Annotated in this window: 63 protein-coding genes, 1 pseudogene and 2 other annotated features (1 of these 66 running past the window's edge); of the genes and pseudogenes, 1 reads left to right on the top strand and 63 read right to left on the bottom strand. The window is 38.5% G+C overall.

Annotated elements, in window-relative coordinates; translation table 11 throughout:
* From rplX to WAX74_RS15725, 54 genes and pseudogenes are all read right to left on the bottom strand, one after another.
* On the bottom strand, positions 1–38 hold the 5' portion of the coding sequence (gene rplX, locus WAX74_RS15985) for a 50S ribosomal protein L24 (protein WP_336498666.1). It extends 271 nt beyond the left edge of the window; 38 of the gene's 309 nt are visible here — the first part of the coding sequence; the start codon lies at positions 36–38; its stop codon lies off the left edge, out of view.
* A gap of 36 nt (positions 39–74) precedes the next feature.
* Positions 75–443: a 50S ribosomal protein L14 gene (gene rplN / locus WAX74_RS15980; RefSeq protein ID WP_053591327.1), complete on the bottom strand. Its 369-nt coding sequence runs from the start codon at positions 441–443 to the stop codon at positions 75–77.
* Between the two features lie 44 nt (positions 444–487).
* Positions 488–751, bottom strand: coding sequence for a 30S ribosomal protein S17 (gene rpsQ, locus WAX74_RS15975; protein WP_336498665.1), 264 nt, complete (start codon positions 749–751; stop codon positions 488–490).
* Positions 752–769: 18 nt separating this feature from the next.
* The gene (rpmC, locus tag WAX74_RS15970) at positions 770–970 is read right to left on the bottom strand and encodes a 50S ribosomal protein L29 (protein WP_053591325.1); all 201 of its coding nucleotides are present in this window, start codon (positions 968–970) and stop codon (positions 770–772) included.
* Positions 960–1394, bottom strand: a complete 435-nt coding sequence (gene rplP, locus WAX74_RS15965; RefSeq protein WP_336498664.1) for a 50S ribosomal protein L16 — start codon at positions 1392–1394, stop codon at positions 960–962. The genes rpmC and rplP overlap by 11 nt, the downstream gene beginning before the upstream one ends.
* 1 nt (position 1395) lies before the next feature.
* The gene (gene rpsC, locus WAX74_RS15960) at positions 1396–2052 is read right to left on the bottom strand and encodes a 30S ribosomal protein S3 (protein ID WP_053591323.1); all 657 of its coding nucleotides are present in this window, start codon (positions 2050–2052) and stop codon (positions 1396–1398) included.
* A 3-nt stretch (positions 2053–2055) separates the two neighbouring features.
* Positions 2056–2400, bottom strand: coding sequence for a 50S ribosomal protein L22 (rplV, locus tag WAX74_RS15955; RefSeq protein WP_053591322.1), 345 nt, complete (start codon positions 2398–2400; stop codon positions 2056–2058).
* A gap of 20 nt (positions 2401–2420) precedes the next feature.
* Positions 2421–2699 (bottom strand): 30S ribosomal protein S19, encoded by a 279-nt coding sequence (gene rpsS / locus WAX74_RS15950; RefSeq protein ID WP_090567829.1) that lies wholly within the window; start codon positions 2697–2699, stop codon positions 2421–2423.
* Between the two features lie 60 nt (positions 2700–2759).
* Positions 2760–3590: a 50S ribosomal protein L2 gene (rplB, locus tag WAX74_RS15945; RefSeq protein ID WP_336498663.1), complete on the bottom strand. Its 831-nt coding sequence runs from the start codon at positions 3588–3590 to the stop codon at positions 2760–2762.
* 42 nt (positions 3591–3632) lie between these two features.
* Positions 3633–3917 (bottom strand): 50S ribosomal protein L23, encoded by a 285-nt coding sequence (rplW, locus tag WAX74_RS15940; protein WP_336498662.1) that lies wholly within the window; start codon positions 3915–3917, stop codon positions 3633–3635.
* A complete protein-coding gene (gene rplD, locus WAX74_RS15935; RefSeq protein ID WP_053591318.1) occupies positions 3917–4540 on the bottom strand; it encodes a 50S ribosomal protein L4 in 624 nt (207 codons plus the stop codon). The genes rplW and rplD overlap by 1 nt, the downstream gene beginning before the upstream one ends.
* Positions 4541–4565: 25 nt before the next feature.
* Positions 4566–5195 (bottom strand): 50S ribosomal protein L3, encoded by a 630-nt coding sequence (gene rplC / locus WAX74_RS15930; RefSeq protein ID WP_053591317.1) that lies wholly within the window; start codon positions 5193–5195, stop codon positions 4566–4568.
* 45 nt (positions 5196–5240) lie between these two features.
* Positions 5241–5549 carry a 30S ribosomal protein S10 gene (rpsJ, locus tag WAX74_RS15925; protein WP_004233624.1) on the bottom strand — a complete coding sequence of 103 codons (309 nt, stop codon included), beginning with the start codon at positions 5547–5549 and terminating at the stop codon, positions 5241–5243.
* Between the two features lie 351 nt (positions 5550–5900).
* The gene (locus tag WAX74_RS15920) at positions 5901–7217 is read right to left on the bottom strand and encodes a Na+/H+ antiporter family protein (protein ID WP_336498661.1); all 1317 of its coding nucleotides are present in this window, start codon (positions 7215–7217) and stop codon (positions 5901–5903) included.
* A 135-nt stretch (positions 7218–7352) separates the two neighbouring features.
* Positions 7353–7541 (bottom strand): annotated as a pseudogene (locus WAX74_RS21055) (hypothetical protein); the annotation flags it as partial.
* Positions 7540–7827, bottom strand: coding sequence for a hypothetical protein (locus tag WAX74_RS15915; protein WP_336498660.1), 288 nt, complete (start codon positions 7825–7827; stop codon positions 7540–7542). The gene WAX74_RS15915 and the pseudogene WAX74_RS21055, both read right to left, overlap by 2 nt.
* A 191-nt stretch (positions 7828–8018) precedes the next feature.
* Complete coding sequence (locus tag WAX74_RS15910; protein WP_336498659.1) at positions 8019–8249, bottom strand: response regulator; 231 nt, start codon at positions 8247–8249, stop codon at positions 8019–8021.
* 112 nt (positions 8250–8361) lie between these two features.
* Positions 8362–9549, bottom strand: coding sequence for an elongation factor Tu (tuf, locus tag WAX74_RS15905; protein WP_336498658.1), 1188 nt, complete (start codon positions 9547–9549; stop codon positions 8362–8364).
* Positions 9550–9665: 116 nt separating this feature from the next.
* Positions 9666–11744, bottom strand: coding sequence for an elongation factor G (gene fusA, locus WAX74_RS15900; protein WP_336498657.1), 2079 nt, complete (start codon positions 11742–11744; stop codon positions 9666–9668).
* A gap of 51 nt (positions 11745–11795) precedes the next feature.
* A complete protein-coding gene (gene rpsG / locus WAX74_RS15895) occupies positions 11796–12266 on the bottom strand; it encodes a 30S ribosomal protein S7 (protein ID WP_336498656.1) in 471 nt (156 codons plus the stop codon).
* Between the two features lie 48 nt (positions 12267–12314).
* Positions 12315–12737, bottom strand: a complete 423-nt coding sequence (rpsL, locus tag WAX74_RS15890; RefSeq protein WP_336498655.1) for a 30S ribosomal protein S12 — start codon at positions 12735–12737, stop codon at positions 12315–12317.
* Between the two features lie 99 nt (positions 12738–12836).
* Positions 12837–13085, bottom strand: a complete 249-nt coding sequence (locus tag WAX74_RS15885; protein WP_336498654.1) for a ribosomal L7Ae/L30e/S12e/Gadd45 family protein — start codon at positions 13083–13085, stop codon at positions 12837–12839.
* Positions 13086–13210: 125 nt separating this feature from the next.
* Positions 13211–16813 carry a DNA-directed RNA polymerase subunit beta' gene (gene rpoC / locus WAX74_RS15880; RefSeq protein ID WP_336498653.1) on the bottom strand — a complete coding sequence of 1201 codons (3603 nt, stop codon included), beginning with the start codon at positions 16811–16813 and terminating at the stop codon, positions 13211–13213.
* A gap of 113 nt (positions 16814–16926) precedes the next feature.
* Positions 16927–20481, bottom strand: a complete 3555-nt coding sequence (gene rpoB, locus WAX74_RS15875; RefSeq protein WP_336498652.1) for a DNA-directed RNA polymerase subunit beta — start codon at positions 20479–20481, stop codon at positions 16927–16929.
* 235 nt (positions 20482–20716) lie between these two features.
* Positions 20717–21319: a class I SAM-dependent methyltransferase gene (locus WAX74_RS15870; protein ID WP_336498651.1), complete on the bottom strand. Its 603-nt coding sequence runs from the start codon at positions 21317–21319 to the stop codon at positions 20717–20719.
* Positions 21320–21395: 76 nt separating this feature from the next.
* Entirely contained in the window at positions 21396–21758 is a 363-nt protein-coding gene (rplL, locus tag WAX74_RS15865) for a 50S ribosomal protein L7/L12 (protein ID WP_053591304.1), read from the bottom strand.
* Between the two features lie 67 nt (positions 21759–21825).
* A complete protein-coding gene (gene rplJ / locus WAX74_RS15860; RefSeq protein ID WP_336498650.1) occupies positions 21826–22326 on the bottom strand; it encodes a 50S ribosomal protein L10 in 501 nt (166 codons plus the stop codon).
* Positions 22327–22361: 35 nt separating this feature from the next.
* Positions 22362–22504, bottom strand: a sequence feature (ribosomal protein L10 leader region).
* Positions 22505–22546: 42 nt separating this feature from the next.
* Positions 22547–23239, bottom strand: coding sequence for a 50S ribosomal protein L1 (rplA, locus tag WAX74_RS15855; RefSeq protein ID WP_336498649.1), 693 nt, complete (start codon positions 23237–23239; stop codon positions 22547–22549).
* Positions 23240–23367: 128 nt separating this feature from the next.
* Positions 23368–23793, bottom strand: a complete 426-nt coding sequence (gene rplK, locus WAX74_RS15850) for a 50S ribosomal protein L11 (protein ID WP_151701748.1) — start codon at positions 23791–23793, stop codon at positions 23368–23370.
* A 256-nt stretch (positions 23794–24049) separates the two neighbouring features.
* Complete coding sequence (gene nusG, locus WAX74_RS15845) at positions 24050–24583, bottom strand: transcription termination/antitermination protein NusG (RefSeq protein WP_336498648.1); 534 nt, start codon at positions 24581–24583, stop codon at positions 24050–24052.
* Positions 24584–24685: 102 nt separating this feature from the next.
* Entirely contained in the window at positions 24686–24871 is a 186-nt protein-coding gene (gene secE, locus WAX74_RS15840; RefSeq protein WP_336498647.1) for a preprotein translocase subunit SecE, read from the bottom strand.
* A gap of 43 nt (positions 24872–24914) precedes the next feature.
* Positions 24915–25061, bottom strand: a complete 147-nt coding sequence (gene rpmG / locus WAX74_RS15835; RefSeq protein ID WP_336498646.1) for a 50S ribosomal protein L33 — start codon at positions 25059–25061, stop codon at positions 24915–24917.
* Positions 25062–25136: 75 nt separating this feature from the next.
* Positions 25137–25781 carry an RNA polymerase sporulation sigma factor SigH gene (sigH, locus tag WAX74_RS15830; RefSeq protein ID WP_336498645.1) on the bottom strand — a complete coding sequence of 215 codons (645 nt, stop codon included), beginning with the start codon at positions 25779–25781 and terminating at the stop codon, positions 25137–25139.
* Between the two features lie 70 nt (positions 25782–25851).
* On the bottom strand, positions 25852–26361 hold the full coding sequence (locus WAX74_RS15825; protein ID WP_336498644.1) for an NYN domain-containing protein: 510 nt from the start codon (positions 26359–26361) through the stop codon (positions 25852–25854).
* 4 nt (positions 26362–26365) lie between these two features.
* Positions 26366–27127, bottom strand: a complete 762-nt coding sequence (gene rlmB, locus WAX74_RS15820; protein ID WP_336498643.1) for a 23S rRNA (guanosine(2251)-2'-O)-methyltransferase RlmB — start codon at positions 27125–27127, stop codon at positions 26366–26368.
* Positions 27128–27547, bottom strand: coding sequence for a Mini-ribonuclease 3 (locus WAX74_RS15815; RefSeq protein ID WP_336498642.1), 420 nt, complete (start codon positions 27545–27547; stop codon positions 27128–27130). It lies immediately after the preceding gene.
* 4 nt (positions 27548–27551) lie between these two features.
* On the bottom strand, positions 27552–28952 hold the full coding sequence (gene cysS / locus WAX74_RS15810; protein ID WP_336498641.1) for a cysteine--tRNA ligase: 1401 nt from the start codon (positions 28950–28952) through the stop codon (positions 27552–27554).
* A complete protein-coding gene (cysE, locus tag WAX74_RS15805) occupies positions 28933–29649 on the bottom strand; it encodes a serine O-acetyltransferase (protein ID WP_336498690.1) in 717 nt (238 codons plus the stop codon). Before cysE ends, cysS begins: the two co-directional genes overlap by 20 nt.
* A 45-nt stretch (positions 29650–29694) precedes the next feature.
* Positions 29695–29918, bottom strand: a binding site (T-box leader).
* A gap of 58 nt (positions 29919–29976) precedes the next feature.
* Positions 29977–31440 carry a glutamate--tRNA ligase gene (gltX, locus tag WAX74_RS15800; RefSeq protein ID WP_336498640.1) on the bottom strand — a complete coding sequence of 488 codons (1464 nt, stop codon included), beginning with the start codon at positions 31438–31440 and terminating at the stop codon, positions 29977–29979.
* 116 nt (positions 31441–31556) lie between these two features.
* Positions 31557–32036, bottom strand: coding sequence for a 2-C-methyl-D-erythritol 2,4-cyclodiphosphate synthase (gene ispF, locus WAX74_RS15795; RefSeq protein ID WP_336498639.1), 480 nt, complete (start codon positions 32034–32036; stop codon positions 31557–31559).
* A 1-nt stretch (position 32037) separates the two neighbouring features.
* A complete protein-coding gene (gene ispD / locus WAX74_RS15790) occupies positions 32038–32727 on the bottom strand; it encodes a 2-C-methyl-D-erythritol 4-phosphate cytidylyltransferase (protein ID WP_336498638.1) in 690 nt (229 codons plus the stop codon).
* A gap of 73 nt (positions 32728–32800) precedes the next feature.
* On the bottom strand, positions 32801–33889 hold the full coding sequence (locus WAX74_RS15785) for a PIN/TRAM domain-containing protein (RefSeq protein ID WP_336498637.1): 1089 nt from the start codon (positions 33887–33889) through the stop codon (positions 32801–32803).
* 482 nt (positions 33890–34371) lie between these two features.
* Complete coding sequence (gene radA, locus WAX74_RS15780) at positions 34372–35742, bottom strand: DNA repair protein RadA (RefSeq protein ID WP_336498636.1); 1371 nt, start codon at positions 35740–35742, stop codon at positions 34372–34374.
* 236 nt (positions 35743–35978) lie between these two features.
* Positions 35979–38432 (bottom strand): ATP-dependent Clp protease ATP-binding subunit, encoded by a 2454-nt coding sequence (locus WAX74_RS15775; RefSeq protein ID WP_336498635.1) that lies wholly within the window; start codon positions 38430–38432, stop codon positions 35979–35981.
* Positions 38429–39523: a protein arginine kinase gene (locus WAX74_RS15770; RefSeq protein ID WP_336498634.1), complete on the bottom strand. Its 1095-nt coding sequence runs from the start codon at positions 39521–39523 to the stop codon at positions 38429–38431. The genes WAX74_RS15775 and WAX74_RS15770 overlap by 4 nt, the downstream gene beginning before the upstream one ends.
* Complete coding sequence (locus WAX74_RS15765) at positions 39513–39659, bottom strand: UvrB/UvrC motif-containing protein (RefSeq protein WP_336498633.1); 147 nt, start codon at positions 39657–39659, stop codon at positions 39513–39515. The genes WAX74_RS15770 and WAX74_RS15765 overlap by 11 nt, the downstream gene beginning before the upstream one ends.
* A 419-nt stretch (positions 39660–40078) precedes the next feature.
* Positions 40079–40546, bottom strand: coding sequence for a CtsR family transcriptional regulator (locus tag WAX74_RS15760; RefSeq protein WP_336498632.1), 468 nt, complete (start codon positions 40544–40546; stop codon positions 40079–40081).
* 173 nt (positions 40547–40719) lie between these two features.
* Positions 40720–41169 (bottom strand): GNAT family N-acetyltransferase, encoded by a 450-nt coding sequence (locus WAX74_RS15755; RefSeq protein ID WP_336498631.1) that lies wholly within the window; start codon positions 41167–41169, stop codon positions 40720–40722.
* 24 nt (positions 41170–41193) lie between these two features.
* The gene (gene rsgA / locus WAX74_RS15750) at positions 41194–42249 is read right to left on the bottom strand and encodes a ribosome small subunit-dependent GTPase A (protein WP_336498630.1); all 1056 of its coding nucleotides are present in this window, start codon (positions 42247–42249) and stop codon (positions 41194–41196) included.
* A gap of 326 nt (positions 42250–42575) precedes the next feature.
* Positions 42576–43520 (bottom strand): ABC transporter permease, encoded by a 945-nt coding sequence (locus tag WAX74_RS15745; protein ID WP_336498629.1) that lies wholly within the window; start codon positions 43518–43520, stop codon positions 42576–42578.
* Complete coding sequence (locus WAX74_RS15740) at positions 43498–44421, bottom strand: ABC transporter ATP-binding protein (protein WP_336498628.1); 924 nt, start codon at positions 44419–44421, stop codon at positions 43498–43500. The genes WAX74_RS15745 and WAX74_RS15740 overlap by 23 nt, the downstream gene beginning before the upstream one ends.
* A complete protein-coding gene (locus tag WAX74_RS15735) occupies positions 44399–45121 on the bottom strand; it encodes an ABC transporter ATP-binding protein (RefSeq protein WP_336498627.1) in 723 nt (240 codons plus the stop codon). The genes WAX74_RS15740 and WAX74_RS15735 overlap by 23 nt, the downstream gene beginning before the upstream one ends.
* On the bottom strand, positions 45118–45483 hold the full coding sequence (locus WAX74_RS15730) for a GntR family transcriptional regulator (protein WP_336498626.1): 366 nt from the start codon (positions 45481–45483) through the stop codon (positions 45118–45120). Before WAX74_RS15730 ends, WAX74_RS15735 begins: the two co-directional genes overlap by 4 nt.
* Before the next feature lie 5 nt (positions 45484–45488).
* Positions 45489–46277 (bottom strand): hypothetical protein, encoded by a 789-nt coding sequence (locus tag WAX74_RS15725; RefSeq protein ID WP_336498625.1) that lies wholly within the window; start codon positions 46275–46277, stop codon positions 45489–45491.
* Positions 46278–46396: 119 nt separating this feature from the next.
* Here WAX74_RS15725 and WAX74_RS15720 point away from each other — a divergent pair, with 119 nt between their 5' ends.
* Positions 46397–47077 carry a class I SAM-dependent methyltransferase gene (locus WAX74_RS15720; RefSeq protein ID WP_336498624.1) on the top strand — a complete coding sequence of 227 codons (681 nt, stop codon included), beginning with the start codon at positions 46397–46399 and terminating at the stop codon, positions 47075–47077.
* Between the two features lie 645 nt (positions 47078–47722).
* On the opposite strand, the gene WAX74_RS15715 is transcribed toward WAX74_RS15720, so the two are convergent.
* From WAX74_RS15715 to WAX74_RS15675, 9 genes are all read right to left on the bottom strand, one after another.
* Positions 47723–48685 (bottom strand): ABC transporter ATP-binding protein, encoded by a 963-nt coding sequence (locus WAX74_RS15715; protein ID WP_336498623.1) that lies wholly within the window; start codon positions 48683–48685, stop codon positions 47723–47725.
* Between the two features lie 11 nt (positions 48686–48696).
* Positions 48697–49620: a C40 family peptidase gene (locus WAX74_RS15710; protein ID WP_336498622.1), complete on the bottom strand. Its 924-nt coding sequence runs from the start codon at positions 49618–49620 to the stop codon at positions 48697–48699.
* Between the two features lie 12 nt (positions 49621–49632).
* Positions 49633–50715 carry a mandelate racemase/muconate lactonizing enzyme family protein gene (locus WAX74_RS15705; protein WP_336498621.1) on the bottom strand — a complete coding sequence of 361 codons (1083 nt, stop codon included), beginning with the start codon at positions 50713–50715 and terminating at the stop codon, positions 49633–49635.
* A gap of 13 nt (positions 50716–50728) precedes the next feature.
* Positions 50729–51652: a S66 peptidase family protein gene (locus WAX74_RS15700; RefSeq protein ID WP_336498620.1), complete on the bottom strand. Its 924-nt coding sequence runs from the start codon at positions 51650–51652 to the stop codon at positions 50729–50731.
* Between the two features lie 85 nt (positions 51653–51737).
* Complete coding sequence (locus WAX74_RS15695; protein ID WP_336498619.1) at positions 51738–53387, bottom strand: peptide ABC transporter substrate-binding protein; 1650 nt, start codon at positions 53385–53387, stop codon at positions 51738–51740.
* Between the two features lie 58 nt (positions 53388–53445).
* Entirely contained in the window at positions 53446–54453 is a 1008-nt protein-coding gene (locus tag WAX74_RS15690; protein ID WP_336498618.1) for an ABC transporter ATP-binding protein, read from the bottom strand.
* 6 nt (positions 54454–54459) lie between these two features.
* Positions 54460–55407, bottom strand: a complete 948-nt coding sequence (locus WAX74_RS15685; protein ID WP_336498617.1) for an ABC transporter permease — start codon at positions 55405–55407, stop codon at positions 54460–54462.
* Entirely contained in the window at positions 55407–56342 is a 936-nt protein-coding gene (locus tag WAX74_RS15680; RefSeq protein WP_336498616.1) for an ABC transporter permease, read from the bottom strand. The genes WAX74_RS15685 and WAX74_RS15680 overlap by 1 nt, the downstream gene beginning before the upstream one ends.
* 15 nt (positions 56343–56357) lie before the next feature.
* Entirely contained in the window at positions 56358–57182 is an 825-nt protein-coding gene (locus tag WAX74_RS15675; RefSeq protein WP_336498615.1) for a M55 family metallopeptidase, read from the bottom strand.
* Positions 57183–57671 lie beyond the last annotated feature (489 nt).

The following is a 57671-nucleotide window of genomic DNA, read 5'->3' as shown; positions in this document are numbered from 1 at the left end:
GAGATAACCTTTACTTTGTCGCCTTTTTTAACATGCATTCTGTCGCACCTCCTTGATTGGCACTTTCATGTAAATTAAAGAACTTCTGGAGCTAAAGATACGATCTTCATGAAGTTGCTATCGCGTAATTCACGAGCAACAGGTCCAAAAATACGAGTTCCACGTGGCCCTTTATCGTCTTTGATAATTACGCAAGCATTTTCATCAAATTTGATATAAGTACCATCTTTACGGCGTACGCCGCTTTTTGTGCGAACGATAACAGCTTTAACGACGTCACCTTTCTTGACAACGCCACCTGGTGTTGCTTTCTTAACTGTACATACGACGATATCGCCGATGTTAGCAGTTTTACGTCCAGTACCACCAAGTACTTTAATAGTTAAAACTTCACGTGCACCTGAGTTGTCAGCAACTTTCATACGAGTTTCTTGTTGGATCACTTAGGTAACCTCCCTTCGGAATTAATTAGTTCCGAAATTCATTATTAGATAATAACCGCTTTTTCTAAAACTTCTACTAGACGGAAACGTTTTGTAGCAGATAGCGGACGAGTTTCCATGATGCGAACGATATCGCCGATTTGGGCTTCGTTTTGCTCATCATGTGCTTTAAATTTCTTAGAATACTTAACACGTTTACCGTACAATTTATGCTTTTTATGAGTTTCAACTAAAACAGTAATTGTTTTATCCATTTTATCAGAAACTACACGGCCAGTGTATACTTTGCGTTGATTGCGCTCAGTCATGCCTGAAAACCTCCTTTATCAGTTGTTTGCACTGATTTCTCTTTCGCGAATCACAGTTTTCATACGCGCAATCGCTTTACGTACTTCACGAATGCGAGCTGTGTTTTCTAATTGACCAGTCGCCAATTGGAAGCGAAGGTTGAAAAGCTCTTCTTTCAGTGATTTCACTTTTTGTTCGATTTCTGCAGTGGTAAGTTCACGGATGTCATTAGCTTTCATTAGATTCACCACCAATTTCTTGACGTTTAACTACTTTACATTTAACAGGAAGCTTATGTGCTGCTAGTCGAAGTGCTTCACGAGCGATCTCTTCAGATACACCAGCAATTTCAAACATAACTTTTCCTGGTTTTACAACTGCAACCCAACCTTCCGGAGCACCTTTACCGGAACCCATACGAACCTCTAGAGGCTTTTTCGTGTAAGGTTTATGTGGGAAAATTTTAATCCAAACTTTACCGCCACGTTTCATGTAACGTGTCATTGCAATACGAGCTGATTCAATTTGACGGCTTGTGATCCAGCTAGCTTCTGTAGCTTGTAGACCGAATTCACCGAATGAAACTTCTTTACCGCCTTTTGCTTCACCACGCATTTTTCCGCGGTGTTCACGACGATATTTAACGCGTTTAGGCATTAACATATTATTTGCCTCCTTCCTCAGAGTTCTTCTTCACTGGAAGGACTTCACCACGATAGATCCATACTTTTACGCCTAGCTTACCATAAGTTGTGTCAGCTTCAGCATGTGCATAATCAATGTCAGCACGTAATGTATGAAGTGGTACAGTACCTTCACTATAGTGTTCAGCACGCGCGATGTCAGCGCCGCCAAGACGTCCAGATACTTGAGTTTTAATACCTTTAGCGCCTGCACGCATTGTGCGTTGAATTGCTTGTTTTTGAGCGCGACGGAAAGATACGCGGCTTTCTAATTGACGCGCGATGCTTTCTGCTACTAATTTAGCATCTAAGTCTGCTCTTTTAATTTCTACGATGTTGATGTGTACACGCTTGCCAGTAGTATCGTTTAAGTGTTTACGAAGTGCTTCAACTTCAGTACCACCTTTACCGATTACCATTCCTGGTTTCGCAGTGTGAATTGTAATGTTAACACGTTTTGCAGCGCGTTCAATTTCTACTGTAGAAACTGATGCATCTTTCAAACGAGTTTCAATGTACTTACGAATTTTTAAATCTTCGTGTAGTAGAGTTGCATAGTCTTTACCAGCGTACCATTTTGACTCCCAGTCACGAATAATACCTACTCGTAATCCTATTGGATGTACTTTTTGACCCACGAATTATCCCTCCTTCTTCTCAGATACCACTACTGTGATGTGGCTTGTACGTTTGTTAATAGCACTTGCACGACCCATAGCACGTGGACGGAAACGTTTTAGTGTTGGACCTTCGTCAACGAAGACTTCAGAAACAACTAAGTTGTTAACATCTAAATCATAATTGTGCTCAGCGTTAGCGATAGCAGATTTTAATACTTTCTCAACAACAGGTGATGCTGCTTTAGGAGTAAGTTGTAAAATTGCAACTGCTTCACCGACTTGCTTACCTCTGATTAAATCTACGACTAATCTTACTTTACGAGGAGCAATGCGCACTGTTTTAGCAATAGCTTTTGCTTGTGACATTTGAATGACCTCCTCTCAAATTAGCGTCTTGTTTTCTTATCATCTGCACCATGACTTTTATAAGCGCGTGTTGGTGCAAACTCGCCTAGTTTATGACCTACCATATCTTCAGTAACGTATACAGGGACATGTTTACGTCCGTCATATACTGCGATCGTTAATCCGATGAAAGTAGGGAAAATTGTAGAACGGCGAGACCAAGTCTTAATCACTTGTTTTTTCTCAGAGTCCTTTTGTGCATCGACCTTTTTTAATAGATGATCATCTGCAAAAGGTCCTTTTTTCAAGCTACGACCCATGCTGGAACCTCCCTCCGTGATTGCACCACGGTTCTATCTTTGAACCGTAGTAAAACCACTTTATTTTTTACGACGACGAATGATAAGTTTGTCGGATTTGTTTTTCTTGCTACGAGTTTTGTATCCAAGAGTTGGTTTACCCCATGGAGACATAGGTGACTTACGACCGATTGGCGTACGTCCTTCACCACCACCGTGTGGGTGATCGTTAGGGTTCATTACTGATCCACGTACAGTTGGGCGGTTACCTAACCAACGATTACGACCAGCTTTACCAATGTTCACAAGTTCGTGTTGTTCATTTCCTACTTCACCAATAGTTGCACGGCAAACACCTAGGATTAAACGAACCTCACCAGATTGTAAACGTACGATTACGTATTTACCTTCTTTACCAAGTAATTGAGCAGATGTACCAGCAGAACGAACTAACTGACCACCTTTACCAGGTTTCATTTCAATGTTATGGATAGTAGAACCCATTGGAATGTTTTGTAATGGAAGAGCGTTTCCTACTTTAATATCAGCTTCTGGACCTGACACGATTGTCATTCCAACTTCTAAGCCTTTAGGAGCTAGGATGTAACGTTTTTCCCCATCAGCATAATTAATCAATGCGATATTCGCAGAGCGGTTTGGATCATATTCAATAGTGGCAACGCGTCCTGGAATGCCATCTTTGTTTCGTTTGAAATCGATGACACGGTATTGGCGTTTGTGTCCACCACCATGATGACGAACAGTAATTTTACCTTGGTTGTTACGGCCGCCTTTACGCTTCACAGGAGCAAGAAGTGATTTCTCAGGTTTGTCAGTTGTGATTTCAGCGTAATCTAACGTTGTCATGTTACGACGTCCGTTTGTCGTTGGTTTATACTTTTTAATCGCCATTTTTTTCCCTCCTTCTTGAGTATTAAATTCCTTTAATAAGGATTAAATTTCGAATAACTCGATTTCTTTGCTATCAGCAGTTAAGGTAACAATCGCTTTACGGCGTTTGTTTGTATAACCACCGAATTTACCTACACGTTTGAATTTACCTTTGTAGTTCATGATGTTTACTTTTTCAACATCTACTCCAAAGATTTCTTCAACAGCATATTTAACTTGTGTTTTGTTAGCGCGAGTGTCCACTTCAAAAGTGTACTTCTTATCTGCCATTATTTCAGAAGAACGCTCGGTAATGACCGGACGTTTAATAATATCACGTGCTTCCATTAACCAAGCACCTCCTCTACTTTTTCTACTGCAGCTTTAGTCATCACTAATTTTTCGTGACCAACTAAATCTAAAACGTTAATGCCTGTTGCAGACACAACTGTGATACCAGGGATGTTACGTGCTGCTAACGCTACGTTTTCATCTAAATCAGCAGTTACGAATAACGCTTTTTTATCGATGGAAAGGTTAGATAACACTTTCACAAATTCTTTTGTTTTTGGTGCATCAAACGCTAAACCTTCAAGTACTACGATGCTTTCTTCGTTCACTTTAGATGAAAGAGCTGAAAGAAGAGCTAGACGACGTACTTTCTTAGGTAATTTATAGCTGTAACTACGTGGAGTCGGACCAAATACAATACCACCGCCACGCCATTGTGGAGAGCGAATTGAACCTTGACGAGCACGACCAGTTCCTTTTTGTTTCCAAGGTTTACGGCCACCACCAGCTACTTCAGAACGGTTTTTCACTTTGTGATTACCTTGACGAAGTGAAGCGCGTTGAGCAATGATAGCTTCAAATAAAACAGACTCGTTTGGCTCAATACCGAAAACTTTATCGTTTAACTCGATTTCGCCAACAGAAGATCCTGCTTGATTGAATAAAGATACTTTTGCCATTCCTGTTTCCTCCTTTCTTCAGAGATTATTTCGATTTAATAGCAGCTTTTACAACTACTAATGATTTACGAGAACCAGGAACATTACCTTTAACAAGTAGTAAGTTACGTTCTGCATCAACTCTTACGATTTGTAAGTTTTGAATTGTAACTACATGCCCACCCATTTGACCAGGTAATTTCTTTTGTTTAAATACGCGGTTCGGAGCAACTGGCCCCATTGAACCCGGACGACGGTGGTAACGAGATCCGTGAGCCATTGGTCCACGTGATTGTCCATGACGTTTAATAACACCTTGGAAACCTTTACCTTTAGTAACACCTGTTACATCAATTACATCGCCTTCTGCGAAACTTTCAACGTTGACTTCTTGACCAACTTCGTAATTAGCTGTATCCAAGCCGCGGAATTCGCGGATGAAGCGCTTAGGAGCAGTGCTCGCTTTAGCTACGTGCCCTTTCGCAGGTTTATTAGAAAGCTTTTCTCTCTTATCTTCAAAACCTAACTGAATTGCTTCGTAACCGTCTGTTTCAACTGTTTTCTTCTGAAGTACTACGTTTGGAGTAGCTTCAATAACAGTTACAGGGATTAAGTCACCGTTCTCAGCAAATACTTGCGTCATACCGATTTTTCTACCTAAGATTCCTTTGGTCATCCGTCACACCTCCTATAATAATTAATTGTTTTTATTTTTTTACCATTAAAGTTTGATTTCAATATCAACGCCAGATGGTAAGTCAAGCTTCATTAACGCATCAACAGTTTGTGGTGTTGGGTTAACGATATCGATCAGACGTTTATGCGTACGCATTTCGAATTGTTCACGAGAATCTTTATACTTATGAACAGCACGAAGAATTGTGTACACAGACTTCTCAGTCGGAAGTGGAATCGGACCTGATACACTTGCACCTGAACGTTTAGCAGTTTCCACAATTTTCTCAGCAGATTGATCAAGGATTCTGTGATCATACGCTTTCAAACGGATACGAATTTTTTGTTTTGCCATTATTTTCCCTCCTTCTCGCCTATTTTCTAGACATTCTCCACGAAAATTTTCCGTACACTCGCCATGGCAAAGCGGCCGGGTGTGTCGGTAACCTCTCGCTTCATCGCAGTCAAAGACCAACATTCAACATTATATACAAAATAAAATAATTCCGCAAGTGTTTTTACGAAATTCTTTTTAAATGTTGATATATTATTTCTCTTAACTTTTAAAACAGCTTTATTGAGCCGTATTCCAGTATACAAAACTATCGCTATTATTTCAAATGAAACGTCAAATTAATTATTTATCCATACTTTTCTACTATATATAAAGGACGCTCTTCTAAATGAGCGTCCTTGCCATACTTAATTATAGAACAAACACAACCGCAATCCATCCAAAGAGAACTAACGGTATGTTGTAACAAATAAATGTAGGTACACATGTATCCCAAATATGATTATGCTGTCCATCTACACTTAAACCTGCAGTTGGTCCGAGCGTTGAATCGGAAGCTGGTGATCCTGCGTCACCCAATGCTCCTGCTGTTCCAATCAAAGCAATGGTCGCTAATGGACTTAATCCTAGTTCTAATGATAGTGGCACAAAAATAGCAGCTATGATTGGAATGGTAGCAAATGAGGAGCCGATTCCAATCGTTACGATTAATCCTATAATCAACATGATTAATACCGCCAAACTTACATTACCTGCGAGTAAATCTGCGGATGCCTCAACTAATGATTCTACGTGACCAGTGGCAGTTATCACTGCTGCAAATCCGTTTGCAGTAATCATTACAAACCCTACAAACGCCATCATACGCATTCCTTCAGTTAACAATTGATCGGCTTCTTTCCATTTAAGAGCTCCACTTATATATAGAACAGTTATACCTGCTAGAGCACCTGCAATCATGGAATCTGTTTCGATTTGAACGTAAAGCGCCGCGATTAATGAGATAATTGTAAAGACTATACTACTTTTCTTCACATTAACCTCAAGCTCTTCAACTTCAACATCCTCTTGCTTATAAGTTCTCGGCTTACGAAATAAGACAAAAGCTGCTATTAATCCAAAAACCATTCCTAATGCTGGTACTGCCATAGCTGTTGGAATATCATCAAGTGCTATCTCTAGACCAGACAATCCCATTTGTGTTGCTACAATTTGCTGGTAGATTGCGCCAAATCCATACGGAAGGAACATATAAGGTGTGATTAAACCAAATGCTAAAATACATGCAATTAATCGACGATCTACTTGTAACATATTTAAAATTTTTAAAATTGGTGGTACCAACAAAGGTATAAAAGCGATATGGATGGGGATTAAGTTTTGTGAAAAAATAGCCATCATAAGTAACAATAAAAACACTAATACTTTGGCTAATCCTACTTTTTGAGAATCTCCTTTTCTTTTCACTAGCTTTAATATAACCCCTACGAGTAATTCCGGTATACCTGTTCTCGAAATAGCAATTGCAAAGCCCCCTAATAATGCGTAGCTTAGCGCAATAGTCGCTCCTGCGCCTAAACCACCCGTAAATGCCTCAATTGTTTCTGCGACTGATAGGCCGGCTGTAAGACCCCCTATAAGTGCCCCTATAATTAACGAGAATACAACATTTATTCGAAGTAAACTCAATATTAACATTACTCCTACTGCAACTAATACAGCATTCATATTTAACACTCACTTTCACACACTAGATTACTAACTTGATAAAGTTTAATATTTTTCTTCTCGAATGTCAATGCGAAACCCCCTTTGCAATAAGTACAAAGGGGGTTCTGTTCATATAAAGTTCTTAAATGTTCCTTAAAGTGCCTCATTTACTACTTTTCTGTAATAACCAATGGAAAGGAATGCAAAGACTGAATATAAAACTACATAGAAACTCATAGTGATTAACAGTGGTGCTACTAACTCTGTACCAAAAAACATCCAACCGGATTTCACCGCAAAGTAACTATGCGCTAGACCAATAACTAGTGGGATCCCGAAGTCATTCGTAGTTTCTAAATATATAGTTTGAGTTTCTTCTAATTCCGAACGGTCTACTAAACCGATACCCACTTGTTTTTGTCCAGTATGATTGCTGTTGGATTAAGATATCCTTTGATAATTTTTCAAATTGTTCGTCGGTAACAATAATCGTCATACCACCTCCGATCAAATAATAGGCAAGTATGGACTCTTCAATAATATCTTTTATAATGATAGGAACTTCCCCATTAGCAGAAGTATGCTGTACCGGTCTGTTTCCTTCTATTTTTACTATTTCAGACAACATATTGCTAAACCTGTAACGTAACCTTCTCCTTCTTCTAACTTAAGATCAGTTATCATATTTGGGCATCACTTAGCTTAGTTACCCGCATTATGGACTTTGTCATAATACTTAAGCCAGATGGTATATCACTCACATATAAATCCGAAGTATCTACCTCTACATCTAAGAGCTCTATCGATGTTTCGATATAACTAATATCCTTTTCCTCTAATTCTCCTCAAATGGTTGTCCTGACGAATTTCTCTATACCAATGGAAGCCATCAAAAGCAGGCAATTGTATATCTATAATAACTAATTGCGGTTTTTCTTCTATAAATGTATGTATTATTTTTTGGAAGTCTTCAGGTCCAATTACATCAAAAGACCATTGTATAAAGCGATCTCTTACCAAATCAAAAATGGACTGATCATCTTCTACCAACAATATGCTTGTACTAATTGGAAGCACCCCCCTATAAATAGTTACACTATTTTTTGCACAAAAAAAATCCATCTCGTCGTCACGAGATGGATTTTAGCTTGTAATTTATAAATTATTTAGTAATTGTAGCAACTACGCCAGCGCCTACAGTACGTCCACCCTCACGGATAGAGAATTTTGTACCTTCTTCAAGAGCGATAGGAGAGATCAAAGAAACTGTCATTTCGATGTTGTCTCCAGGCATAACCATTTCTACGCCTTCTGGTAAGTTACAAACGCCTGTTACGTCAGTTGTACGGAAGTAGAACTGTGGGCGGTAGTTTGAGAAGAATGGAGTATGACGTCCACCCTCTTCTTTTGAAAGAACATAAACTTCAGCTTTGAAGTCTGTGTGTGGTGTAATTGAACCTGGTTTAGCTAATACTTGACCACGTTGGATGTCTTCACGAGCAACCCCACGAAGTAGAGCACCGATGTTGTCACCAGCTTCTGCATAGTCAAGAAGTTTACGGAACATTTCAACACCTGTTACAGTAGTTGATTTTGCTTCTTCAGTAATACCGATAATGTCTACAACGTCACCAATTTTAACTTGACCACGTTCTACACGTCCAGTAGCAACTGTTCCACGACCAGTGATAGAGAATACATCCTCAACTGGCATCATGAATGGTTTGTCAGTTTGACGTTCTGGAGTTGGGATATAGCTATCTACAGCGTCCATTAATTCAACGATTTTTTCTTCCCATTCTGCTTCGCCTTCAAGAGCTTTAAGAGCAGAACCTTTGATTACTGGAATGTCGTCGCCTGGGAAATCGTATTCAGAAAGAAGGTCACGAATTTCCATTTCAACTAATTCAAGAAGTTCTTCGTCGTCTACCATATCACATTTGTTCATGAATACAACTAGATAAGGAACACCTACTTGACGTGAAAGAAGGATATGCTCACGAGTTTGTGGCATTGGGCCATCAGCAGCAGATACTACTAAAATACCGCCGTCCATTTGAGCTGCACCTGTGATCATGTTTTTAACATAGTCAGCATGTCCTGGGCAGTCTACGTGAGCGTAGTGACGAGTTTCAGTTTCATATTCTACGTGAGAAGTATTGATTGTGATACCGCGTTCTTTTTCTTCAGGTGCGTTGTCGATATCAGCGTATGATTTAGCTGTACCACCCATTTTTTTAGAAAGAACTGTTGCGATAGCAGCAGTTAGAGTTGTTTTACCATGGTCAACGTGTCCGATTGTACCGATGTTAGCATGCGTTTTGGAACGGTCAAATTTTTCTTTAGCCATTAGAGATTGCCTCCTCAGTGATTGTTTGATTTTTTATGATAAAAGCAAGGGACAAGTAGCCCCTTATCTTTCATACACTATAATTTAGTTATACTTTAATATTGGTGAAAATTCAATTATTCACCTTTATGTTTTTTAATAATTTCTTCAGAAATTGATTTTGGAACATCTTCATAGTGATCGAACACCATTGAGAATACTCCACGTCCTTGCGTATTAGAACGTAAAGACGTTGCATATCCGAACATTTCAGCAAGTGGAACCATTGCACGTACTACTTGTGCGTTACCACGAGCGTCCATACCTTCAACGCGACCACGACGAGACGTGATATCACCCATGATGTCTCCTAAATATTCTTCAGGAATAACAACTTCTACCTTCATGATTGGCTCAAGAAGTACTGGGTTTACTTTAGATACAGCATTTTTCAATGCCATAGACGCCGCGATTTTAAATGCCATCTCATTCGAGTCAACATCATGATATGATCCGTCGTATAGTTTAGCTTTAATATCGATTAATGGGAAACCTGCAAGTACCCCATTGTCAAGCGAGTCACGAAGACCTGCTTCAACAGCTGGAATATATTCACGTGGAACTACCCCACCAACGATTGCGTTTTCAAATTCAAAGCCTTTTCCTTCTTCGTTTGGAGAGAACTCAATCCAAACGTGTCCGAATTGTCCACGACCACCAGATTGACGTACAAATTTACCTTCAACTTGTGCGGAATTGCGGAAAGTTTCACGATAAGATACTTGAGGAGCACCTACGTTAGCTTCAACTTTAAATTCACGACGCATACGGTCAACTAAAATATCAAGGTGAAGTTCACCCATACCTGCGATGATAACCTGACCAGTTTCTTGATCAGTATGCACGCGGAATGTTGGATCTTCTTCAGAAAGTTTTTGTAAAGCTTGACCCATTTTATCTTGGTCTGCTTTTGTTTTTGGTTCAACAGAAAGTGAGATAACTGGTTCTGGGAATTCCATAGATTCTAGAATTACTAGAGCTTTTTCATCACATAGTGTATCACCAGTAGTTGTATCTTTTAAACCTACAGCTGCAGCGATGTCTCCAGAGTATACTTGAGAGATCTCTTCACGAGAGTTAGCATGCATTTGTAGAATACGTCCTACACGCTCACGCTTACCTTTTGTAGAGTTTTGCACATATGAACCTGATTGAAGTGTACCAGAATATACACGGAAGAATGTTAGTTTACCAACATAAGGGTCAGTCATTACTTTAAATGCTAATGCAGAGAATGGCTCTGAATCATCAGAATGACGTTCTATTTCCTCTTCAGAATCAGGATCGATACCTTTCATAGGTGGAATATCTAGTGGTGATGGTAGGTATGCAACAACAGCGTCAAGAACTTTTTGAACACCTTTGTTTTTAAATGCAGTACCACATACTACTGGATAGAATTCTACGTTTAGAGTACCTTTACGGATACCTGAAACTAATTCTTCGTTCGTAATTTCTTCTCCACCAAGATATTTTTCCATAAGATCTTCATCAAGTTCAGCAACCGCTTCAACTAATTTTTCACGGTACTCTTCAGCTTGAGCTTTATATTCTTCTGGAATTTCTACTTCTTGGATATCAGTTCCTAAATCATTACCATACACAGTAGCCTTCATTGTTACTAAATCGATAATTCCACTAAATTCATCTTCAGAACCAATTGGTAACTGGATTGGATGAGCGTTAGCTTGTAAACGGTCATGAAGAGTTCCTACAGAATATAGGAAATCTGCTCCCGTTTTATCCATTTTGTTAACAAATACAATACGTGGTACGCCGTAAGTTGTAGCTTGGCGCCATACTGTTTCAGTTTGTGGTTCTACACCAGATTGAGCATCTAGTACTGTAACCGCACCATCAAGAACACGAAGAGAACGTTCAACTTCAACTGTGAAGTCTACGTGTCCTGGTGTATCGATAATGTTTACACGGTGGTTGTCCCAAGCAGCTGTCGTTGCAGCAGAAGTGATTGTAATACCACGTTCTTGTTCTTGCTCCATCCAGTCCATTTGTGATGCACCTTCATGCGTTTCACCAATTTTGTGGATTTTACCAGTGTAATAAAGAATACGCTCCGTAGTAGTCGTTTTACCAGCATCGATGTGAGCCATGATACCGATATTACGTGTTTTTTCTAAGGAGAACTCTCTAGCCATATTGTATTTCTCCTTCCAATTTCGGATTAGAGTATGATTTTTAAATAAATCTTACCAACGATAGTGTGCAAATGCTTTGTTAGCTTCAGCCATTTTGTGCATATCTTCACGTTTCTTAACAGAAGCACCAGTGTTGTTAGATGCATCAAGAATTTCGTTAGCTAAACGTTCTTCCATCGTTTTTTCTCCACGAAGACGTGAATAGTTTACTAAGTAGCGAAGACCTAGTGTTGAACGACGATCAGGACGTACTTCAACTGGTACTTGGTAGTTTGCACCACCAACACGACGAGCACGTACTTCAAGAACAGGCATTACATTGTTTAGTGCAGCTTCGAATACTTCTAAAGCATCTTTACCAGAACGTTCTTTTACAAGTTCAAACGCTCCGTATAGAATTTTTTGAGAAGTACCTCTTTTACCATCAATCATCATTTTGTTGATTAAACGAGTTACTAGCTTTGAATTATAAATTGGATCTGGTAACACGTCACGTTTGGAAACAGGACCTTTACGAGGCATGTGTTTTCCTCCTTTCGACGAATGTCTATTTATTAATTAAGTTCTAAATTAGTTTTTCTTTTCTTTCGGGCGTTTTGCACCGTATAAAGAACGGCTTTGCATACGACCACTAACTCCAGCTGTATCAAGAGCACCACGTACGATATGATAACGTACCCCTGGTAAGTCTTTTACACGTCCTCCGCGGATAAGTACAACACTATGTTCTTGTAGGTTGTGTCCTTCTCCTGGAATATAAGCAGTAACCTCTAACGTATTTGTTAAACGTACACGCGCATATTTACGAAGTGCTGAGTTTGGTTTTTTCGGCGTCATAGTACCAACACGAGTACAAACCCCACGTTTTTGTGGTGAGTTAAGATTTGTAGCTGATTTTTTAAAGCTGTTATAGCCTTTACCTAATGCTGGAGACTTAGATTTCGTGATAATGGATTTACGAGGCTTACGTACCAATTGGTTAATTGTAGGCATCGATTATTCCTCCCTTCATTTGTTCTTGTTAATTCCACACATCCAGGTGGTTCATTTTTTGGGTAAAAACAAAAGTCTTTGTGTTTTACACAAAAACTGTTACACAGTAATAGCTACGACAGATGCGTTTATACGCAATCCACAAGCTTTACCAAGATCTACTTTAGACTCGACATAATAGAAAGGAATATTGTTATCTTTTGCTGTCGACTCCGCAAGAGCAATAATTCTGTCCTCTACATCTCGTGCAATATAAACTTCTTTGACAAGCCCTTTTTTCATTGCTTTTACTGTTTGCTTTGTACCAATGATTGTTTTTTTTGCTTGCTTCACTTTTTCATAAGACATTTTCATATCCTCCAAAGCTACAAGTCAGATAACTATCAACCTTAAATATATTATCATTCATAGAAAAAGGTGTCAACAATAAACATAAAATATTAGGGAGAATTTTTCTCCCTAATATTTATTTTTTATTCAGCGCTAACTGCTTCTTTACCTTTATCTGCATGATTAGTAGTGATTTCGATTTGGCGATAACGTTGCATACCTGTACCAGCTGGAACTAGTTTACCGATAATTACGTTCTCTTTCAATCCTAACAATTCATCACGTTTTCCTTTGATTGCTGCATCTGTTAAGACACGAGTCGTTTCTTGGAATGACGCTGCAGATAAGAATGATTCTGTTTCAAGAGAAGCTTTAGTAATACCAAGAATAACTGGACGACAAGTTGCAGGAATTTTCCCGTTCAACACTGCTTCTTTATTCGCATCTGCAAATTGGTGGATATCGAGTAATGAACCTGGTAATAGATCTGTTTCTCCAGCCTCAATTACGCGCACTTTACGAAGCATTTGGCGAACCATTACCTCGATGTGTTTGTCTCCGATTTCTACCCCTTGCATACGGTAAACTTTTTGTACTTCTTTTAGTAAGTACACTTGAACCGTAGATACATCTTTTACTTTCAATAATTCTTTCGGATCTACAGAACCTTCTGTTAATACCTGTCCGCGTTGAATTGTATCGTTTACTTGAACTTTTAAACGAGCATTGTACGGAGCCATATATTTACGAGTTTCTACATTACCTTGAATTGTAATTTCTTTTTGGCCTTCTCTAATTTCATCAATTTCAGTAACAACACCTGTAATTTCAGAAATAACAGCTTGCCCCTTAGGATTACGGGCTTCAAAAATCTCTTGGATACGTGGAAGACCTTGTGTAATATCGTCTCCAGCAACCCCACCTGTATGGAATGTACGCATTGTTAACTGAGTACCTGGTTCTCCGATTGATTGAGCTGCGATAATTCCTACCGCTTCCCCAACTTCAACCGTATCTCCAGTTGCTAAGTTTAAGCCGTAACATTTTTTACATACACCATGTTTTGTATTACATGTAAATGCAGAACGGATTGTTAACTCTTCGATACCTGCTTCTTCGATTAGACGAGCGATATCTTGTGTAATTAGTCCGTCTCTTTCTAAAATAACTTCATTTGTAGTTGGATGGTAAATAGTTTTCTTCGCATGGCGTCCTACAATACGTTCGCCAAACTCCTCGATAACTTCTGTACCTTCCATAAGTGAACCAATCAGTAAACCACGATCTGTTCCACAGTCATCTTCACGGACAATTACATCTTGTGCAACATCTACTAGACGACGAGTCAGGTAACCAGAATCGGCAGTTTTAAGCGCTGTATCGGCAAGACCTTTACGAGCACCATGTGTAGAGATGAAATATTCAAGTACTGTTAATCCTTCACGGAAAGATGATTTGATCGGAAGTTCGATAATTCGTCCAGCCGGGTTGGCCATCAGTCCACGCATACCAGCAAGTTGAGTAAAGTTAGATGCGTTACCACGGGCACCTGAGTCACTCATCATGAAGATAGGGTTCATATTATCAAGGGATTTCATCAGTTTATCTTGAATAACTTCTTTTGCCTTACTCCAATGTCCGATAACGCTAGCATAGCGTTCTTCTTCCGTGATAAGACCACGGCGGAATTGTTTCATTACTTTATCCACTTTTCCTTGTGCTTCTTCAAGAATTTCACCTTTGTCTGGAAGTACGACAATATCAGAAATACCAATTGTAATTCCAGCTTTAGTGGAATATCTAAATCCAAGCGCCTTCATACGGTCAAGCATTTTAGATGTTTCGGTAATATGGAAACGTTTAAATACTTCAGCAATGATATTTCCAAGGATTTTTTTCTTGAATGGTTGAACAAGTTCCATAGATTCAATATGTTTCTTCACATCTGTAGTTGTAGAAACAAAGTATTTTTCAGGAGTTTCAATTTGTAGATTGAAATCCGTTGGTTCGTTAATATACGGGAACGTTTCTGGTAGTATTTCATTAAAAATTACTTTACCAACAGTCGTTAACAATAACAATTTGTTTTGTTCTTCCGTAAACGTTTGGTTATTTAAAGATGATGCAGCAATTGCGATACGTGTATGCAAATGTACATGACCAGTATTGTATGCAATTAGCACTTCTTCTGGACCATAGAAAGTAGAACCTTCTCCAGTAGCACCTTTACGCTCAAGTGTTAAGTAATAGTTTCCTAAAACCATATCTTGAGATGGTGTAACAACTGGTTTTCCGTCTTTCGGGTTCAAAATGTTTTGTGCTGCAAGCATTAGTAATCGAGCTTCCGCTTGAGCTTCTGCTGATAAAGGAACGTGAACAGCCATTTGGTCACCATCGAAGTCAGCATTATATGCTGTACATACTAGAGGGTGAAGACGAATAGCGCGACCTTCTACTAATGTTGGTTCGAATGCTTGAATACCTAGTCGGTGAAGAGTAGGTGCGCGGTTTAATAAAACCGGATGCTCCTTAATTACATCTTCTAATACATCCCAAACTTCTGCATGCATACGTTCAATTTTACGTTTTGCACTCTTAATGTTGTGAGCTAGCCCACGTTCAACTAATTCTTTCATTACAAATGGTTTGAATAGTTCAATAGCCATTTCTTTTGGAAGACCACATTGATACATCTTTAAGTTTGGACCTACTACGATAACGGAACGACCAGAATAGTCTACACGTTTACCAAGTAAGTTTTGACGGAAACGACCTTGTTTCCCTTTTAACATATGAGAAAGTGATTTCAATGGACGGTTACCAGGACCTGTAACAGGACGGCCACGACGACCATTATCAATCAATGCATCTACTGCTTCTTGTAACATACGTTTTTCGTTTTGCACGATGATGCTCGGTGCACCAAGGTCCAATAAACGTTTTAAACGGTTGTTACGGTTAATTACACGACGGTACAAATCGTTCAAGTCAGATGTAGCAAAACGTCCACCATCTAATTGAACCATAGGGCGTAATTCTGGTGGAATTACCGGAAGCACATCGAGAATCATCCAATCTGGTTTGTTGCCCGAGTTACGGAAAGATTCTACTACTTCTAAACGTTTGATCGCACGTGTACGACGTTGGCCTTGAGCAGTTTTTAACTCTTCTTTTAAGTTCTCTGTTTCACTTTCTAAATCAATCTCTTGAAGTAGACGTTTGATCGCTTCTGCACCCATAGCAGCTTGGAATTTCGATCCAAACTTATCACGATATGCACGATACTCTTTTTCAGAAAGTAATTGTTTCTTTTCAAGTGGCGTATCCGCTGGCTCAATTACTACATAAGAAGCAAAATAAATTACCTCTTCAAGTGATCTTGGAGACATATCCAAAATTAGACCCATGCGACTAGGAATACCTTTGAAATACCAAATATGTGAAACTGGTGCAGCTAATTCGATATGTCCCATGCGTTCACGACGTACTTTTGCACGTGTTACTTCCACTCCACATCGGTCACAAACTACACCTTTATAACGAACTCGTTTGTATTTACCGCAGTGACATTCCCAGTCTTTTGTAGGACCAAAAATACGTTCACAAAATAGCCCATCTTTTTCTGGCTTTAGTGTTCGATAGTTGATTGTTTCAGGTTTTTTCACTTCCCCGTAAGACCATGAACGGATTTTATCAGGTGAAGCTAAACCAATTTTCATATACTCAAAATTATTAACATCTATCAAGGAGCCTACCTCCCTTTAGTCTTGTGTCTTTGAAAGACATTCCAAGTAGCTCTGCATTATGCAATTTTATACGGAAATACGGACAGGTATCACCTGTCCGATTTCATTTTTTCTTATTCCGCTGTACCAACTGGTTCCTCTTCATTTGCATGTGGCAAAATTCCAAGCGCATCAGCAGCAGGAATATCATCGTCTTCATCTAAATCACGAAGTTCAATTTCTTCTTCGTCAATTGTTAACATTTTAACGTCCATACCTAAACTTTGTAATTCTTTAATCAATACTTTAAATGATTCAGGAACTCCTGGTTCTGGTACACTTTCACCCTTAACAATTGCTTCATACGTTTTTACACGACCTACAACGTCATCGGATTTAACTGTTAAAATTTCTTGCAATGTATAAGCAGCACCATAAGCTTCAAGTGCCCATACTTCCATCTCTCCGAAACGCTGACCACCAAATTGCGCTTTCCCCCCAAGAGGCTGTTGCGTAACTAGTGAGTAAGGTCCAGTTGAACGAGCATGAAGTTTATCATCAACCATGTGGGCAAGTTTAATCATATACATAACCCCTACAGAAACGCGGTTATCAAATGGTTCGCCTGAACGACCATCGTATAAAATAGTTTTACCATCACGGTTAAGTCCTGCTTCTTCCATCGTATTCCAAACGTCTTCTTCGTTGGCTCCATCAAATACTGGAGAGGCCATATGAACACCTAGAAGTCTAGAAGCCATACCTAAGTGAAGCTCTAATACTTGACCAATGTTCATACGAGAAGGTACACCAAGAGGGTTTAACATGATATCTACTGGTGTTCCATCTGGAAGGAATGGCATATCTTCTTCTGGAAGGATACGTGAGATAACCCCTTTGTTACCATGACGTCCAGCCATTTTATCCCCAACAGAGATTTTACGTTTTTGAACTATATAAGCGCGAACTAATTGGTTAACTCCTGGAGATAGCTCATCACCATCTTCACGATTAAATACTTTTACATCTAAAATAATCCCGCCAGCACCATGTGGCACACGTAGAGATGTATCGCGAACTTCTCGAGCTTTTTCACCAAAGATAGCGTGAAGTAAACGTTCTTCTGCAGTTAGTTCAGTAACCCCTTTAGGTGTTACTTTACCAACTAAGATGTCACCATCACGAACTTCAGCTCCAATACGAATAATTCCACGATCATCTAAATTGCGTAATGCATCTTCTCCAACGTTTGGAATGTCTCTAGTAATTTCTTCTGGCCCAAGCTTAGTATCACGTGATTCTGATTCATACTCCTCGATATGCACTGAAGTATATACATCGTCTTTCACGAGACGTTCACTCATAATAACGGCATCCTCATAGTTGTATCCATCCCATGTCATAAAGGCTACTAGCACGTTACGTCCTAGTGCAAGCTCTCCTTGTTCCATAGAAGGTCCATCTGCAAGAATATCAAGTGGTTTTACTCGATCTCCCACTTTCACAATTGGACGTTGGTTTATAGATGTTCCGTGGTTAGATCGTTCGAATTTATGGACTTTATACGAAGTTAAATCACCTTTCACTTCTTTTCCATCTACTTCTTCGATACGTCGAACACGAATTTCTTTCGCTTCTACATGCTCAACGATTCCGTGATACTTCGCAATAACAGCAGCTCCAGAATCACGTGCATTTACATGTTCCATACCAGTTCCAACAAACGGAGCTTCTGGATTTAATAATGGAACAGCTTGACGTTGCATGTTTGCTCCCATAAGCGCACGGTTGGAGTCATCATTTTCCAAGAACGGAATACATGCAGTCGCTGCAGAAACTACTTGTTTCGGCGAAACGTCCATGTAATCAATTTGTTCTCTTCTAAATACTGTATTATCACCACGGAAACGACCTACTACTTCGTCGTTTAAGAACGCACCTTCATCTGATAATGGAGAGTTTGCTTGTGCAGTCACATAGTTATCCTCTTCATCCGCAGTTAAATAGTCGATACGTGATGTAACTAATCCCGTCTCCGGGTCAACACGGCGAAATGGTGTTTCAATAAATCCAAATTTATTCACTTTTGCAAAGCTAGAAAGTGAGTTAATAAGTCCAATGTTTGGTCCCTCAGGTGTTTCAATCGGACACATACGACCATAGTGGGAATAATGAACATCACGTACTTCAAAGCCAGCACGCTCACGTGTTAAACCACCAGGCCCAAGAGCTGATAGACGACGTTTGTGCGTAAGTTCAGCAAGCGGATTTGTTTGGTCCATAAACTGAGATAATTGTGAACTACCAAAAAATTCTTTGATAGATGCAATAACAGGACGAATATTGATCAGTTGTTGTGGAACAATTGATTGTGTGTCGTTTATAGACATACGCTCACGTACTACACGCTCCATTCGAGAAAGACCAATACGGAATTGGTTTTGTAGTAATTCTCCAACTGAACGTAAACGACGGTTACCAAGATGATCAATATCATCCGTGTTTCCGACATTAAATAACAGGTTAAAGAAGTAACCGATAGAAGAAACGATATCAGCAGGCGTAATGTTTTTAACTTCGTTTTCCACATACGCATTGCTAATTACATTAATTTCTTTTTGTTCTTCGTCATTTGGCGCGTATATTTTAATCGATTGAATCGTAATATCATCTTCTAAAACACCACCTACTTGAGATAATGTTCTAAATCCGATTCCATTTTCCAAATGAGGAATTAGTCGATCTAATACTCGTCGATCTATAAGAGTACCAGCTTCTACTAATATTTCTCCTGTTTCTGGATCCACTAGCGTTTCCGCTATTGTTTGGTTAAACAAACGATTTTTAATATGCAGCTTTTTGTTCATTTTATAACGCCCAACGTTAGCTAAATCATAGCGTTTTGGGTCAAAGAAGCGTGAATATAGCAAGCTCTTTGCACTTTCAACTGTAGGTGGCTCACCAGGACGTAGACGCTCATAGATTTCAAGTAACGCTTTTTCAGTCGTTTCTGTGCTGTCTTTTTCAAGCGTGTTACGTAAATATTCATTATCACCAATTAAATCGATGATTTCTTGATCTGATCCAAAGCCTAATGCGCGAAGTAAAACAGTGACCGGTAGTTTTCTTGTGCGATCGATACGAACGTAAACAACGTCTTTCGCATCAATTTCATATTCTAACCATGCACCACGGTTTGGAATAACTGTTGCTCCAAAACCTTTTTTACCGTTTTTGTCTGTTTTGTCGTGGAAGTAAACACTTGGTGAACGGACTAACTGAGATACGATTACACGCTCAGCACCATTGATTACGAAAGTTCCGGTTTCAGTCATTAATGGGAAATCACCCATAAAGACATCTTGTTCTTTCACTTCATCCGTTTCTTTGTTGTGGAGACGTACTTTTACGCGTAATGGAGCTGCGTAAGTTGCGTCACGTTCTTTTGATTCGTCGACTGAATATTTTGGTTCATTTAAACTGTAGTCGACAAATTCAAGTGATAGATTGCCTGTAAAGTCCTCGATTGGAGAAATGTCTCTAAACATTTCACGTAAACCTTCTTCAAGGAACCATTCGTAAGATGCTGTTTGAATTTCGATTAAATTCGGAAGTTCAAGCACCTCACTAATACGCGCAAAACTTCTGCGCTGGCGGTGTTGTCCGTACTGAACTAGTTGACCTGTCAACTCATTCACCCCTCAATAAAGCTATAATGGGTCTTTTCGATATGAACAAATTAGTGTATGATATCGAGAAAGACAAAAAGAAAACGAGTTCTAAATTAAGAGCTCATTTTTTATTAATCAAACTAACTTTTTCTCGGCCAGTCTACCCATATTTAATCCATTTCATTCAAAAGGGCATACTACCTCAAAATAATATTTTTGCATTTTATTATAATATCATAGCGATTTTGTCAAGTCAATCTTTTGTAGCTTTTAAAATCCAATATCCTTTGATTTTAACAACTACTTCCACTTGACCAAAAATCTCTTCCAAATGGCTAAAAGTTGATGGTGCCCCTTGTTTCTTTTGAATTACAACCCACAATTCTCCCCCTGAAACCAACTTTTCATAGGATTCATTGTAAAAACGAAAAATAGTTTCTTTTCCAGCGCGAATCGGTGGATTAGTTATAATAGCCGCAAAGTTTGCAGTGTTCACTGCTGACAACCCATCACTTTCATAGATTCGTACATTTTGTATCCCGTTCGCAGCAGCGTTTTTTTCTGCAAGTTGGATTGCACGTGTGTTAACATCTACTAAATGAACTGTTCTTCCTTCATTTGCTTTCGCAACGGAAAGACCAATCGGACCGTATCCACACCCTATATCGAGAAAGTCTCCTTCTCGATCCGGCGCTTCAAAAGCATCGATTAATACACGGGAGCCAAAATCTACTTCGCTTTTACTAAATACACCAGCATCTGTTTCAAACCGAAAATTATGTCCAAGTAACGTAAAATTCCAGTGACGTGGTTTACTTTCTGTTTGAGGCTTTCTAGAGTAATAGTGATCAGACACCGAATAACCCTCCATAATACATACGAAGAAAAGCCCGTCGTTAAATGACGAGCTTTTTTCTTCGTACTGTACAAAATTACTTAACTTCTACGTTAGCGCCAACTTCTTCAAGTTGAGCTTTGAAAGCTTCTGCTTCATCTTTAGAAATGCCTTCTTTAAGTGGTTTTGGAGCGTTGTCTACTAATTCTTTAGCTTCTTTCAAGCCAAGACCAGTGATTTCACGTACTACTTTGATTACTTTGATTTTTTGATCTCCTGCAGAAGCAAGGATTACGTCAAATTCAGTTTGCTCTTCAGCTGCAGCAGCACCGCCACCTGCAACCATTGCTACTGGAGCAGCAGCTGTTACACCAAATTCTTCTTCGATTGCTTTTACTAAGTCGTTTAATTCTAGAACTGTCATTTCTTTGATAGCGTCTAAGATTTGCTCTTTACTCATTTTGTTTTCCTCCTATAGTGGATAGTTTTAGGCTATTTGCCTTATTTTAATTGTTAAGCCGCGTAAATTATGCGCCTTGTTCTTCTTTTTGTTCTGCAACAGCTTTTGTTGCAAGCGCAAAGTTGCGCATTGGTGCTTGAAGTACTGAAAGAAGCATAGAAAGAAGACCTTCGCGTGATGGAAGTTCTGCTAATGCTTTAACGTCTTCAGCAGATGCTACAGTACCTTCGATGATACCAGCTTTAATTTCAAGCTGTTCGTTCTTTTTAGCAAAATCATTAATGATTTTTGCAGGTGCAACTACGTCTTCGTTAGAAAATGCTACTGCATTTGGTCCAACAAGATGTTCGTTAATCCCGTCAACACCAGCAAATTCAGTTGCACGGCGTGTAAGTGAGTTTTTGTAAACTTTAAATTCCACACCAGCTTCACGAAGTTGTTTACGTAATTCAGTTACTTGCGCAACGTTTAAACCACGGTAATCAACAACTACTACTGAAGCAGCAGCTTTAAACTTTTCTGCAATTTCTTCAACTTGCACTTTTTTAGTTTCAATTGCTTTGTTCATTTTGGCACCTCCTATAAGAATTGGCCATTTATACCGAAAAAAAAGAAAAGCCTCTGGATCTACGGATAGACACAGAGGCAGAAAGTCATCATCTAAAAGAATCTGAATTTGCTTGTCCTCGGTAGGATATTAAGTGACAAGTCACTCCTACTGTCTTCGGTACAAATGTATATTTCACAACAAAAGCCATCTTATCAGATAAACTTGTTATTGTCAATTATTATTTTACTGATTGAGTATCAATTTTTACAGCTGGACCCATAGTAGTTGTAACATTTACAGACTTCATGTAAATACCTTTTGAAGCAGCTGGTTTAGCTTTTTGTACTACATCAAATACTGTTAAGAAGTTTTCTACTAATTTGTCGTCTTCGAAAGAAACTTTTCCGATAGGAGCGTGAATGATACCTGCTTTGTCAGCACGGTATTCTACTTTACCAGCTTTGATTTCTTCGATAGCTTTTGTTACGTCAAATGTAACTGTACCTGTTTTTGGGTTTGGCATTAAGCCTTTTGGTCCAAGTACACGACCGATTTTACCAACTTCACCCATCATATCTGGTGTCGCAACGATAACATCGAAATCGAACCATCCTTGTTGGATTTTGTTGATGTATTCTACATCACCTGCGAAGTCTGCACCAGCAGCTTCTGCTTCTTTTAGTTTTTCGCCTTTAGCAAATACTAATACACGTTGAGTTTTACCAGTCCCGTTTGGAAGCACAACTGCTCCACGGATTTGTTGGTCATTTTTACGAGTATCGATTCCTAAACGGAAAGCAACCTCTACAGTTGCATCAAAATTAACTGTGCTCGTTTTTTTAGCAAGTTCAATTGCTTCTTTAACTGAGTACAATGCATTACGGTCAACTAATTTTGAAGATTCTTGTAACTTTTTACCTTTGTTAGCCATTTAAAATGTCCTCCTTGATAGTGGTTTTAGCGGAATAAACCTCCCACGTGTAAAGGTTGCAGTTATTCTTAGGAACAACTACAACCTTCCAAAAAACAAATGCGTCATATCAAAATGCACATTAAGTATTAGTCTTCGATCGTAATACCCATGCTACGTGCAGTACCTTCAACCATCAACATAGCTGCTTCAACAGACGCTGCATTTAAATCTGGCATTTTTTGTTCTGCGATTTCGCGAACTTTATCACGTTTCACTTTAGCCACTTTTACGCGGTTTGGTTCACCTGATCCAGATTGAATACCTGCTGCTACTTTAAGTAACACTGCTGCCGGTGGAGTTTTTGTAATGAAAGTAAATGAACGATCTTCAAATACAGAAATTTCAACCGGAATGATTAGACCTGCTTGATCTGCAGTACGTGCGTTGAACTCCTTACAGAATCCCATGATATTAACACCCGCTTGTCCTAATGCAGGACCAACCGGTGGCGCTGGGTTTGCTTTACCAGCAGGAATTTGTAATTTAACAACTTTAATCACTTTTTTAGCCACGAGACACACCTCCTTAAGTCCGTGATGTGGTAATTGGGTTGCCCCTCCCACTCAAATATCTGTCTCTCAGCGAATTGCCGATAACATTATAAAAATTAATGCAGACTCGTTTTCAGTCTGACCTTTGAAATGATACCACTATTTTCAATCTTTAGCAAGCAACAATGGAAAATAATATTTTTTAGTGTGAACTAGTTCTAATTTGAACGTATCACTTCAGATCATTAAAAAGTGCTTGCACTACGCTTGACAAGGATTATATTTTTGTTAATTGATCGAAATCTAACTCCATATTAGTTTCTCGGCCAAACATATCTACAGAAACTGTCACTTTTCCTTTAGCAGTATCAATTGTTTCTACTTTCCCTTGGAAGTGAGCAAATGGTCCCTCTAGTACTTCTACTAGTTCTCCGATTTCAATATCGATTTCCACTTTGCCTTCGGTATTACCCATTTGTTTCAACATAGATTCCACTTCTTCAGGAGCTATTGGAGTTGGTTTTGTTCCTCCGCCCGAAGAACCCAAGAATCCTGTTACACCTGGTGTATTTCGAACTACATACCAAGCATCATCCGTCATAATAAGCTCAACGAATACATACCCAGGAAAAGTTTTTCTCGTTACAACACGTTTTTTTCCATCTTTAATATCTGTTTCTTCTTGTTCAGGGATATATACTCGGAAAATTTTATCTTGCATCCCCATTGTTTCTACACGTTTTTCTAAGTTTGCTTTTACTTTATTTTCATACCCAGAGTAAGTATGAACGACATACCAATTTTTTTCCATAGTTGCTGGACTAATCGTCCTTCCCTCCTTTTCTCAGACAAATGAAAAAACCCGTTCGTTTAGATAAGACGGGCTATTTTCAAAATATTAACATACTACATTTTATAAATCCAAATACCAACGGAAAAGTTCTGAAATTCCTAAATCTACTAAAGCAAAAAATACAGTCATAATTACAACAGTTGTAAGTACGATCACTGTATATTTCGTAAGCTCTTTCTTTTTAGGCCAGCTTACTTTTCTCATTTCGGACATTACATTTTTAAAAAATCCTCCAACATTAGCCATTCTAGCTAAACCTCCACACGGAAAATCTATCTTTTTTACATACTCATAATGTTTGTTTATGAAGTGTATGTTCGTTACAGTGCGCACAATATTTTTTTAGTTCTACACGTGTTGCACTTTCTTTCGATGCAGGAAACGAATAATTTCGATTTCCACATTTCTCACAACTCAAGACAATTTTCTTTGTCATTATCTCACCTTTTTGGCGTCTAATCTTTTTCAAGATTATCATTTTACACATACAGTGTCAACAAAATCCCAGTGTTTAGGCATAATTACTACCAATCTCCATATATCTCTCTAGCTTGCGTTTTACTCGCTGCAATGCATTGTCAATTGATTTCACATGCCGATTTAGTTCTTCTGATATTTCTTGATAAGACTGTCCATCCAAGTATAGCGCAAGAACTTGTTGCTCCAGTTCACTTAAAATTTCCGCCATTTTCTCTTCCATATAGTCATAGTCTTCTCGGTTGATAATCAATTCCTCCGGATCATCTATTACAGAGCCGGCAATCATATCCATCAAAGTTCGATCGGATTCTTCATCATAGATCGGCTTGTCCAATGAAACATAGGAATTTAGCGGAATATGCTTTTGACGTGTAGCAGTTTTAATTGCAGTAATAATTTGTCTAGTAATACACAACTCTGCGAATGCCCGAAAGGATGCTAGCTTTTCTTCTTTAAAATCACGGATCGCTTTATATAATCCTATCATTCCTTCTTGCAGAATATCTTCCTTGTCTGCTCCAATTAAAAAATAGGATCTGCCTTTCATTCGAACGAAAGAGCGATATTTCGTAATTAAAAAATCCAGCGCTTCAGTGTTACCTTGATGAACCATCTCTACAAGCTCCTCATCTTGTAAACTATCTAATTGTTGTAGATTATGTTCGATCTTTTCCAATGAAGTCACCTCTGCAAGTTTACGATAGTTATCACAAGTATACAGGATGAAAATTTATCCAGTCAATGCATCATTTCATTCCTCTTCGCCATTTTTCGAAAATTTCTGCAACTTCGTCTGTTAAAGGGATCTTGGAAGACGGCTTATTATCCTGAATATACCTCACTTTTTTCGTTATATTCGATGATATAGCCGTCATTTCAATTTCAAATTCTCGAGCAGATTTTCTTAATGCGCCTTGTCCAAAAATAACTCTTTGCTCCGTCATATCAGAAGTTGCTACATAAATTTCAATTTTTCTACCACTTAATTCTCTCGTAAGCTTCTCAATGCGTTCATCTGCTGTTTCATTTGTACGAGTAAAAATAACCTCTACATCGCGTTGCTTCTGCTTATTTTCAATTCCTGGTACTAAATGTGCGTCAAAAACGACAATTACACGTATACCCGTAAACGCTTTATATTCAGCCATCAGTTCCAGAAGTCGGTCTCTAGCGTCTAGAAGTTTTTCTTGCTTTAAAACTCTTAACTCTTTCCATGCGCCGATGATATTATAACCATCGACAAGAAGAATCTGCATCAGATTATCCTTGAAGAGGACGTCTTACACGTAATACTTCGTATAAAAGTATTGACGCAGCAACAGACGCATTTAAACTTGTTACATGACCGACCATTGGCAAATGGTATAAGAAATCACACTTATCTTTTAATAAACGACTCATCCCTTTACCTTCACTACCAATAATGAGCGCTAATGGAAGTGTGGCATCCATATGACGATAGTCAGTGGACTTTGTAGCATCTGTCCCTGCAATCCATACTCCACGTTCTTTCAATTCATCTACCGTTTGTGCTAGATTTCCAGCTCGATACACCGGAATATGCTCAATCGCCCCAGTAGACGCCTTTGCAACCACTGCTGTTAGTCCTACAGCACGTCTTTTTGGAATTATAATACCATGTGCCCCAACCGCATCTGCTGTTCTCATAATAGACCCAAGATTATGTGGATCTTCAATTTCATCTAAAATAATAAAGAGAGGATCTTCTTGTTTACTTGCAGCTAGTTCAAACAAATCGTCTAGTTCCGCGTATCGATAAGCAGCAACCGAAGCAACGATCCCTTGGTGATTGGCATCAGTCAAGTTATCTAATTTCTTTTTCGGAACGAATTGAACGATAATTCCTGCTTCTTTAGCTAATTGAATTATTTCCGAGACTCCGCTTTTTTGTATACCTTCAGCAATCCATACTTTATTCATGTCTCTACCTGAACGTAGTGCTTCTACAACAGGGTTTTTCCCAGCGATAATTTCTCCAGTTTGCTCTGTATTCTCTGCCATTTACTTCTTCTCCCCTTTCTGTCCGTCAATAAATTCAATCGAAAATAGAAGTAATTCCTGCAACCGTTCTTTTTGCTCACTTAGATACAAACTTCCTACTAACGCTTCAAACGCTGTACTATAATGGTACGTTTGGACATCTGTATTTTTCGGTACTGTACCAGACTTTGCATTTCTACCTCTTTTTAATACCGCAATTTCCTCTTCGGATAGAAAATTTTTGTCTAAAAGCTCATGAACAATCTTCGCCTGTGCTTTTGCAGATACATACTTAGTTCCTTGTCTATGCAGTATATTTGGCTTTACTCGACCAGAACGGATGAGATGCTCTCGAACGACTTGTTCGAAGACGGCATCTCCCATATAGGCTAAGGCTAACGAGTTTAATTGTTTAACATCGGATAACTTAAAGTTAGTCATAAGTTTATCCTCTTTTCCATCGGATACCTTGCGCTGTATCTTCTAAAATAATATTCATTTCTTTTAATTGATCTCTAATTTCATCTGCACGGGCAAAATTGCGATCATTTCTCGCTTGATTCCGTTCTTCGATCAATGCATCAATTTCTTCATCCAACACTTCCTTTTCTTTTTGGAGAGAAATTCCTAATACCGCAGTCAGCTCATCAAAAATAGTTAGGAATTGCTTTAACACATTCTCAGAAGTTTGTTTTTCCAATAGATAAGTATTTGCAAGCTTAGATAATTCAAACACCGCAGCAATTCCGTTCGCTGTGTTAAAATCGTCATCCATAGCAGTGATAAATTGCTCTTTTACTTCTTCTATTTTGTGCATCCAAATATCATGGTGATCACCTAAATCAGCTGTCGCGTCTAAGCGATGTAACAGATTTGCATACGATGTACGAATACGTTCTAGGCCTGCTTCCGCTTGTTCTACCAAATCACCGGAATAGTTAATTGGGTGACGATAATGAACACTAAGCATAAATAAACGCAATACTTGTGGATCAAGATTTCGACGAATATCATTTACTAAAACAAAGTTTCCTAGCGATTTAGACATTTTTTCATTATCGATATTGATGTAGCCATTATGCATCCAATATCTCGCAAACGTTTTACCTGTTCGTGCTTCCGATTGTGCAATTTCATTTTCATGATGAGGGAAAGTTAAATCTTGCCCACCGGCATGGATATCAATTGTATCACCTAGTACTTCTCGAGCCATTACCGAACATTCAATGTGCCACCCTGGACGTCCCTTGCCCCATGGGCTCTCCCAGAAAATCTCTCCTGGCTTCGCAGCTTTCCATAATGCAAAGTCTAAAGCATCTTCTTTCTTTTCCCCAGCCTCGATGCGTGCACCAACTTTTAAATCATCAACCGATTGGTGAGAAAGCTTTCCATATCCATCAAACTTTCTTGTGCGGTAGTATACATCTCCTTGAGATTCATACGCATATCCTTTATCTTCTAACACTTTAATAAAATCAATTATTTCCGTCATGTGATCGGTGACACGAGGGTGCGAATCAGCCCGGCTGCATCCTAATGCCTCTACATCCGCAAAATAAGCTTCAATAAAACGTTCCGTTAACTCAGAAACCTCTTCACCTAACTCATTTGCAGCTTTAATAATTTTGTCATCCACATCTGTAAAGTTAGATACATATGTTACTTCGTATCCTCGGTATTGCAAATATTTCCTTACCGTATCATATACGATTACTGGACGAGCATTTCCGATATGAATGTAGTTGTATACAGTTGGTCCACAAACATACATTTTCACCTTTCCCTCTTCCATTGGTACAAAGGGTTCTTTTTCACGTTTTAATGTATTAAAAATTTGTATTGCCATGTATACTTATCTCCTTTTCCTTTTTAAGTATTTCTATTTCATCTTGTAAATTTTTAATTTCATTCTCCATCTCTCTACATCTATCAGCAAAAGGATCCGGTAAGTCTTGGTGATTCAAATCTTGATGATGTACATTTTGTTTCACTTTTACACCGTCTTGAATTACGACAACTCCAGGTATACCAACTACCGTTGAGTTCATAGGCACATCTTTTAAAACAACAGACCCTGCTCCCACCTTGCTATTTTCTCCAATTGTAATAGATCCTAACACTTTGGCACCCGTTGCTATTAACACGTTATTTGCAAGTGTAGGATGTCTTTTCCCTTTCTCTTTTCCTGTACCGCCTAATGTGACACCTTGATATATCGTACAGTCTTCCCCTATTTCACATGTTTCCCCAATGACGACACCCATTCCATGGTCAATAAAAAATCGTCTACCAATTTTCGCCCCAGGATGAATTTCAATTCCGGTGAAAAACCGGCTAATTTGGGAAATAACTCGTGCGAGGAAAAATAATTTCTTTTTATAAAAAGCATGTGCAATTCGATGACTCCAAATAGCGTGTAAACCTGAATATGTCAATACTACTTCCAGGATACTTGTTGCTGCAGGATCTTGTTCAAATACGACAGATATATCTTCTTTGATTCGCTCAAACATCCCTTTTCTCCTTTCTTTGAAAAGCGCTATGAGTACACTTTTTTCCAAAATAAAAAGCGTCTCTGTCTATAAATAGACAGAGACGCTTTGGGCGCGGTTCCACTCTGATTGAAAAGGTAAATAAAAACACCCTTTCCACTTCGCATCCTTAACGCAGATGATACGTCCAGCCTACTGACATTTTCGGCATGGCACTCAGAGGTGCATTTCAGTAACTCATTGGTTCAGACCACTTTCAGCCGATGATGGTCCTCTCTAAAGAACTTGTGTTACTTACTTCTCCTCATCCTTGCTTTTTCTAGCTTCCATTCGGAATTTGTATCCTCATTTTCACACCTTATTAGAGGAAAGTCAATATTATTGTTTTGCGTATTTAGCCACTCGAGCAATTACTTTTTCTTTGCCTATTAGACTGATAGCATCAGCCAATTCAGGACCATGTGTTTGACCAGTCGTTACCACACGGATTGGCATAAATAGATTTTTCCCTTTATGGCCAGTTTCTTTTTGAACTGCTTTGATTGCAGCTTTAATCTCAGCTGCTTCAAATACTTCTAAAGTTTCTAATTGTGTTTTGAATGCAGCCATTACTTCTGAAACTTGTTCACCTACTAATACCTCTGCCGCTTCTTCAGTATATGCAATCTCGTGATCAAAGAATTGTGTTGATAATTCAACTATTTCAGCACCAAAACTCATTTGATCATGGTAAAGAGCGATAAGCTTTGTTGCCCAAGCTTTTTGTTCTTCCGACAACTCTGCCGGAAGTAGCTCTGCCTTTTGTAAGTGTGGCAATGCAAGTTCCACAACTTTTTCAAGTGGTAATTGCTTAATATATTGATTATTCATCCATGTTAATTTTTGTTTATCAAACATAGAAGGTGATTTAGATAATCGATTCACATCAAATATTTTAATGATTTCCTCTTTCGAGAAAATTTCTTCTTCCCCTTCAGGAGACCATCCTAAAAGTGCAAAGAAGTTAAACATTGCTTCAGGTAAGTAACCAAGATCTTTATATTGAGTGACAAATTGAATAATAGACTCGTCACGTTTTGAAAGCTTTTTACGATTTTCATTAATGATTAACGTCATATGACCGTAAGCAGGATATTCCCACCCAAATGCATCAAATATCATTAATTGTTTTGGAGTGTTAGATAAATGCTCCTCCCCACGGAATACATGGGAAATTTTCATAAAATGATCATCTAAAACTACAGCATAGTTATACGTTGGAATACCATTTGCTTTTACAAGCACCCAGTCACCAATATCTTTGGATTCAAAAGTAACAGATCCACGAACTAAATCTTCAAATGTATATGTTACGTTTTCAGGAATACGCATACGGATTGTATAGGGCATGCCTGCTTCTTCTTTTTCTTGCACTTCTTCAGAAGATAAATGACGACATTTCCCATTGTACATCGGAGCAGCTATGCCATTTGCTTTTTGCACTTCACGTTCTGCTTCTAATTCCTCCGACGTACAGAAACATTTATAAGCTTGTCCTTTTTCCAGCATTTCTTCTGCATGCTTTGTATAAATATCTAGGCGTTCCATTTGACGGTAAGGTGCATATGGCCCACCAATATCAACTGATTCGTCGTATTCGATACCTAACCATTTTAGATTTTCTAGTTGCGATAATTCGCCGCCTTCTACATTCCGCTCGATGTCTGTATCCTCAATACGAACGATAAATTTCCCATTATGATGACGTGCAAATAAATAGTTAAATAATGCTGTACGCGCCCCTCCGATATGTAAATATCCTGTTGGGCTTGGTGCGTATCGTACGCGAACTTCTTGTGCCATTTTATATCCTCCTAGTTTTCGTTCATATAAAGTAAAACTTCAGCTTGTAACATCTTACTATCCGTTAAGCAGGATAAACTTTATTTATTCTACCACTGCTAACGTGTTTTTAAAAGTTAGTCTTTCTTTAAAAGCAATATTGTCGCCATTGAAGCAATTCCTTCTTCACGCCCTGTAAATCCAAGCTTTTCTGTCGTTGTTGCCTTCACGTTTACTTGGGATACATCCGCCTGAAGTAACTCCGCCACGCGTACACGAATTGTCTCAATATAGGGAGCCATTTTAGGCTTTTGTGCAATAATCGTACAATCGATATTGCCTAATTTGTATCCACGAGCATCAACTAGCTTCCAAATATGCTCCAGTAGTTTTGCTGAATCTGCATCTTTAAAATCAGGGTCAGTATCAGGGAAGTGTCTGCCGATATCCCCTTCACCGATTGCTCCAAGTGCTGCATCTGTTATCGTATGAAGCAATACATCTGCGTCTGAATGTCCAATTAGTCCTTTTTCATAAGGAATTGAAACTCCTCCAATTATTAAAGGGCGATTTTCCGCAAATTCATGTACGTCAAATCCTTGTCCAACTCGTATCATGTTATTGTTCCTCCTGCTTCATTTTATTCAATATTACTTCACCAAAAAGAAGATCTTCTTTTGTAGTCATTTTTACATTATCATATGTACTTTCCACGATATGTACACTTTCCCCTAAGCGTTCGACAAGCATCGCTTCATCTGTACCTAAAAAGCCTTCTTCATTTGCCAAACGCTCTGCTTTTTCTAAAAGTTCAAATTGAAAAGCTTGAGGCGTTTGAATAATCCATAAACTTTCTCGATTCACGGTTTCTTGAATTATACCATTTTCCACTTTTTTCATCGTATCTTTTGCACGAACTGCCGCAACTGCTGCTCTCGATTGATTTGCAGTTTCAACAAGTTGGTGAATAACCTCTTGTTTAATAAAAGGTCTTGCTGCGTCATGTACAAGTACAATTCCACGGCTTGGAGAAGCTTTTAAGCAAGCATATACACTGTGCTGACGTTCCGCTCCTCCTTCCGTAATTGCTGCTACTTTTGAAATTTGGTATTTCATTAGCAAGTGTTCAATAAATGCCTGTTCTTCTTTTTTTACCGCTAACACAATATGTTGACACATAGAGTCCTTCTCAAAAACGCGCAAAGTATGTATTAAGATTGGAACATCTCGCAGCTCTAGAAAAAGCTTATTTTGATTAGCTCCCATACGTTTCCCACTACCTGCAGCAGGTAATAATACCGTGTACATCCCTAAATCTCTCCTCCTATAACAATAGAAAAAGGGTGTTCTCCTAATGAAATTTAGGAAACAACCCTCCCCATTATTTCGAGTCCTGTGGTTTTGCGAAAATCATTCGACCTGCTGAAGTTTGAAGAACACTTGTAACTTCCACATTCAAAGCCTGTCCAATATAAGATTTTCCACCTTCTACTACGATCATCGTACCATCATCTAAGTAAGCAACACCTTGGTTATGCTCCTTACCATCCTTAATAACGACTACATGCATTATTTCCCCGGGAATAACAACTGGTTTTACCGCATTAGCCAGGTCATTAATGTTAAGTACGCGCACATGATGAAGATCGCAAACTTTATTTAAGTTGAAGTCATTCGTAACAACTATTCCATTCATTTTCTTCGCCAGACGCATAAGTTTCATGTCTACTTCGTGGATGTCTTCAAAATCATCTTCTACAATCTTTACTGCAGAAGTTCGTTCTGTTTGTAATGTTTTTAACACATCTAGCCCTCGACGTCCTCTTGTTCTCTTCAAAGTATCCGAAGAATCAGCTATGTGCTGTAATTCAGTCAGAACAAATTGTGGAACTACCAGTATACCTTCCATAAAACCGGTCTGCGAAATATCAGCAATTCGTCCATCAATTATAACGCTAGTATCAAGAAGCTTGTATGTTCCAGTAATTAAACCTTGCTCCTCATCCTCTGGATTTTTTTTCTTATTTCCCGATTGTTTGGAAGGAGTAAAAACTTGCAAAAGCTCATCACGTTTTTTGAACCCTACTTGAAAACCTAAATACCCAAGTACAATAGATAAAAGAACCGGTACAACCGAGCCTATGCCCGGAATAGCAATATTATTAATAGCCGTTCCAAGTAAAAACGCAACAATTAAACCAATGACAAGCCCTAATGTACCAAAAAGTAAGTCACCTATTGGCGCCCTCAAAAGACGTTCTTCCATCCATCGAATAAAATTAATTAAATAGTCTGTCAAAAATAATGCGGCAATGTAAAGTATGATTGCACCAATAATAACAGATACATATGGATTATGAATCCAAGGGATATTGGATAAATTTATAAGTTCATATAAGTGCGGTAAAAAAATTAACCCTAATGTACCTCCTATTAAAATGAATGCAATTTGAATAATCCATTTTAACAAACATTCCACCTCCATATATCATTTATTATAACGCCAAATTTTGTAATACGTCTATTTTGACTAACAGGAGCAACTAGTCACCCCTGTTAATCCAGAGGGCACTAAAAACTCTTCAAGGTATCTCTTAGAGCCGTTAATTTCCATTCCAGGCGGACGCTTTCCGCCGGCATGGCTTCAGCCGCTTCCCTCGCTCCTGCGCAAGCTCGTCGCAAAAACTAATTTTCACTACGCTCAGTCCAGGGTCTTCAGCACATGCACCTGCCGCTTCGCTTTCGGTGCAGAAAACATTTGCTATTCCGACTGGAGTCACACCGCCTAAAACGAAAATCAACTATTGTATGCTTACAATTTAGCCTTTTTCTAGATAAAAAAACATGGTGATTTAGAAATAGACAAAGAAATAAGGCACTCTCTGTTAAAAAAATTACTTCATTTTAAAACGTAAGTTTTCAGTGACCTCGTTAATCAATTCATAGTGCTTCTTAACGAAAAGCTTCTTTCATTGCTTCATTGACAGATTCCACACCAACTACTTGAATGCCTTCCGGATAATCCCAACCTCCTAAATTAGAAGCAGGGACAATCGCTCTTTTAAATCCTAATTTAGCCGCTTCCAACACACGCTGTTCAATTCTGGATACCCTTCTAACTTCTCCAGTAAGTCCAACTTCTCCTATAAAACAGTCTGTTGGTGTAACCCCTGTATCTCTGAAACTTGATACAATACTTACTAGGACGGCTAAATCGATTGAAGGTTCGTCTAATTTTACTCCCCCAGCAACTTTTATATAAGCATCTTGCGTTTGTAACAGTAATCCCATACGTTTTTCAAGTACTGCCATAAGCAAAGAAATCCTATTTTGATCGATACCGGTTGCCATTCGTTTTGGATAATTAAAGCTAGATTGTGTCACGAGTGCTTGAATTTCCACTAAAATCGGTCTTGTTCCTTCCATCGAGGCAACAATGGCGGATCCGGCTGCTCCATGGGAACGTTCCTGTAAAAATAGTTCTGAAGGATTCAATACTTCTTTTAATCCTTGTTGTACCATTTCAAAAATAGCAATTTCGTTTGTCGAGCCAAAACGATTCTTTTGAGAACGTAAAATACGATAGGTATGATGGCGTTCTCCTTCAAAATATAAAACCGTATCTACCATATGTTCTAATAAACGAGGACCTGCAATTTGCCCTTCTTTTGTTACATGGCCTACTAAAAAGATTGCTATATTCTTTGTTTTAGCAATGCGCATCAGTTCAGCTGTACATTCTCGAACTTGAGACACACTACCAGGAGCGCTCGTCACTTCAGGATGGTGTACAGTTTGTATAGAGTCGACAATAACAAATCGCGGTTCTACACTTTCAATTGTTTCATTGATTAGCTCTAAATTTGTCTCAGAATATATATAGAGTTCCGCAGAGGTGACACCTAGTCGTTCTGCACGGAGTTTTGTTTGTCTGATAGATTCTTCACCAGATATATACAATACCCGTTCTCCTTTATTAGCAAGCAATGCAGAGACTTGTAGTAGTAAAGTAGATTTACCGATACCTGGATCGCCACCGATTAAAACAAGCGAACCCGGGACAATTCCCCCTCCTAGCACGCGATTCAGCTCCATTAGCTCCGTTTCTACTCGTGGTTCTTCTACTGTTTCTACAGAGATAATAGGTGTGGCTTTTTGCGCTTCTCCAGTGGAATGCTGAAAAGAACGTTTGGGTCCTTTTGAAACGATCTCCAACTCTTCTATCATCGTATTCCATCCACCACATCCAGGACATCTTCCCATCCACTTAGCCGACTCATATCCACATGAATTACACATAAATTTCGTTTTTCTTTTAGCCATTACTTCCTCCTATGTAAAAAAGCTTAAGCACCTGTGGAAGAGGAGTTCTGTCTAACTTCACGATAAAGTGTCGCAACAACTCATTCCCCGCTTCACATGGCCCCCCAATAAGCATAAGACAAAATTGGTTTTTATCTTATGGAAACATCTTCCTATCAGTTTATGGGGTTAGCGCTGTAGCTAGATTGAAAAAAAGGCATCCCTTTCGTAAAGTATGGAATGCCTATAATATTATTTTAACCTTCTGCAACTGTTTCTTTTGCCTTCGTGCGAACGACGAATTCATCATTCTCTACATCAAACACAACATGTTGACCAGTGAGCACTTCACCTTTGAGTAATTCTTCAGAAAGTCGATCTTCTACGTGTTTTTGTAATGCTCTACGCAATGGACGAGCACCATAAGCAGGATCATATCCTTCTGTTGTAATTTTTTCTTGAGCTGCTTCTGTTAATTCAAGTTCAATGCCTTGCTCTTTTAAGCGTTTTGCAAGCTGTTCTGTCATAAGTGTTACGATTTGTTTTAAATGTTCTCTTTCTAGAGAGTGGAATACGATCATTTCATCTAGACGGTTTAAGAATTCAGGACGGAATGCTTTTTTCAATTCTTCTAGCATTTTACCTTTCATATCTTTATAGTCTGTTTTTCCACCTTCATTTAAGTTAAATCCAACATGTTTATTGTATCTAAGAGCATCTGCACCAACATTTGAAGTCATAATAACAACGGTATTACGGAAATCTACAGTACGTCCTTTAGAATCTGTTAAACGACCATCTTCTAATACTTGAAGAAGAATATTAAATACATCAGGATGCGCTTTTTCAATTTCGTCTAATAAAATTACAGAGTAAGGTTTACGACGAACTTTTTCCGTTAACTGGCCGCCATCATCAAATCCAACATATCCTGGAGGTGAACCAACAAGACGAGAAGTTGAGTGTTTTTCCATATACTCTGACATATCTACTCGAATCATAGCATCTTCGTCACCGAACATTACTTCAGCTAAAGCGCGAGCAAGTTCTGTTTTCCCAACACCAGTAGGTCCAAGGAAAATAAATGAACCAATTGGACGTTTAGGATCTTTTAAACCTGCGCGTGCTCGACGGATTGCACGAGAAATTGCATCTACAGCTTCTGATTGTCCAATTACTCTTTCATGAAGCTTTTCTTCTAATTTTAATAACTTTTCAGATTCAGTTTGTGCTAGTTTCGATACCGGAACTCCCGTCCACATAGAAACAACTGCTGCGATATCTTCTACTGTCACTTCAGATTCTTCTTTGCCTTGTTTTTCTTTCCAAGTGTCTTTCATTTTTTCTAATTCATCTTTTAGTTTTTGCTCTTTATCACGGAAAGAAGCAGCTTTTTCAAATTCTTGACTTTGAACTGCAGCATTTTTCTCCGAACGAACCGCTTCTAATTTAGCTTCTAATTCTTTTAAATTAGGTGGTGTTGTATAAGAGCGAAGTCTTACTTTTGAGCCAGCTTCATCGATTAAATCGATTGCTTTGTCTGGTAAGAAACGATCAGAAATATAACGATCAGACATTTTTACCGCAGCCTCTACTGCTTCATCTGTAATTTTCACACGGTGATGCGCTTCATAACGATCACGCAAACCATATATAATTTGAATTGCTTCATCAACAGATGGTTCATCCACTTGAATTGGTTGGAAACGACGCTCAAGAGCTGCATCTTTTTCAATGTATTTACGGTATTCATCTAAAGTAGTCGCACCGATACATTGAATTTCTCCACGTGCTAATGCAGGCTTAAGAATATTTGATGCATCAATTGCTCCTTCTGCTCCGCCCGCTCCAATTAAAGTATGAAGCTCATCTATGAATAAAATAACATTTCCGGCTTGGCGAATTTCATCCATCACTTTTTTCAAGCGATCCTCGAATTCCCCACGATATTTTGTACCCGCAACGACCGTACCCATATCAAGCGTCATGACACGTTTATCACGTAGGATTTCAGGTACTTCATTTTGTACGATTTGTTGTGCTAGACCTTCAGCAATTGCTGTTTTACCTACCCCAGGTTCACCGATTAGTACAGGATTATTTTTAGTACGACGAGCCAAAATTTCGATAACACGTGTAATTTCTTTACTTCGTCCTATAACCGGATCCAGTGTGCCTTCTCTTGCAATTTGAGTTAAATCGCGTGCTAACCCATCTAAAGTTGGCGTACTAGCAGGCGCTGCACTATTGCTACCGTTGCCGTGCGATTGGTCTGAACTTCCTAATAATTGAAGAACTTGTTGACGTGCTTTATTCAAACTTACTCCTGCATTATTCAATACTCTCGCAGCCACGCCTTCACCTTCACGGATTAATGCAAGCAACAAATGCTCCGTTCCAATATAGGAATGACCTAACTTGCGAGACTCATCCACTGAAAGTTCAATCACTTTTTTCGCTCGTGGCGTGTAATGAACGATTGGACCAACTTCTTCGGTCCCTTTCCCAACTAACTCTTCAATTCCCGCTTCAATTACCTTTGGATCTACTTCGATTGCTTCGAGCGCTTTTGCTGCAATTCCGCTTCCTTCACGAATAAGACCAAGTAATATATGTTCTGTACCAATAGATTCATGCTTTAAACGAATAGCTTCTTCTTGTGCTAGTTGTAATACTTTTTGAGATCTTTGTGTAAATCGATTAAACATCATGCAAGTTCCTCTCCTTTTGTATTCAGTTTTTCTCCCATTTGCAACCGTTCCCTTAATAACTTCGCTCGAAACATATCTCGTTCCGAAGCATTTAATGTTGTTTCCGCATTCTTTTGAAGAAAACCAGGTTGCATAAACACCATACATTCATTCAAAATAGTTACATCTACGTCTTGAATAAGTCCCATATCTATTCCTAAACGTACATCTGATAAGCATTTTGCCGCTTCTTCTGTCGAAATAATCCGAGCAAAAGACAACGTACCTAGTGAACGGTATAACCTATCCTCTAGTGTATTGGCAGAATGATTTAATAGTGAATTTCTTGCTTCTCTTTCTTTTTGAATAATTTGTTCGGCAATACTGTGAAGATCGGCAAGTATATCCTCTTCTGTTTTACCTAGTGTCGTCTGATTTGACACTTGATAAACATTGCCGAGCGCTTCGCTGCCCTCACCGTATATTCCTCTTACAACCATTCCCAGTCTCGAAATAATTGTAACAATTCGGTTCATTTGTTTCGTCATTGTTAAAGCTGGCAAATGCATCATAACTGATGCTCGTAAGCCTGTTCCCGTATTTGTTGGACAACTTGTTAAATATCCAAACTGTTCATCAAACGCATATGGTAACTCTTTTTCTAATAATCGATCAATCTTATCCGCTTGATCATACGCTTCTTGTATTTGTAATCCCGAAAACAAGCATTGAATTCGGATATGATCTTCTTCATTGACCATTACACTGACAGACTCATCATCCGATAATAACACTGACCCTGTTTCCGGTGAATTGGCAAGTTTCGGACTAATTAAGTGCTTTTCTACCAACACTTGACGACTCAACTCAGACAAGTCTTTTATTTGGATAGAAGTAAAGTTCGCATGCAGTTCTTCATTTGCATCTAATAGAGTAGCCGAAACGGATTGGTCAATTTTATGCGCTTCATCTTCTGTAAATGCTAGTGGGAAGCGAAAGCCATTTAAGTTTCTGGCTAATCGTATTCTAGTACTCATAACTATATCTGAATGCTCTCCATTCCCCGCCATCCAGCTTGAGGGAGAATTATCTAAAAAGCGTTCAATTGACATGTGAATCGTCACCTCCATTTGCAAGCTTACTTTCGAGTTCTCTTACCTCGTCTCTTAACTTAGCAGCTTCCTCGAAACGTTCTGTTTCAATAGCGTCTTTCATTTGCAAACGAATAGCTTCAATTTTCTTCTTCAACGCTAGTATCTCCCCAAGTGCTCCTGGCGCTTTTCCGACATGCTTAGTATTGCCGTTATGCAATCGTTTAAATACATTGGGCAGTTGCTTTCTGAAGCTATTGTAGCAAGACGCACAACCAAACTTTCCTTCATCTAGAAAACGTTGGATCGACCAACCGCATTCATCACAAACTAATTGTGGTTTACTTTGTGTCTGGTGAACTGGCTGCTGATCTGCGTGACTGAACCAATTCGACAGAAGCTGATGTAGTGAGAGTGGATCCTGTTTATACTCTACGTAAAACGGGTGGAGACTATTAGCGCAGACTTCACAATAATGTCTCTCAAAGTGTTCACCGTTATGCACTTGTGTAACCGTTACTTTCGCTGGTCTTTGCTTACAATTTTCACAAATCACTTTTCAACACCCCGTTTATTTCACTTTTTTTCATATTTTAATGTTAATAACATAGCTCTCAAAATACGCGATCTCAATTCATCTCTTGCAGGAAGTGGGATCACAAGAGTTGTACGGTCCATCGCGGCTAAAATGAGCTTTGCTTCTCGTCTTGTAATAACTTCTTCATCGATTAATCGAAATACAATATCTTCTGTCATTGATTCAGATGCACCATTTTGTAAGCTTTGTATTATATGCTCAATCAAATCAGCCTTATTATGCGCACGGACGCGGAGAATTCGAATATATCCCCCACCACCACGCTTACTTTCAACTAAATATCCGCGATCTTGGGTAAATCGAGTATTAATCACATAGTTTATTTGTGATGGAACACATTGAAATTTTTCAGCAATTTCACTTCGCTTTATTTCAATTTGCCCCTTACTCTCTTCTTCTATAATTGACTTCAAATAACCTTCAATAATGTCAGATATATTTTTCATCTTCTCACCTCTTCTCGCAAACTGACTTTGACTAACTTTGACTATATTATAACGAGAAATTTTTAGATGTGCAATTGATATGATTCGTATCGATATAGACAAAAAACTACTAACCGAATCGGTTAGTAGTAGTTAGGTTGTATCAAAGGGACCACTTGTATTCCACAAATCTTTTATTTGTATATTAATTGTGTAATAAAGAAGCTCGGTTCTATTTCAATATCATTTATTTTTTTGAATCCGAAACGTTCGTACAATTGAATAGCAGGAGTATTTTTCGCTCCAGTTGAAACTTCAATGTGCTGATTTTCCTTTTTGATTTCTAATACATACTTTAATAATGCGGATGCAATTCCTTTACGAAAAAAGTTCGGATGTACAACGAGTCTGCAAATATCTATAAGTCCGTCAGTTATCATAAACGATATAAAGCCGGTCAATTGCGACTCATCATAATATCCAACAAAAATTTCCTTTGAAATCATTATGTTATGAATAGTATCCTTAAGCTGAGGAATTCCATTAAATCCGATCAGCTCTGCCTCAATTTTATAAGCAGGCAATTGAATTTCTAAAATCTCCTTAGCAACTTTCTCTTCTTGATGATGAAGGGACTGTATCAACCTAAAAACTCCTTTAAGTAACAATCATTTTTTCTTTTTATAGTTACTTCTTTGTATTTTGGTCACTTGCTTCCATTTGTCTCGTTCTACTTTTCGAGCGACGATATCATTTTTTCTTTCAATATGCGCAAGCTCTTTTAATAGCTTCAAATAGCTTTTATATCGTTCTTCTTTGAGTGAACCTGTTGTAATTGCTTCTCGTATTGCGCATCCTGGCTCTTTTTGATGTTTGCAATCACGAAAGCGGCATTCATCCGCTAGTTCTTCAATATCTTTAAAACTTGCACTCACACCTTCACTACTTTCCCATAGTTGGAATTCTCTCATCCCAGGTGTATCTATCAATAGTCCACCACTCGGAAGCAATGATAATTCACGGTGTGTCGTTGTATGACGACCTTTACTGTCATCTTCCCGAATATTGCTAACGGCCATTACTTCTTCTCTAGATAATGCATTTATTAAGGATGATTTACCCACACCTGAGGATCCTAATAGTGCTCCTGTTTTACCAGCTGATAATAGTACCGAAAGTTCATCGATTCCTTCGCCTGTAACGCTACTCACTGTAAAAATATCTACACCAAAAGCGACAGACTCCACTTCATTAATATAATAGGCAAGATCATCACAAGTATCTTTTTTCGTAAGTACCACAATCGGTGTAGCGCCTGAATCCCATGCTGCTAATAGATAACGCTCTAATCTACGGACATTAAAATCGTGATTTAGAGACATTACAAGAAACACATAATCCACATTGACCGCTATTAATTGAATATCAGTCGTCATGCCAGCCACTTTTCTTGAGAACTGTGAACTACGTGGAAGCACTTCTTGAATTATTCCTTTTTCTTCGCCTGGCATTCGATCGAGCACGACCCAATCCCCCACTGCTGGAAATGCCTCCCGGTCATGATCAAATTTAAATTTTCCAGATAGAGAACATAGCCATTCTCCTTCATTTGTTATGACACGATACAAATTTTTATGTTCAAGCAGGACACGCCCTGCAATTCCTTGTGAAATCATTTTTTCTTCCCATTTATTAGTCCAACCATATTTTTCGATTAAATTCAATTTTGCTTCCTCCTAATTTTAGACACTAAAAGCGCAAGCCGCTCTATCGGCGACTGGAGCTAGACAATAAAAAAACCATGACTGCACGAATCAGCAATCATGGTTTCCCCGGTCATTAGTAAAGAAGCGCATCAAAAAGTTTACGAAAAACATTTGCAGTATAAGCAAATGAAAAGCATATTCGTTTTACAATTAGAAACACATAGAGTGGGACATCATGAACTTACCGATTCGTTGATTCGTATATACACTTGCCATAATGCCTCACTCCTTTCCTTAAGTTGTTTTCAGAATACAATAAGAATTGCTAATATGTCAATAACAATTTATGCAGTTACATCGCGTTTTGTGAATGACCAGTAACTAATCACTAAAAATAGTACGACATATGCCAAAATTACAGTGATTGAAAATGGCATCGATAATCCCTCAATCATTGGTCGACCATTTCCAATATACTGACTCAAGTCTGTGTTCGCAAACAAGATATACTTTGGAAATTCAAATCTCACCGATAACAGATATGTTATATTTACACCCATAAACATAAGGAAGATCGATATCCCAATTGCAAGAGAACTTGAACGGAATACGGAACCGATCATAAACGCAAGCGTTCCAATTACAAAAACATTTACAAGCGACAGTCCAATTAATAATAATAGTCTTCCCCAAAAAGAAACTTCTACTATCTGACCATTTAGTACTTCTAAATTTGTTCCAGGAGCAGAATCAAAGAAAATAAACGCTCCTATTACTCCGAAAATAAGCATAATGATGGAAATTACTGTTGCAAATATCTCGACCGTCAAAAGTTTGGAGGTGAGTATTTTCCACCTTTTCACCGGTCTCGTTAATAGCATTTTTATTGTCCCTTGCGAAAACTCGGACGCTACAATTCCTGCTGCTACAACTACAGTAAATAACGTGATAAACGAAAGATACTCAGGAACTGTGTTTAAAAATCCTTTTACACTATTTGAACTAATTGGCGCAACATCATTCTCCAATCGATGTTTCTCGAGTGCCAATTGGTCACCTATTCTTTCCTTTTCCTCACTAGGCAAGTTAGGAATCGCCATTTGTTCTTCCAAAGCTTTAACCTGACTTTGAGAAATTTGCTTCCAATTTTCACTAGGCTCTATTTGGCTTTCCATCCATTTTGTTATGCCTGCTGAACCAATCATTAATAACGCAATGAGCACTACCATTACCCAGGTAGCCTTTTTACTCCATAGCTTTAGCCATTCATTTTTTATGAGATTCAGCAATTTGTCCGCCTCCTGTCATTTCTAAAAATTGATCTTCTAACGTTTTTCTATGTGGATGCAAAGAATAGATTTGCAAATCATTCGAAACCATTTCTGCAACTAAAACAGGAACCTCTTTCGTTTCTATTGGAAGAAGATAGCCATTTTCATACGCTTCTACTTTTATGTTTTTAGAAGCAAAGAATCCAAGTGCTTGATCCTTTGGAGTAGCTTCCACGTAATAATGCGATTCTTGTTCTTCTTTTACTTCTTTAATAGAAATTAGTTTCCCATTTTGAATGACAGCGATTCTATCACACATCAATTCTATTTCTGCTAATAAGTGACTAGAAACAAAAATAGAAACGTCATCTTCTATAGATATTTTACGTAAATACATACGGAATTCACGAATTCCAGCTGGATCTAATCCATTCGTAGGCTCATCTAATATCAAGAATTTTGGTCGATGCAAAAGTGCTTGGGCAAGACCTAGGCGTTGACGCATACCGAGTGAATAGGTAGACACTTTCTCATGAATTCTATTTTGAAGACCTACTTGAGCAATTACTTCGTCTATTCGATCTTTTGTTACATTTTTGTTCATTCGTGCAAAATGAACTAAATTTTTATAACCACTCATAAACTTATACATTTCCGGATTTTCAACTATTACACCGACTTTACTCATCGACTCTTCAAAATTTGTTGAAATTGCTTGCCCATCGATAAAAACCTCTCCAGATGTAGGCTTCATGAGTCCTGTCATCATTCGAATTGTCGTTGTTTTACCAGCTCCATTAGGACCTAAAAATCCGGTAATTTGACCTGGCAACAAATCTAAACTAAGATCATCAATAATTTTCTTTTTCCCAATAACTTTCGTTACATTTTGAAGTTTAACTATTGGCTTTGTTTCCATTGATCTCACCTTCCCTAAATAGACGCGTCATCCACGTCGTAATATCTATTCTCTGTAACTCACGAATAGCTTCCACTGGCTCATTGGCAATAATATTACCATCACGTAATACAACGATATTGTCTAAAATAGGCTCCACATCTTTTAACTCGTGTGTAGACAAAATGATCGTTTGTGATTCGGTATCTACAAATTGGATAAACCCTTTAATAATGGATTGTCTTACCATAGGATCTAAGCCCGATAAAGGTTCATCAAGAAGATAGTAATCCACTTCTCTTCCTAGGGTTGCAGCAATTTTAGCTCGCCCTCTGTTCCCTTTCGAAAGTTTTTTTAGTGATGCGTTCAAATCAATGTCTAAAAACTGTGCCACAATACATGCTTTATCAAAGTTAAAATCAGGAAACTGAGAATCATAATACTGAAATAATTGCTTAACTGTAAAATATGGATAAATTTCATCTGCATCAGGCAGGTAAGCTACATGATTTGCTGTTTTCTTCGAAACATTTACCCCATCAAGTGTAATCTTACCATATTGTGGCAGAGAAACCCCAGACATAATCTTTAACAATGTAGACTTTCCGCTACCGTTCTCTCCCACCAGTCCAATAATCCTACCCCTTGGTAAAGTCAATGTAATATTCTTTACAGCTTCTTTTTTCCCATATTTTTTTGTTACATTGTTAAATTGAATCAATCTAATTCACCCCTGTTTCTTTTGGAAATTTGAACAATTACTTCTTGTTCGGTAAACCCAAAAGACTCCATTTGATGAATAAAGTTGGTCACTAGACTTTGCATCATCTCTTCCCTTAATTCTTCTAGCCGCTGCATATCATCCGTCACAAACGTCCCCTGCCCTCGCTTAGTTTCTGTAAGGTGCATCAGTTCCAATTCCTTATACACCCTTTGCATCGTGTTTGCATTCACGCCAAATTCTAGTGCATATTCTCGAACAGAAGGTAAACGATCGCCGGGCTTTACGCTCCCCTTCAGTAAATCGCCAAATATTTTCTCCATAATTTGTTGATATATTGGTTTATCCGGTAAAAAATCCATTTTATTTATCCTCTCACTTTCTTATCAAAAGCATATACGGAGACAATAAATAAAAACGTAAAAAAGAGAATCTCAAATACTATATCACCTATGAAAATGTTATCGGGCAAATGGTAAGTAATATAAAAATTTTCAGAAGACACTTCTCCTAGACCTATTTCGGGGAGCTTTACCGCTCCGTAGTCGGTTAAATTTCTGTAAAAATTTGATTCTATAAACTTTGTGTAATAATGAAAGGCAATAAAATATAAAATGACTGCCACAACATTTGAAAAGATAGCATTGATTTGGCGAATCATTCGTGCAACTACCCACATAGCAAAAATTCCAATTGTAAAAGTAATAGTTGATAATATAACGGTTATGATCAGTCCTAATTCTAATTTGATTACAGAAGAAATTGGTACCACGTTAAATTTTGAAAACAATAAACTAGCTATTATAGTCGCTATACCAATACAAGCTAGCAATATTATGTTATATAGAGAAATCGAAACTAATTTTGCCCCAACTAATTTAAAAGATGATGCTGCAGTATGAAACCAAATATCTGGTCTCTTCATTTCACGCTCTAAACTAGAAAAAAATATAAATACCATTCCCAATACATACAAAAAACCCAACATTGCTGAAATAATCAGAACATGTATACCATAATTTTGTTCTACATTAAATATTCTTCCGATTAATAATGGTCCTAATACTACCACAGGAATATTTACAATGATTGCTAAGTAAATAAATGTTTTGTAAATCATCCACTCTTTCCATAACAATCCTCCCCATTGACTCATTCTTTCCCCTCACAATCTTAGTGTTCTAGTTACATAATACACTGGTATTATCTAAATTGTCAAACATTAATGGAAAATTTTATTTATTATGGTACAGTTCAATTTAGGGAGGGATGAAAATGGATTTTGATACAACAATGGCCGAGCAATATGATCGTGGAATTAGAAGAGCACTGCCTACCTATGATTCAATGCTTCGATTAATCCAAACATTTTTAAGGGCAAATACAAATGAAGAAGCAAACATTTTAGTGGTAGGAGCAGGTGGTGGCAATGAGGTGTCTAGCTTTAGCTTGAATAATCCAAGGTGGACATTTACGGGGGTAGATCCATCTGAGACGATGTTGACAGTCGCAACTGAAAAATGCAAAGACGCTGGAGTAAGTGATCGTGTGGAATTGATACAAGGTACCGTGGAAGACGTAGAAGGTTTAGCTAATTTTGACGCAGCTACGTGTATTTTAGTCTTACACTTCATTCATGCTTATGAAGAAAAATTAAAAACACTTCAAGAGATTCACTCTAGATTAAAAAATGGAGCTCCGTTCGTATTAATTAGTAAGTATGGGGAGCCTACTAGTGACGAGTTTAAGGAACGATTAGCTCTATGGAAAAGTTATTGGCTGGATACTACGAAACTATCCATTGAGGAAGTAGAGGAAATGGAACGAGATATCCTTTCTCTATCTTACTTGCCTGAAGAAGCAATCGTACAATTACTAGCAGAAGCAGGTTTTATACGTGTCGCAAAGTTTTTCTCCACAACACTATTCGGTGGATGGATTTGTTTTAAGGAATAATGTAAAAGAAGCATCTGCATGTGCAGACGCTTCGGATTGTAGACAAACTCAAACTTATTTGTATATAGGATACCAGGTTTTCCGAAGCTTACCGCTCGCTTTCCGCAGGAGTCGAGCAGACGCTTCTCCAAACCAATGAACTGTTATCTTATTATTTACTATATACTTAGTAAGAATAATCTTGAGTTAATAGAAAATGATGAAAAAAAATCAAAATAATGAATGAGAACAATTGTCTTCAATCTGAGCCCTCTGCATTCGCAGACGCTTCTTTTAATCAGGCTTTGTTAAAGGATACTTTTGTTATCTTTAAGTACAGATCATACCGTACCTATATGTTTTCGTGCTGACCGCATGTATCTACTAGTAAAAAGTACAAAGCTTCAAATACCTGATTCTATACTCCACGCTGTGATGAAATGAATACCAAACTATATTCACAGGTGTCATCAGGATGTGCGCCTTACATGCCGCATGAGCGCGAAGAATGAGACTCCGCATAAGGATGTGGGAGTGAGTGAAACGAACGACTCATCCTGCGGTGGCTCATGCGTAGCGTGCGGCAAGCGCACGTCCGTGTGGTTGGCATTATTACACTAGATGAACAGATTTTTTTAAAAAACCACTATGAAGGTTAACGAAGCCTTAATTATATAAATGACATGCCACGAAATGTCCTGGTTCTTGTTCCTTCCAGGCTGGCTTTTCTTCTGCACAAATAGACATAGCATGGGCACAGCGAGTTCTGAATACACATCCAGATGGCGGATTTATAGGACTAGGAAGCTCCCCTTTTAATAGAATTCGTTGTCTTGATTCTTCAATATCTGGATCCGGAATAGGAATTGCGGATAGCAATGCCTGAGTATACGGATGCAGTGGATTATCATATAGCTGATTACTCGTTGTAAGTTCAACCATATGACCTAAATACATTACCCCAATACGGTCAGAAATGTATTTTACCATTGATAAATCGTGAGCTATAAATAAGTAAGTTAATCCCTTTTCTTTTTGCAATCGTTGAAGTAGCTTCACTACTTGCGCTTGTACGGAAACATCAAGTGCAGAAATTGGCTCATCTGCAATGATAAATTCAGGATCTAATGCCAGCGCTCGAGCTATTCCAATCCGCTGTCGTTGTCCACCTGAAAATTCATGGGGATAGCGGTTGGCATGATCTCTATTCAGACCTACGTCCTCCAATAGCTCATACACTCTATTTTTTAACGCTTCTTTTGTTTTATACAAATTATGTATTTCCATAGGTTCTGCAATAATTTCTAACACTGTTGACCGTGGATTTAACGATGCATATGGATCTTGGAAAATCATCTGCATCTTTTTTAAAAAATCTTTACGTTCCTTGTCAATCATCGTATGCACATTCTTGCCCTCAAACAAAACGTTTCCTTCCGTTTTGTTATATAAACCTAAAATTGTTCGGCCTGCAGTAGATTTTCCGCAACCAGACTCCCCTACAAGGCCAAATGTTTCACCCTTCACAATATCAAAACTAATCCCATCTACTGCTTTTAAAGTTTGACCGTGCCCTATTTCAAAGTGACGCTTCAAATCTTGTACGGACAAAAGAACCTTTTCTGCCATGTTAATCCCCCCTATACGGCAAATCTTCTCACTGCACATATTTCCTTCACAAGCTTAGAACCTTCTAATACTAAAATTTCAACTGTTTGCCCAGTGGATGGGGAATGAAGTAACTGTCCATTTCCATAATAAAATCCAACATGACGCACAGATCCTTTCCCTTCGTCATTTGCGAAAAAGATTAAATCACCCTTTTTCCATAAGGAGGTATTATCAATCGGTACTTCTTCTCCACTAACCGCTTGGTCACTTGCATCTCGCGGGATTAAATAGCCACATGCCTTCAACATATTGTATGAGAATCCTGAACAATCATAGCCATAAGGAGACATACCGCCCCATAAGTAAGGAAGATCTAAGTAAAGCTCACCTAAATCCACTGCATCTTCTGCAGATTGTTGAGAAAATCGCTCCATCGTTTCAGCAAAATTTGCGTGCTTTTTTGATAGCAATGCTTTTCCATGGGGGGTTTGTACTTGAAAATAGGTTACATTCTCTGAAATAACAGGAAGTGTCGTATTAAATGGCAGTACAAGCAGCGGCTTCTCATTCATATCCAAAAGCTGAGCTTTCATGGAGGAAACACGTGTAACGCCAATTGCATCTACTCGCTCCTGTTTTGATAGTTGCGATAAAGGAACCCAACCAGGATAACCACGAGAATCCTTTTTAGAAGACTGCCATATTGCGATAATTTTAGCCCAGTCTCCTTCAATTTTTTCTATAAGCACAGGCTCTCCATATAAAAGTTGCGTTTGTACTCTGTTTTCATTACAAAGTGCAAGTCTTTCTTTATAAGGTAATGCTTCTAGCCATTCAACTAATAAAACAGGATTTGCAATACCAGGTGCATCTAAATCTCTGGCAGAAGACGGTTCCGTCCAAACAGTAGCGACTTTCACAGAACAAACCCATTCATTTGCTTCTGTAGTCATTCATAAGCCCCCTTATTCCTTCTTAATACGTGAAATACCAAGTCCATTTTCATTCGAAAACCTCATTCTACTTGCTTCGTATATGACCCCACCAAGAACAAGATCCTTTGCTAGCATTAGTGGTGCATCAAAATCGAAGTATTGAATATTTGGATGACTAGCAGCAAAATGAGCAGCCGCTGTAATTCCTATTTTTGTTTCAATCATACTGCCTACCATACATGCAACACCATTTGCTTCAGCAAGTGTATTAATTTTTTTAGCGTTATATATACCGCCTGATTTCATCAGCTTAATATTAATCAAATCTGCAGCACGCATTTCTAAAACCCTTTTGGCATCATTTACTGAAAATACACTTTCATCAGCCATGATTGGAGTATCCGTTCGATCAGTTACATATTTCAATCCTTCTATATCATGAGCTGGAACAGGTTGCTCTACAAACTCGATAGCAAGACCAGCATCCTCCATTTTTTGGATTGCACGTACTGCTTCTTTTGCATTCCAACCTTGGTTTGCATCAAGTCTTAGCTTCGGTCCATTTCCTACTCTTTCTCGGATAGCAAGAATACGGTCGATATCATCTTTTATTTCTCCTATACCAACCTTTACTTTCAGTATGTCAAACCCGTCCTTTACATATCGCTCAGCATCATCTGCCATTTCTGTTGGTTCATTTACACTAACTGTAAAATCAGTTTCAAGCGTACTTCGATACCCACCTAGAAATTGATATAAAGGAAGTCCGGACATACGTGAAAGTAAATCGTGTATCGCCATATCAACTGCTGCTTTCGCACTCGTATTTCTTACAAGAGAATTGTTCAATTTTTGAAAAATGATTTCACTTTCCAAAAGATTTATTCCAATTAATTGAGGCGCAATTATTTCATTGACAGCGTACCGAATACTGTCCATTGACTCTCCTGTAATAACATGCGTAGGAGGCGCTTCACCATAACCAATTTGCCCTTCACTCGTAGTGACCTTAACAAAAATAGAATATGCAGTAGTAACAGTACGTAGGGCAGTTTTAAAAGGCTTTGTAAGCGGAACTGCCACATCCCATGTTTCAATAGATTGTATAATCAACTAGATGTCCCCCTTATTCCACACCTGGAAGGATAACAAGTGATAAGTTTTCTGCATCCAGCTGTGCCTCGGAGCCAAGCGGAACTGCAAAATGCGGCTCACAATGCCCAATTTTGAAGCCTTTCACTGCGGGCTTTCCTAAATTACCTATATAGTGATCCAACACTTCGTCTAAAGACAAGGAAACTTTGCGTTTTTTAGGCTCTGCATCATTAAAGTCCCCAATGACAAAGCCTGCAGCATCATCCAATTTGCCCGCTTGTCTAAGCTGATTGAGCATCCCATCCACACGGTATGGCTCTTCTCCAATATCTTCTATTAACAATATTTTATCTCTTGTATCTACTTCGTATTTCGTCCCTATTCCACTTGCAAGTAGTGATAAATTTCCGCCCGTTAACTCTCCTCGTGCTACTCCTCCTGAGATGCTAGTGAGTGGGGAAATTGCTGCTGAATAGTGAAGCTCCATTGGCTCAAATAACTGTTGAAACATTTTTCTGGATAAATCCGAAAAAGTAGATTTCCCTACATCAGAAGCTAGCATTGGACCATGGAAAGTGACGATATCTGAATATAAATTCATCCCTGTATGTAAAAAAGTAATATCTGAATATCCCCAGAAAATTTTAGGGTGTTCATTCATTAATTGAAAATCTATTTTATCTGTATACCGAGCTGAACCATAACCTCCACCTGCACAAATGATTCCGGCGATGTCCGGGTTACCAAACATTTCATGTAAATCTTCTAATCTATCTTCATCATTACCAGCAAGATAACCATACACGTTTTCTACACTTTTCCCCATTTGATAAGACAAGCCTAGTTCATCTAGAAATGCTAGTGAATTGTTTAACTGCTTTAGATTAGGGGGACTGGAAGGAGCGATAATTCCAATCGTATCTCCTTTTTGCAATCTTTTCGGTCGAATTTTCATATAGGTAATCTCCTTAATATAGAAGATGCGGCACTACTTTGAGCACCGCATCCATCAGTTTAAAAATTTTAGGCGCTTATACTTTTTATTCTTTATCTGCCGATTTTAAATCCATATAACCTACCGGATGTCTAACGATACCAGATACGTTGGACTTTTCAAGTGTTACTTGGTTGTAGTAATGTACTGGGAAAACTGGCATTTCTTCCATTAGCATTGCGTCTGCTTGGATTAACATTTCCCAACGTTTAGCTTCATCTGTTTCGTTTTTAATATCTTCAATCAAGTTATCATATTCAGGATTTGACCATGTTGTACGATTCATAGAAGAACCAGTTATGAAGCTTTCTAATGCGTTTACTGGATCAGCATAGTCAAATAAGAAAGATGAACGTGACAATTGGTATTTAAATTCTTTTTGCTCCGCAGAGAATACACTTGCTTCTACATTTTGCAGCTTCACATCCACCCCTAATACTTCTTTAAACTTACTTTGAAGAGCTTCAGCAATTTTTTTATGAGTGTCACTTGTAGAGTAAGTTAAAACCACTTCCGGTAATGCCGTGTATCCTTCTTCAGCCATACCTTCAGCTAATAATGTTTTTGCCTTTTCTGCATCAAAACCAGTTAACTTGCCTGCAGTTTCTCTAAATTCTTTACCATCTGGACCAATAAAACCATAAGGAACAAATCCTTCTGCTGGCTTCTCACCATTTTTCGTTACAAAATCCACGATTTCTTGTTGGTTAACCGCTAAGCCAAATGCTTGGCGAATTTTTTTGTTTGTAAAAGGCTCTTGTGATACATTAAAACGATAGAAGTATAAACCTGCTTGATCTTCATTTTTAAGCTCTGGATCACTCATTAGCTGATCTGCAAGTTCAGATGGAACATCAGAGACATCTAGTTCTCCAGTTTTGTACATTTGATATTCCGTGTTTGAGTCATCTACCATTGCCCATTCAATTTTGTCTAGCTTAACAGAACCTGCATCCCAATAGTTTTCATTTTTTGCAAACGAGAAGCTTACATCATGTTCCCATGATGCCAATTTAAATGGTCCATTTCCAACAAATGTGCCTGCTTCTGTAAACCAAGTTGGATTTTCCGTCGCCACTTTTTCATTTACCGGGAAAAAGCTTGGATTCGTAATAATATTCAAGAATGCCTCTGTAGGTGTATTTAATTTAACTTCGAACACTTTTTCTTCTAATGCTTTAATCGCTACAGCGTCAGCAGTACCTTCTCCATTATTGTATGCCTCTGCTCCTTCAATGAAATATGCAAGGAAAGCTGCTGGAGAGGCAGTTTCTGGATTTAACATATGCAACCAGCCATATACGAAGTCACTTGCTAGTACCGGATCTCCATTAGACCATTTTGCATCCTCACGAATTGTAAACGTATATGTCAAACCATCTTCAGATACATCTACTTTCTCAGCCGTAGCTGGCTCTGCAATATGTTCCTTTGAAAGTCTTACTAATCCTTCCATAATATTGTTTAATGAATTCCAGGATACTGCATCAAACCCTACGGATGGGTCAAACGAGGTTGGTTCATTTCCATTATTTAAATAAAGTACTTTTTCTTTTGCCACTTCTGCTTCTTCGGTTTTTTCTTCCCCTTTTGTTGTCTCTGCAGGTTTTTCTTCGCCTGCATTTTTGTTTGCTGTACACGCTGATAGCACCAATGCCAAAAATGCTAAAGCAAATAACGATAACCACTTCTTCATTTTAGTTCCCCCTTTGTATTGTATATATGTGAATGCACTTTCGCGCGCTCATCCAACCCTATCTTTGCTCTACCAATACTTTTGCCCGCTCATCTTGTAACCAGCAATCAACTGCATGCGCTTCTGATAACCTTGCAGTAAATGGATAGGCATGCTCACAAACCTCCATTGCAAAATCACAACGGGCGGTAAAAGGACACCCCTTTGGAGGTGAAAATAAATCAGGTGGAGTACCTTCTATTGGTTGTAATTCTTCTTCCTCCAGATCTAGTCGCGGGACCGAATTTAATAATCCTTTAGTATATGGATGCTCTGGGGTATAGAAGATTTCTCTTTTATCACCGATTTCCACAATTTTTCCCGCATACATTACCGCAATCCGGTCTGCAATTTTAGCCACAACTCCTAAATCATGTGTGATTAGTATAATAGATATGTCCGTTTTTCGTTGAATCTCCTCAAACAGTTCTAAAATCTGCGCTTGAATCGTTACATCTAATGCTGTTGTCGGTTCGTCCGCGATCAATAATTCTGGGTCACAAATAAGTGCAATTGCAATCACTATTCGTTGACGCATTCCACCTGAAAACTGGTGAGGAAATTGCTTTAACCGTTCTTCAGGATTTGGAATCCCTACAAGATTTAACATCTCAATCGCTTTCTTTTTTGCTTCTTGCTTTCCTATTTTATGGTGCGTTCGTAGCCCTTCAGTCAGTTGTTCTCCAATGGAAAGTGTAGGATTTAACGCTGTCATAGGATCTTGGAAGATCATCGAAATATCTACACCTTGTACTTTCCTTAGCTGTGCTTTAGACAATTTAGTTAAGTCTTTGCCTTTGAACATAATACTCCCATTTTTAATGATTCCAGCAGGCTGTGGAATCAACCCCATAATTGCATTGGAAGTAACACTTTTACCACACCCAGATTCACCTACAATAGCAAGTGTTTCCCCTTTATATAAATCGAAACTAACACCTCTAATGGCTTCAACTTCCCCCCCGAATGTGCGGAAAGAAACTTGTAAGTTATCAACTAGTAAAATTTTCTCTTTTAGGTCATTCACCAACTGTTACCTCCTTAACTTCGGATCGAGTGCATCTTGCAAACCATCTCCCAATACATTAAAAGCAAACATCGTTAGGGAAATGAAAAGTGCTGGAAAGAATAAACGCCACCAGTGACCAGATAAAATTACTGGTAATGCATCATTCGCCATGACACCCCAACTTGCAAAAGGTGCTGCAATACCTAATCCTAAAAAGCTTAGAAATGCTTCTGCAAAAATAGCACTTGGAACAGTAAGCGTCATTTGAACTATAATCGGACCCATCGTATTTGGCAGCAGATTTTTCCGTAAAATTCTAGAAGTCTTTGCACCAAAGGATTTAGAGGCAGTCACGAATTCATAGTTTTTTATTTGCAATACCTGTCCTCGAACAATACGAGCCATACCTACCCACCCTGTAACCGTAAGAGCTACAATAATGGTGGTTAAGCTTGCCCCCATTACAACCATTAATAATATAACGACTAACAAATGTGGCAATCCATAAAGCACTTCTACTATACGCATCATTAATGCATCTGTTCGTCCACCTTTATATCCACTTATACCACCGTAAATAATTCCAATGAAAAAGTCGATAAGGGCTGCCATTACCCCTACAAATAAAGAAATTCGAGCACCATACCAAGTCCTAGTAAATACGTCTCGACCTGCCTCATCCGTGCCAAACCAATGGGCGGCAGAAGGACCTTGGTTTTGACTTGGGTAATCTGTGGCAGTTACCGAATAAGGAGAAAAAATTGGACCAAATATGGCAAAAAGCGTAAGTAATATTAGAAATATTAGTCCGCCCATTGCAAGTTTATTTTTTCGTAGTCTACGCCATGCATCTTTCCAATAAGACAAAGAAGGCCTAACAACAGACTCTGCTTTTACTTGATCTTTTGGTTTTGGACGAAACCACTCGTCCTTTATATTTTGTGGGGACACCACGTTTTGTGGGTTTGTCATTACGCATCCCCCTCTTTACGATGTAATTTTATTCGTGGATCTAGAAATCCATATACAATATCTACTAGGAACAACATGAAAACGAGAAATGCACTATAGAAAACGGTAGATCCCATAATGACAGGATAATCTCGGTTATTAATGCTCTCTACAAAATATTTTCCCATTCCTGGAATGGCAAATATCCTCTCTATAACAAAAGTTCCCGTTAATATACCAGCAAGCATTGTTCCCAAAATTGTTACAACCGGCATAAGCGCATTTCTTAACGCATGTCGTACTACAATTCTCACCGGTGAGAGACCTTTTGCACGGGCCATTTTAATATAGTCCTGTGTTAATACTTCGAGCATGCTAGATCTCGTTAATCGTGCAATGATTGCTGTTGGACCTGTTGCAAGAGCAAGAGTAGGTAATATCATATGTATCGGGCTGCTCCAAGTAGCAGCTGGTAGCCACTGTAAGTTTACTGCCAATTGTTGTATAAGTAAGGTTGCAAGAACGAAATTTGGGACAGATATACCAACAACTGCAAAAGTCATCGCAAAGTAGTCAATTATTCCATTGTGCCGGAGTGCAGCAAGCGTCCCTAATATAATTCCGGATATTAAGGCGACAAGTATCGTAACCATTCCTAATTCAAAAGATATCGGAAATCCCCTTGCCAATAATTCATTTACGGAGTCATTCGGCTTTTTAATCGAAGGCCCGAAGTCAAATGTCACAATTGATTTTAAATAATACAAATACTGAACATGCATCGGTTCATCAAGTTTATAAAACTTTTCTAAGTTTGCTTGAATTGTAGGGTTAGATGTCCTTTCCCCGTCAAATGGAGAACCTGGAACCGAGTGCATTAATACGAAAGTTACGGTAGCAATGATTAGAATCGTAGCTATCATCATTAAAAAACGTTTAACAATATACTTCGCCATAAGCAAACTTCCCCCTTAACAAAATTTCGTTTGCATTGCTAGCTCTACCATCACAAGCATCGCACGGTATGCTTCTAATATATCTTTCGCCTCGAACTTAACGATTGTCGTTCCTTCTATAATTTCGCAACCTGGCATAAGTGCTGCCCATTCTGCTTGGCCATAATTGACAAACTCAATACGTAACGTTGGATTTTTGGGAGGTGTGAGCGGTTTAACCTGATTTCTTCCACTAATGGCTTGTGCAACCTTTTCTCTTAGTAATGCATGCGCTTTTTGCGGATGCAAGGTCTTAACGGCGGACCTAGAGATAGATTCTTTCACAACTGCAGTGACAACCCCAGGAATCAAAGCCTCTGCCTCTCTACAAGCTCCATCATCCCCTGCAACCATAATGACCGGCACGCCAAAATGGCCAGCTACATATGCATTTAATCCTAATTCACCAACTTCTACATCGTTTATATACATATTTCTTACTCCAAATATCATCGAGTGGCTCATAACTCCAGGTTGTCCTGCTCTTGAATGATACCCAGCAAATACTGCGCCAAGGTAGGACTCATCTAATGCCTGCACCATCGAAAAAGGTTTTACATCTCCTGTTATTAAAGAAGCTTCCGGATGTAACTCTTCTACTAAAATATTATTCATTTTAGAGTGACTATCATTAACTAGAACTTCTTTTACCCCTACTGATAAAGCGCCTTCTACAATTGCGTTTGCCTCTTGTGTCATTATACGGCGAGCACGTTCATAATTATGCTTACTGGAGTCCACAAAAGTATAATCTGGCAAACCTGTGATCCCTTCCATATCAATCGAAAGAAATAGCTTCATTTCCATCCCCCTTTAACATTTCATTCATCGAAATAACTATTACTTTATCAAAAGATATAGAAAATTTCAATATGTCCAAATATTTATAAAATATTTTTTTATTAGTTTGCAAAACTTCCTTGTTGGTTTTCTAAGAATTAATCTGTTTATCTAGTAGAATGCCAACCATACGGACGTGCGCTTACCACACGGTACGTATGAGCCATCGGAGGATGAGTCGTTACGCGAAAGTCCCATTCTTCTCTTCGCGCCCATGCGGCGTGCAAGGCGCACATCCTGATGACGCCAAAGGATATATTTTCATATTCATTTCATCACAGCGTGAAGTATAGCCTGTCTTAGGGATAACAACAGGACCAACTAATCGAGTAGAGGGAGAATAAGTTAACTTATTTTCGCCCCTCTCACAACACCGTACGTACGGTTCTCGTATACGGCGTTTCAATTTATATTACAGTGTGTACTTCTAAGTAACGTTCTAAAGCAGAG

Source organism: Psychrobacillus mangrovi (assembly GCF_037104765.1).
GTDB lineage: Bacteria > Bacillota > Bacilli > Bacillales_A > Planococcaceae > Psychrobacillus > Psychrobacillus mangrovi.
Note: the sequence above shows the minus strand (reverse complement) of the source record. Positions and strands in the feature narration are given on the sequence as shown.

What these genes read in the sequence shown, in the direction of transcription:
- WAX74_RS15675 (WP_336498615.1), bottom strand. Translation starts at nt 57,182, where the DNA reads ATGAAGCTATTTCTTTCGATTGATATGGAAGGGATCACAGGTTTGCCA.
- tuf (WP_336498658.1), bottom strand. Translation starts at nt 9,549, where the DNA reads ATGGCTAAAGAAAAATTTGACCGTTCCAAAACGCATGCTAACATCGGT.
- rplC (WP_053591317.1), bottom strand. Translation starts at nt 5,195, where the DNA reads ATGACCAAAGGAATCTTAGGTAGAAAAATCGGTATGACGCAAGTATTT.
- ispF (WP_336498639.1), bottom strand. Translation starts at nt 32,036, where the DNA reads ATGATACGAGTTGGACAAGGATTTGACGTACATGAATTTGCGGAAAAT.
- radA (WP_336498636.1), bottom strand. Translation starts at nt 35,742, where the DNA reads ATGGCTAAAAGAAAAACGAAATTTATGTGTAATTCATGTGGATATGAG.
- WAX74_RS15730 (WP_336498626.1), bottom strand. Translation starts at nt 45,483, where the DNA reads ATGGATTTTTTACCGGATAAACCAATATATCAACAAATTATGGAGAAA.
- rpsL (WP_336498655.1), bottom strand. Translation starts at nt 12,737, where the DNA reads ATGCCTACAATTAACCAATTGGTACGTAAGCCTCGTAAATCCATTATC.
- rpsQ (WP_336498665.1), bottom strand. Translation starts at nt 751, where the DNA reads ATGACTGAGCGCAATCAACGCAAAGTATACACTGGCCGTGTAGTTTCT.
- WAX74_RS15720 (WP_336498624.1), top strand. Translation starts at nt 46,397, where the DNA reads ATGGATTTTGATACAACAATGGCCGAGCAATATGATCGTGGAATTAGA.
- nusG (WP_336498648.1), bottom strand. Translation starts at nt 24,583, where the DNA reads ATGGAAAAAAATTGGTATGTCGTTCATACTTACTCTGGGTATGAAAAT.
- rlmB (WP_336498643.1), bottom strand. Translation starts at nt 27,127, where the DNA reads ATGGCAGAGAATACAGAGCAAACTGGAGAAATTATCGCTGGGAAAAAC.
- rplL (WP_053591304.1), bottom strand. Translation starts at nt 21,758, where the DNA reads ATGAGTAAAGAGCAAATCTTAGACGCTATCAAAGAAATGACAGTTCTA.
- WAX74_RS15710 (WP_336498622.1), bottom strand. Translation starts at nt 49,620, where the DNA reads ATGACTACAGAAGCAAATGAATGGGTTTGTTCTGTGAAAGTCGCTACT.
- WAX74_RS15680 (WP_336498616.1), bottom strand. Translation starts at nt 56,342, where the DNA reads ATGGCGAAGTATATTGTTAAACGTTTTTTAATGATGATAGCTACGATT.
- WAX74_RS15740 (WP_336498628.1), bottom strand. Translation starts at nt 44,421, where the DNA reads ATGGAAACAAAGCCAATAGTTAAACTTCAAAATGTAACGAAAGTTATT.
- WAX74_RS15825 (WP_336498644.1), bottom strand. Translation starts at nt 26,361, where the DNA reads ATGCAGATTCTTCTTGTCGATGGTTATAATATCATCGGCGCATGGAAA.
- WAX74_RS15725 (WP_336498625.1), bottom strand. Translation starts at nt 46,277, where the DNA reads ATGAGTCAATGGGGAGGATTGTTATGGAAAGAGTGGATGATTTACAAA.
- rplA (WP_336498649.1), bottom strand. Translation starts at nt 23,239, where the DNA reads ATGGCTAACAAAGGTAAAAAGTTACAAGAATCTTCAAAATTAGTTGAC.
- WAX74_RS15770 (WP_336498634.1), bottom strand. Translation starts at nt 39,523, where the DNA reads ATGTCAATTGAACGCTTTTTAGATAATTCTCCCTCAAGCTGGATGGCG.
- rplW (WP_336498662.1), bottom strand. Translation starts at nt 3,917, where the DNA reads ATGGAAGCACGTGATATTATTAAACGTCCGGTCATTACCGAGCGTTCT.
- WAX74_RS15760 (WP_336498632.1), bottom strand. Translation starts at nt 40,546, where the DNA reads ATGAAAAATATATCTGACATTATTGAAGGTTATTTGAAGTCAATTATA.
- ispD (WP_336498638.1), bottom strand. Translation starts at nt 32,727, where the DNA reads ATGTACACGGTATTATTACCTGCTGCAGGTAGTGGGAAACGTATGGGA.
- rpsJ (WP_004233624.1), bottom strand. Translation starts at nt 5,549, where the DNA reads ATGGCAAAACAAAAAATTCGTATCCGTTTGAAAGCGTATGATCACAGA.
- WAX74_RS15685 (WP_336498617.1), bottom strand. Translation starts at nt 55,407, where the DNA reads ATGACAAACCCACAAAACGTGGTGTCCCCACAAAATATAAAGGACGAG.
- rplD (WP_053591318.1), bottom strand. Translation starts at nt 4,540, where the DNA reads ATGGCAAAAGTATCTTTATTCAATCAAGCAGGATCTTCTGTTGGCGAA.
- cysS (WP_336498641.1), bottom strand. Translation starts at nt 28,952, where the DNA reads ATGGCAATACAAATTTTTAATACATTAAAACGTGAAAAAGAACCCTTT.
- rpsS (WP_090567829.1), bottom strand. Translation starts at nt 2,699, where the DNA reads ATGGGTCGTAGCTTGAAAAAAGGACCTTTTGCAGATGATCATCTATTA.
- rplP (WP_336498664.1), bottom strand. Translation starts at nt 1,394, where the DNA reads ATGTTAATGCCTAAACGCGTTAAATATCGTCGTGAACACCGCGGAAAA.
- WAX74_RS15885 (WP_336498654.1), bottom strand. Translation starts at nt 13,085, where the DNA reads ATGTCTTATGAAAAAGTGAAGCAAGCAAAAAAAACAATCATTGGTACA.
- gltX (WP_336498640.1), bottom strand. Translation starts at nt 31,440, where the DNA reads ATGGCACAAGAAGTTCGCGTACGATACGCACCAAGCCCAACAGGATAT.
- rplJ (WP_336498650.1), bottom strand. Translation starts at nt 22,326, where the DNA reads ATGAACAAAGCAATTGAAACTAAAAAAGTGCAAGTTGAAGAAATTGCA.
- WAX74_RS15920 (WP_336498661.1), bottom strand. Translation starts at nt 7,217, where the DNA reads ATGAATGCTGTATTAGTTGCAGTAGGAGTAATGTTAATATTGAGTTTA.
- rplV (WP_053591322.1), bottom strand. Translation starts at nt 2,400, where the DNA reads ATGTCACAAGCAAAAGCTATTGCTAAAACAGTGCGCATTGCTCCTCGT.
- WAX74_RS15815 (WP_336498642.1), bottom strand. Translation starts at nt 27,547, where the DNA reads ATGACTAACTTTAAGTTATCCGATGTTAAACAATTAAACTCGTTAGCC.
- rpsG (WP_336498656.1), bottom strand. Translation starts at nt 12,266, where the DNA reads ATGCCTCGTAAAGGTCCTGTTTCCAAACGTGACGTGTTACCAGATCCA.
- WAX74_RS15695 (WP_336498619.1), bottom strand. Translation starts at nt 53,387, where the DNA reads ATGAAGAAGTGGTTATCGTTATTTGCTTTAGCATTTTTGGCATTGGTG.
- WAX74_RS15775 (WP_336498635.1), bottom strand. Translation starts at nt 38,432, where the DNA reads ATGATGTTTAATCGATTTACACAAAGATCTCAAAAAGTATTACAACTA.
- rpmG (WP_336498646.1), bottom strand. Translation starts at nt 25,061, where the DNA reads ATGACAAAGAAAATTGTCTTGAGTTGTGAGAAATGTGGAAATCGAAAT.
- secE (WP_336498647.1), bottom strand. Translation starts at nt 24,871, where the DNA reads ATGGCTAATGTTGGAGGATTTTTTAAAAATGTAATGTCCGAAATGAGA.
- WAX74_RS15700 (WP_336498620.1), bottom strand. Translation starts at nt 51,652, where the DNA reads ATGAAAATTCGACCGAAAAGATTGCAAAAAGGAGATACGATTGGAATT.
- WAX74_RS15915 (WP_336498660.1), bottom strand. Translation starts at nt 7,827, where the DNA reads ATGTTGTCTGAAATAGTAAAAATAGAAGGAAACAGACCGGTACAGCAT.
- rpmC (WP_053591325.1), bottom strand. Translation starts at nt 970, where the DNA reads ATGAAAGCTAATGACATCCGTGAACTTACCACTGCAGAAATCGAACAA.
- WAX74_RS15715 (WP_336498623.1), bottom strand. Translation starts at nt 48,685, where the DNA reads ATGGCAGAAAAGGTTCTTTTGTCCGTACAAGATTTGAAGCGTCACTTT.
- rplB (WP_336498663.1), bottom strand. Translation starts at nt 3,590, where the DNA reads ATGGCGATTAAAAAGTATAAACCAACGACAAACGGACGTCGTAACATG.
- fusA (WP_336498657.1), bottom strand. Translation starts at nt 11,744, where the DNA reads ATGGCTAGAGAGTTCTCCTTAGAAAAAACACGTAATATCGGTATCATG.